This is a genomic window from Arcobacter sp. s6, from assembly GCF_040884245.1.
GTDB lineage: Bacteria > Campylobacterota > Campylobacteria > Campylobacterales > Arcobacteraceae > Aliarcobacter.
In genome coordinates this window covers 57672-100244 of record NZ_JBEVTN010000015.1, presented here as the reverse complement: position 1 = coordinate 100244, position 42573 = coordinate 57672, and the positions used below count along the sequence as shown (strand labels likewise).

Here is a 42573-nt window from a genome sequence, read left to right as displayed (position 1 = left end):
TTATACGGAGTTTTTATTCTTTAGCTTAGTTTGGTTGGAGTTTATTCTATTTAGGCGTTATGGGGCATTGTTTTTTGCTTTTGGGAATATTTATTTTATGTGTTTTTATTTTATAAAATTGCTATTTTATATTTTATATTTATTCCGTAGTTCTTTATTTCTTGTCTTCCTTCTGCATCATTTGCTTTTAATCCAATTTTATATATTAGATTACTTTTTTTTGTAATTTTTTGTTTTAAATAGATTGATGAATTTATATCTACATAATCTGCTACTGCATCTTGCCAATAAGATTCATTATAGTTATGAATTGAGTATTTTTCATTTAGCTTTCTATCTAGTTTAATATAACTTCTATATTCAGCTTTTTTCTTTACAGATTTTTTCAATATTTGACCAAAAGCATAATCTACTCCATATACATTTTTCCAAGTTTTGTTTGTTGTTAATTGAATAAATGGATTTATTTTATTATTTAATTTTAAACCTAATCTTGTTTTAAAATCTATGTTTTTATATGCTTTATCTTTAAAAGATATTCCAAAATTTATTAGTGAATTGTTATTTCTTAATGGTTTTTCAAATATATATTTTAATTCTCTTTCTCCTTGAGAATCAATTAATAGATTGAATTCATTATTTATTTTTGGTACTTTTGTAATTAAATTATTTTGTTTTTTATTTTGAGAATTTATAATCATAGGTTTTGCATATCTATTATTTTTATTTATTTTTATTAAAGCTGTTTCTAAATAGGTTAAATTATTATTTTCATTTGTATTTGAATAACAATTATTTGCAAAAAATAAGATTGGGATTAATAATTTATTCATTTTTATATTATACTTAAAAATTATTAATCTTTTTTTATAAGATATTTCATATTTAGTTTATGACACATTTTTATTCCATATAAATAAATAATCCAAGAAATATAAATCCAAAAGAACGTAAATAAAAGTGTAGCTAATGAACCATAGATAGTTGTATATGTTTTGTTATATACAACATAATAGACAAATAAATTTTTTGTTATGGATAAAACAACTAATGTAATGAATGATGAGATTAATGCAGCTTTATTATTTATAACTTTATTTACGCTCAATTTAAATAAGCTATAAAATATCAACCATGCAAATACATATGAAAATATATTATTTAATAGGTTATTATTATATATAGACATAATTATGTTTAATGCTATGAATAAAATTGGTAAAACTATTAAATATACAGAATAAAATAAAAAGGAAATGTGAATTGATTTTCTTTTCGCTTTATGTATTTTATTTACAATGTATTCATAATCTTTAAAAAACATAATAAATACAAATACCATGTAAACTGTACCTAATAATCCTAATTTATTTGAGTTTGATATATAGTTTTTTAGTGCATCAATTATTTCATTAGAGTGAGTTGGGTTAATTAAGCTAAAAATATATGAAGTTAAAATTTCTAAATAGTTTTCAAATTCTGAGAAATTTGAAATAAAAGCTATTAATAAAGCAATAATAGGAAGAATAGAAAAGATAGTAAAGAAACTTAAAGAAGCTGCATAATAAGTTGTATCATCATTAAAAAATGAATCTATAACTCTTAATACCTTCTTTAATAAACTCTCTTTATTATCTATTTCATTCATAGAATAATTATAATCCCATTTTAAATGGATTTAAAATATTATTTGGATCAAAAGCTTTTTTGATACTTCTAAATAAGTTCATTTCAGCATCAGTAAACGCAATATGCATAAATGGAGCTTTTGATGTTCCAATTCCATGCTCACCACTTAACGTCCCACCTAAATCAACTACATACTGAAAAATTTCTTCAATAGCTTTGTGTCCATCTTCCATCTCTTTTTCATTTGTTTTATCTTTTACCATTACATTTACGTGAATGTTTCCATCACCTGCATGTCCAAAACAAGGAACTTGGAAGCCATACTTTTCACCAATTTTATAAATACCATCAAGTGCAATAGGTAATTTACTTCTTGGAACCGAAATATCTTCATTTAATTTTTTAGTTCCATATATCATAGTTGCAGGACTTGCATTTCTTCTTGCGAACCAAAGTTTTTTACCTTCTTCTTCATCACGAGCTATTATAAATTCTGTTGAGCCATTAGCTGCAAAAGATTCTTTTAGTGTTTGAAGTTGTGAATCAATTTCTGCTAAAGAACTTGCATCAACATCTCCAACTAAAATTCCACCTGCATTATCAGGAAGTGAGATTTGCGGAAACTTTTGTTTTAATGCTTTAATTACAAGGGCATCTAAAAATTCCATAGCAACAGGATTAGCTCCAGCTGCAAGAGATTTAAATACAGCTGTCATTGCAGTATCAACGCTTGGGAAAACTCCCATGTAAGTTTGTTTAAATTTTGGTTTTGGAATTAATTTAAGTGTAATTTCTGTGATAATTGCTAAAGTTCCTTCACTTGCTATTAAAATACCAGCTGTGTTGTAACCTGCAACATCTTTGATAGTTTTTTTACCTGCAACTATAATATCTCCATTTGGTAAAACAGCTCTTAATGCCATTACATAATCTTTTGTAATACCATATTTAGCAGCTCTCATTCCACCTGCATTTTCACTTACATTTCCACCAAGTGTTGAATACTCTTCACTTGCTGGATCTGGAGGATAAAATAATCCAACTGCTTCAACTGCTTTTTGAAACTCCATATTTATAAGACCTGGTTGAACAACTCCCACCATATTTTCCATATCAATTTCAAGTAGCTTATTCATATGTCTCTCAAGTGAAAGAATAATTCCACCATTTGAAGGTAACGCTCCACCTGTAAATCCAGAACCAGCACCTCTTGGAACAATTACAATTTTATGCTCATTACAGTATTTTAAGATATCTGAAATATCCTGCTCATGTCTTGGAAAAACAACAGCATCAGGTTCAAATCTTGTTCTTGTAGCATCATAGCAAAATGCGATTAAGTGAGCTTTGTCACTTTTAACATTTTCACTACCTACAATAGATGTAACGTAATCTAAATGTTCTTGTTTAATCATTTTGTTAATCCTAAAATTTCTTGATAATATTCATTATAACTTAACACTTTTTTATCTTTAAAGAATAATAAGTCAGAAAATGAAAAATCAAGAATTGAAGCTTCAATTTCTTCTACTCTTGTATAAAATGGCATTTGAGATTCACTATTTTCATATGAAAGAGCATAGCTGTCTAAAATAGTAAATGTTTTTGTATCTAAAATATAAACTTTATTATTTAGTACAAAGAATATAGTTCCTAAGTTTTGCTCAATTGCAAATTCTTGAAAATCTTCTTTTGTTGGGAAAGGTTTATTATTTATTTTTAATTTCGCGGCTAGTATGTCTGAATGAATAAAGTTATTCAATTTGAAATTATTTCTTACTGTTTGAAATGTATCTTGAGTAGGAGTAATTAATAATGAAGAGTTATACATATAATTTAATACTAAAACATCACCTTTTTCAACCATTCTTTTGGTAGTTGGAAGTGCATCTTGCTTTAAATCGTCAAATTTAAAAAATTCTACTACAGAAGAGTTACTGTTTGAACTAATTACTTTTGCATTTGAAACTATTAATTTCTTATCATTATCATAAATATGAACAATAATTCCTGTTTGTCCTATAATTAAATTTCCAATATTTATTGTACTTTTATTATCATCTATATTTTCAATTTTTATTCCCATTGGCTTAACTGAGAAATTATTGTTTACATTGTATTTTGAGTCATTTGATGTATTTAATGCGATATTTTGATTGTCATTTTTTATTAGATAATAACTATAGTTAAATTTATTATCTATTGGTGTGATTTTTATATCTAAAACATTCCAGCCTTCTTTTTTCATTTGATTTAATGAAAGATTTCCATTACAAACACCACCATCTAAAGATACATTTTCAACTAAAGAAGGTTTCTCAACATTATTTTTAAAACATACAGTTTCTTGTGCAAGTAAATTACTTGACAGTAGGCATGTAGCACTAAGTAATAAAAGTTTATTAAATATTTTTGTCATCGTTATTCCTAATTATTTTGATTGTAATTCTTGAAGTTTTTCTCTTACTTCATCTACATGTAAAATTTCTATTTTTTCACCTTTTACACTTTTTTTCTTTCTAACAGAAACTTTTGGCCAAATTGCAGCCAATTTTCCATCAGGATTTATTATAAAAGTAGTTCTAACTACTCCCATAAACTCTTTCCCCATAAATTTTTTTAGTTGCCAAACTCCAAAATCTTCACACATTTTTTTATTTATATCAGATAATAATGTTATTGTTAAATCTTTTGAATCAATAAATTTTCTGTGTTTAGTTGTATCATCAGGACTAACTCCTAAGATAACCGCATCTAAATCATCAAAAAATGAGTGTTTATCAGTAAAATCACAAGCTTGGGTTGTACATCCAGGAGTTAAGTCTTTTGGATAAAAATATAAAACTATCCATTTCCCTTGTAAATCCCTTGAACAAATTTCAACATCATCTTGATTTGCCGCACAAAAACTAGGTGCAATATCGCCTATTTTTAACATATTATTAATCCTTAATCTATTTTTTTATTGCAATAAATGTAGCAAAATTAACCCATTTGAAAATCGTTTCACAATGGATAAATCCAGCATCTAGTATCATTTTTTTGTTTTCTTCTTCTGTGTATGGTATTAATACATTTTCTAAGGCTTCTCTTTTTTGAGATATTTCAAATTCTGAGTATCCTTGCGTTTTTTTAAATTCATAATATTCATCGATACTTTGTTTATTCAAAGTTGAGTTTGAAGATATTACTTTTTCACTAAAAATAAAAATACCTTTATCTTGCAGTGAATCATATATTTTTTTTACTAATTTTTCTCTTTGAAGAGGTCTTATAAATTGTAAAGTATAATTTGAAAGAATAAGTTTTGCATTATCATATGAAACATCATGCAAATCAGCATTTATAAGCTCAATATCAACACCAAAAGCTTTTGCTTTTTTAGAAGCTCTATTTAACATAGCTTCAGAGTTATCAACTCCAATTAATTTTAGTTTATTTTTACAGTGCTTGCTAAGTTCTATTAAAGTAGATGCAGTAGAACATCCTAAATCATATACTTTATCATTTTCTTCTAAAAAATTGCACGCAAAATTTATTGATAATCTTTGCATCTCCTTATAAAAAGGAACTGATCTATTTAACATATCGTCGAATACTGATGCAACTTCTTCATCAAATTCAAACTGTTTTATAATTGATTTTTTAAATACTTTATCTACCATGGTAGATATTTTATCTAAATGCATATTAATAAATATTAATAATTATAAATTTAATAAATATTTCTTTATTTAAAATAGTTTTTTGCTAATTCTATATCATTAAAAATTTGTTTTTTTAAGCCTTCAAAACTATCAAACTTTTTATTATCTCTGATTTTCTTATAAAATTTTATTTGAGTAGTATAATTGTCATTTGTAATATTTTTATCTAAAATATGTGTTTCAACCGCGTAAGATCCATCTGTTGTGACTCTATGTCCTAAAAAAGTTATTGAGTCATACTCTTTATTATCTAAAATGGTTTTTGTGATATAAACTCCTTCTTGTGGAAGTAAAAATTCATCTACTTTTAAATTTATTGTTGGTACAAAACTTTTAGTTCCTAATCCTTGTCCTTTTATTTGTTGACCATAAATCTTATACTCTTTTCCTAAGAGTTTATTTGCCATTTTTATATCGCCGTCTTTTATATATTGTCTTATTATTCTTGAATGAACAGGAATTTCATCTATTTTTATTTCATCTATTACTAGAACTTCTCCATTAAACAGTTCTTTTAATTTTTCTATACAATATTTTCTATTTTTACCAAAACAAAAATCAAAACCTACAACTATTTTTTTTAAATTTGGAAATTCTTCTTTTACAAGTTTAATAAATTCATCACCTTCAAGATGTCTAATATTTTCTAAAACATAATAATAAATAGGATAAATACTATATTCTTGTCTATATCTTTTGGGAGTTAGGTTTGCATAACCAGATTCTATTGATAAAATAGCACCATTTTCATCAAGATTTCTAAACAATTCTTGATGAGCACTGTGCATTCCATCAAATCCTCCAATAGCTATTGAAGTAATTGTATTTTTATTTACTAAAATAGAAGAGCTCTTCTTCATTTCCATCTTTTCCTTGTAGTTTACTCATTGATGAGTAGATTAATTTCCATTTTAAATTTTTTGTATACTCTAAAAACTTTTCTCTTGATTTAATAATGGCATTTTTATCTTTTACAACACCTTTTTTATCTCTTTTTACATTTGTTCCAACTTCAAATTGTGGTTTAAAAAGTATAATGATATCTTTTGAAGCCAAACGATTAATATCTTCAATTATATGTAAAATAGATATAAATGAAACATCACAAGTTACTATTTCAAAAATATCCTCACTTTTAAAATCTCTAATATCTGTATTTTCAAAAAAGTTTATTTTAGAATTATATTTGATTCTTTCATGAAGTTGATTTGATCCAACATCAACACAACTTACTTTTAAAACATTATTTTCAAGTAATATTTGTGTAAATCCACCCGTACTGCTTCCAATATCAAGGGCATTTTTATTTTCTAAAATAAGATTTGCTAACTCTTGTAAAAAATATTTTAGTTTATAAGCAGCTCTTGATACATAAAAATCATCTTCTAAAATCTCTATTTTATGATTTTGCTCAACATTAAAAGATGGTTTTGATATAATCACTCCATCAATTTTAACTTTTTCTGATTTTATTAATTCACAAGCTTTGTTTCTGCTTTGAATATTAAAGGTTTTTGTTAAATATAAATCCAATCTCATGGGGGCAATTATAGTTGAAGTTTGTTCAAAAAGAGTTTAGCTCTACTTTTGAAGAGAAAAAATCAAAATTCATAGCTTTTTTAATACCCTTTGAAATGTTTGATGATGTTATGATTAGACTTAAAAATGAGCATCCAAAAGCTAGACATTATGTATATGCCTATAGACATTTAAATGAGTTTGAACAAATAGTAGAAAATAGCAGTGATGATGGAGAACCAAAAGGTACAAGTGGAAAACCAAGCCTTGCTGTCTTAACTGGAAATGAGCTTATAAATACAGCTGTGATAATAGTGCGTTATTTTGGTGGAATAAAACTAGGAACCGGTGGATTAGTTAGAGCCTATAGTGATAGTGTAAATGAAGTTATAAAAATAAGTGAGTTTAAAGAGTATCAAAAACTAATAACAAAAACTTTAATATGTGATTATTCAGAATTATCAAAATTAGAGTATCTATTGGCTCAAGAAAATATAAATATAAAATCAAAAGAGTTTACAAATCAAATAAATTTACAAATTGAACTGACAATTGAGCAATTTGAAGAGCTTAAAGCTTTACTTTCAAGAAATATTTTAGTAATATAGTAACTTTTAATATTATTTAATTAAAAATAAATATAAAGGAGTTATTAAATGAAAATATTATTAGTGCTTTTTTTTATCATTTTTTTCAATTATAAGGTTAATGCCAATGATAAAATAAATATAAATTTTAAGGATCTAAAAATAACTGATTTAATTAAAATTACATCAAAAGTTATAAGTAAAAATATATTATTTACAGATGAGATAGAAGGAACTATTGATTTTATTCCTAACAAAGAAGTATCTAGAAATGAATTAATCAGAATATTAGATTTAGTATTAGAGAATAAAGGTTATGTATTAATTAGTGAGAAAGATATATTAAGAGTTGTAAAGTCTTCAATGTTGAAAAAAGAGAATTTAATCATAAAATTAAAAAATATAAATTCAAGTGATGCTAAAAAAAGTTTGGATTTAATTTCTCTTACAATGATGAATAATCAGGAAGAAAAAACAGTAATAATTGAGAATAAATATAGTAATTCTTTAGTATTAATTGGTCAAAAGAAAAATTTAGAAATATTATCTAAGCATATTAAATCAATTGACAATATAAATTTTTCAAAGAAAAAAGAAATTAGAATTTTCCCTTTAAAGAATGTAGAAGCCACAAATGTAATTAAAATTTTAGATGAAATCATTAATAAAAGGAAATTCATCAATTCTGCTGATAAACCTCTTTTTTCATTAGATATTGAATCAAATTCAATTATTATTATGGGCATTGATGATGAAATATCGAATATTGACAATTTAATAAGAGAGTTAGATAAAGAAAAAACTCAAGTATATGTTCAAGCTAGAATCATAGAAGTAAATGATGATTTAGTAAATAAAATTGGAGTTTCTTATGGAATTTTTGGAGCAAATGCAAGTAGTAATGTTTTATCTAGTTTTTCTTCAAGTTTGAATAATGGAGAAATTCCTTCTTTATTTATAGATGGTTTAACAATTCCTGATTTAACTTCTGGTTTAGCACTTGGTGCATCGTTAAATTTACTTAAGCAAAATGGAGCTTTGGATATTGTTTCAGAACCTTCTATATTAGCTATAAACAATAAAGAAAGTTCTATTTATGTTGGAGAAACTATTTCGATAAAAGTTTCTTCTAGTGTTACTGATGGGGGAACAATAAAAGAAAACTATGAAAGAGAAGATGTTGGATTAACACTAAAAGTTAAACCTAGAATTTCAAATGATACTAAAGTAACTTTAGAAATTGAAACAATTTTAGAAGGAGTAAAAACAACACAAACAATAAGTGGAAATGCAGATACATCAAAAAAACAAATAAAAACAACTACAATTTTGAACAATGGTGAAAGTGTAATTATTGGTGGCTTAATTGAAAATAAAATTGAATCTACAAACCAAAAAGTGCCTGTCTTAGGCGAAATTCCTTTATTTGGAGAATTGTTTAAGAATACTGTAAATAATACAGAAAAAAATAATTTAGTAGTTATAGTTACTCCATATTTAATACCAAAAACAAAAGATATAACTTTCGTTAGAAATAAATTGAGTGAACTTAAAAATTTAGAAGATAAATATTTAGCAGATAGTTTAGTAAGATTAAAAGAGGAATCATTAAAAAAGAAAATAGATGCAAGAGATAGAGAAAATAAAATAATTGCATTAAATGAAAAACTGAAAGAAGTAGAAAATATGGATAATAAAATTATTAAATATGATAGTAAAATGGAACATGAAAAAAGAGTTGCAGAGATATTAGGATATTAAAATTAATATTAGTATAATTTTTTAATTAATTAAGATTTCACATACATCATTAATGAATCATTTAAAGAAAGAGAAAATATCGTATTCTTTGGATTTGTAGAATTTATAATTTTATTACAATCAGAACATAAGATTATAATATTCTCAATATTGTAGCCTCCGCCATCTTTTATTTCATTTACAAAAGATGTGTAAGTTGCTTCTAAAGAGATTTTATTCCCACATCTATTACAGCTTTTTTCATCTCTTCTCCATGCTGCATCTTTTCTTTGAGACCAATCATTTGGATATTTTGGATTAGAGTTGGATTTTTCTATGTAGTTTATCCAAAGCTTATCATTAGATACACTGCCTTGTGTTTTTTTCTTATAATCATAGTTGAAAAATTGCTCTATAATATTTTCTACAATTAATGTTTCTCTTACTTTTAAATCTTGTTCATTTTGTGTTTTCTCAATTATTGAATAATCAAATTTTATTTTAGGGTGATGTTTTGCCATGTGTAGCTTTAAATCTTTTATGAAAAAAGAAAATCCATTATCACTGTATTTAAAAGTAAAAATCTTTTTTCTATAAATATATAAAGGTATTAAAGCAGCAATTAGTAAACTACCATAAATAATAAAATCTAATTCTAATCGCAAAATACTTCTTTCATTATATTATTTCTGGATTTATTTGATGTTTTTCTAATGTTTTCTTAACTTCATCATGATTTCCTGATGCTAGCTTTTGTAATTCATTTACATGAATAACGGGAAGTATAATCTCTCTCCCTGATATTTTTTCAATCTGTTTTCTATTGTAATCAAAGATATAAAAATCTTCTACTGTATCAACTAATAAAAAATCAGCATTTGTATCAAAAGCATCTAATAATATTGTAGAAGCTACACAATAAGTAATCTTTGGATTTTTATTAAATGTATTTTTTGCTAAATCAAGTTTTAGAGTATCAAGATTTAATATTTTTGCATTTAGTTTTTCTAGTAATTCAAGAGTTTTTTCATTATTTTTTGAAGGATAATAAGCAATATTAAAATCTTTGAAATCATGTTTTATCTCAATAGAATCTTCAAAAGTTCCGAAATCAATAATTAATGTTTTATTGATTCTAAAATTTTGTTTATCATTTTCTTCAAATAAATCTAGTTTTTTCTGAATATCTATAATTTTATTTTCTATAGTTAAATCAAAATCATAAATTCTATTTTCTAAACTAGTATGATATTGTGCTCCAATTTCTACTTCATTTAATGCATGAAGTATATAAGTTTCATATGCTGGTTTTCTCTCTATTAAATTATGTGCAAAAATTAGAACAGAATCTCCAATAAAATCACTATTGTAGTTTAAAGTATTTGAAGCATAATAATATTGTTTTAATTTTAAATAGTCTGCTTTGTCATCTTCATTAATAAATTCTTTTAGAATGTTTATTTTATCTTTAAAATCATTATCATCAATTAATAAATCATTATTTGCTCTTCTTATTGAAATAGGTTCAATAGTAAGCTCTTTTCCAAAATTCTGAATAAGTTCTTCTAAAGTAATAGATGCTTTTAGATAAACGCCATTTATAACTAAATCAAAATTTGTATTATCTTGGAATCCTAGTTTTGCAGTTTTATTTATAGTTTTTAATATATCTAAAATATTTTTTTCATTTTCTATTTTCAAAAAATGTTTTGTATAGTATGGTAAGTAGTCTGAGTTTTTATCAAATTTGAATAAAGAAATTTCTAGTTTCATAAATAGTAGCCTTTTTTATAATTAGTTAGATTTTATTTAATTTATACTTAAAAAAAATGATAAGTATCTGATTTTTATACTTATCATTAAAAAATGTCCTATTCCGTAAACCTTTTTACATCAGCACCAATTTTCGAAAGTTTCCCTTCAAGATTTTCATAACCCCTATCAAGATGATAGATTCTATGGATATTTGTCTCTCCTTGAGCAACTAATGCTGCTAAAACAAGAGCTGATGAGGCTCTTAAATCTGTAGCCATTACATCAGTTCCGTTTAGTGTTCCTTTTTTACCATTTATTGTTGCTGTGTTTCCATTTAAGTGAATATCAGCTCCTAGTCTTAAAAGTTCACTAACATGCATAAATCTATTTTCAAATAGTCTTTCATCTATTGTACTTGTTCCATTTGCTTGAGTTGCAAGTGCCATAAATTGAGCTTGCATATCAGTTGGAAATCCAGGATACTCTGTTGTAATGATATTTACAGGTTTAATTTCATTTGTAGGAAGAATTGTCACACTGTTTTCATCTTGTAAAACTTCAAAGTTCATCTCTTCAAGTTTAGAGATAATTGCCTCTAAATGTAATGGAACGACTTTATCAATTTTTAATTTTTGATTTCTAATAGCAGCTGCACACATATAGGTTCCAGCCTCAATTCTATCAGGAATAACGTCAAAAGGTTTTATATCTATTAGTTTTTGTCCTGTTCCTTCAATAATAATTTTTGAGGTTCCAATACCTTGAATATTTACACCTGAATTTGCTAATACTTCACAAAGTTGAACTATCTCAGGCTCTTTTGCTGCATTTATTATTGTAGTAGTTCCATGGGCAAGTGCAGCTGCCATTACTGTATTTTCAGTTCCACCAACTGTAACTTTATCAAATACAATTTTTGCACCTTTTAATCCATTTGGAGCAGTAGCTTTAATATATCCATGAAGAATTTCAATTTTTGCACCCATTTGCTCTAAAGCTTTTAAGTGTAAATCAACAGGTCTTTGACCAATTGCACAACCACCTGGAAGTGAAACTTCACAATGTCCAAATCTTGCAAGAATTGGTCCAAGAACCAAAATAGAGGCTCTCATTGTTTTTACAATGTCATATGTTGCTGTTGTATTATTTATAGCTGAAGTATTGATTTTTGCAGTATTTGTTTTTGCATCTTTTATAAAATCTCCACCAAGTTTTTTGATAAGTTTTAAAAATGTATTAATATCAACTACATTTGGTAAGTTTCCAATTGTAATTTCATTTTTTCCTAAAATAGTACAAGCAATTAAAGGAAGAGCTGCATTTTTAGCTCCTGATATTACTACGCTTCCAGAAATATCTTTCCCTCCAACAATTTTTAAGTATTCCATGTTACCCCTACAAATATTTATATAAAGTTATTATGATATCTAAAAGTAGCTTTAAAATGAAAAACCTTAATAATCTTTTTTTAATACTATTATAAATACAATTCTTTCTTAATAATGAAAGGATTTTATGGAAAATCAAGTAAATAAAGGTATTCAGTACATGCTTTTTGCCTCTGTAATGTTTGCATTTATGGGTGCTGCTGCAAAAGAACTTAGTGATTCAATGAGTTCGGTTGAAGTTGTTTTTTTTAGAAATATATTTGGAGTTTTTTTAATTTTAATATCGATATATAACTCTCCTTTAAAACAAATTGGCGGTAAATTTTGGTTATTAGTTTTTAGAGGTATGGCTGGATTTATTGCTTTATTATTTTTCTTTTATAATATATCAGAAATTTCTTTGGGAGAAGCAATGACTTTTTCAAAAACATCTACTATCTTTACAGCTATTTTGGCATATTTCTTATTAAAAGAAAAATTAGGAGTAAAAGGTTGGTTAGGTGTTTTTGTAGGTTTCATTGGAATTGTATTTATTACAGAATTTGATGGAAGTTCTTTAGAAAAAACCGATTATTTAGGAATCCTCTCTGGAGTAGGGGCTGCCCTTGCTTATACTTCTGTTAGAGAGCTTAGAAATTTTTATGATTCAAGAGCCATAGTTTTATCATTTATGACTATTGGTACAATCGGACCTTTGATTTTAATGATTATTTCAACTTTTTATTCAAATAAATCTTTAGACTTTATGTTAGGTACTTTTGTAATGCCTTTGGCAAGCGACTGGATATATATTATTTTATTGGGTGTTTTTGCTACATTAGCTCAAATTTATATGACAAAGGCATATTCTTTTGCAAAAGCTGGAATAATAGGAACGATATCTTATAGTAATATATTATTTTCTATTCTTTTAGGACTTATATTAGGAGATAACTTTCCTAGTATTTCAATAGTTTTTGGTATACTATTGATAGTTTTAAGTGGATTATTAGTATCAAGTAAAAAGGAATAAAATGGAGTTTTTAGAAAATTTTACGTTTTGGGAAGAGTTTTGGATTATTTTTGCAATTGTAATGATTGCTTGGTATGTTCATGATAAATATGTACAGAGGGATCATCAGTTACTTGTTAATTATCCGATTATAGGAAGATTAAGATATGTATTTGAAGAGGCAAGAGAACCTTTTAGACAATATTTTGGTGATGAAAAGTTTTATGAATCAAAAGATAAATTAGACTGGGTTTATAAAGCAGCTAGAGATTTACCCAATTATGCATCATTTTCTCCTTCTCAGCCTTTACCTAAGCCAAAGTTCATGATAAGACATGCAAATATTGTTTTAAATGATGATGAAGTTGAAGATAAATTTGAAGTAATTTTTGGTGAAAGAAGAAAAAAACCATATACAGCAAAGAGTATAATTGCTCGATCTGCTATGAGTGATGGTTCTATCTCTCCTGAGGGAACAAGAGCTTTTGTTCAAGGATCACAAATAGGTGGTTTTCCTATCAATTCAGGAGAAGGAGGAGTTACTTCTAATTTTTTTGTTACTCATGCTAAATATGATCCTTCTTATATGAAAATAGTAGATAGTACAGCTTTTAATAAAAAAATTAAACATTATGTCAAGTTTTTCTTTAATGGATCAACTGCTGCAGATGTTTATAGAAAGTTAGTTTTTAAAAATGATCCAGAAGCTGAAACCTATATCTTAGATATGAATAGTAAAGTTTTTTATAGACCAAATTGGGATGCACCATTAGAAAGTTTCCCAAAAGATGTTCCTTCCGATATGCCTGATATTGTTTTTCAGATTAGTTCAGGACTTTATGGAGCCAGAGATAAAGAAGGGAAATTTGATCCAGATAGATATCAAAAAGTTATGAGATTCTGTCAAATGACTGAAATTAAAATGGCTCAGGGTGCAAAGCAAACAGGTGGAAAACTTTCAGGTCATAAAGTAACTCCTGCTATTGCATATTATAGAAATGTTGAAGCATATAAAGATGTATTTTCTCCTAATAGATTTCCTTATGCAAACTCTATTGAAGAGTTATTTGATTTTATTGGAACCCTTCAAGAATTATCAGAGAAGCCTGTTGGTGTTAAAATAGTAATTTCTGATATCGAAAATATTGAACCATATGCAAAAGAGATTAAAAAAAGAATTGATGAGGGTAATGATGCTTATCCTGATTATATTACAGTAGATGCAGGAAGTGGTGGGAGTGCTACAGCTCCTATTGAAATGATGGAAAGGGTAGGGCTTAATGTTAGAGATTCAATCTATTTAGTAAATAAAGTCTTAACAGATTATGGAGTTAGAGATAAAGTAAGACTAGTTGCAAGTGGTAAGATTTTAACTCCTGATGATATTGTTATTATTATGAGTTTAGGTGCTGATTTTTTACAAATAGCAAGAGGTTTTATGATGAGTGCTGGATGTATACGAGCAAGATACTGTTCAGGAACTACAGGAAGAGATTGTCCTGTAGGACTTGCTACTCAAAATAAGAGCAAAAGAAGAAAATATTTTGTATTTAGACATGCTACTTATGTGGCAAATTATCATAAAAATCTTTTAAAAAATGTAAAAGGTTTATTAGCGATAATGGGACTTAAAAATATTAATCAGTTAAATAAACATAGATTATTATTTTTAGATAAAGATTCAAGAGTGCATGATAATATTGATGAAGTATTTAAAAGAAAATTAGATTTAGGAAAAGATTTGGAGGATGAATACCATGAATTTAGATAAGGTAATTTCAGGATTTTTTATAATCTTGGCAATGACTTTGAATTTTGGATTTTTTTATGGAGATATTCAATCGGTTGAAAGTCATAGTAAATATGAATTATTTGCAGCAATTATAATAAACTTAATTGCTACAATTTTAAAACTTGGAGATAAGACTCAGTTAGGTTCAGTGCTATTAGCAACTTCTTTAGTTGCTGATATTCAATTAATAACAGCAGCTGTTATTTGGACAGTAGCTGCTTATTCATCTACTGTTGATTCTTCAATTATGTCAGTTATTGTTTCTCTATCAGGTGGGGCACTATTGGCAAATGTAACTTCAGTGGCACTGTATGTTGGCGATACATTAAAATCAAAAAGATAGAATAGGGAAATATATTGAGAAATAATTCTTTATTTATAATATTACAAAAAATGAGAAAACCATTTTTAGTAATATTATTAACATATACTATTTCAATGATAGGATTTCTTTTAATACCTGGTATGGATAATAATGGAAATACTTATCATATGACCATATTTGATGCTTTTTATTTTATTTCATATACTGCAACTACCATAGGATTCGGAGAACTGCCTTATCCTTTTACTTATACTCAAAGAATTTGGGTAACTTTTTCAACATATTTAACTGTTTTAGGATGGTTTTATAGTATAGGTTCTTTACTTACTTTATTACAAGACAAATTATTTTTACAAGAAATTGAAAAAACAAAATTTTTAAGACAAATAAAAAATTTAAATGAAAAATTTATTGTTGTGCTTGGATATAATCAAATCACAAGAAAGATTATTACAAAAGCTCTTGCCCAAGGATTAAGAACAGTTGTAATAACAAAAGATAAAATGGAGATAAACAATCTACTTTTAGAAAATTTTACTCCAACAGTTCCTGTTTTATTTAGCGAAACTTATTCTGTGAAAGTTTTAGAAGCAGCAGGTCTTAATAAAAAGAATTGTAAGGCTATTGTTTCATTATTAGAAGATGATGCTTTAAATTTAAAAATAACATTAATAGCAAAAACTTTAAATAAAAACATAAAAGTAGCTGTAAAATCAACAACTACAAATCATACAGAAAATTTAAAAGATTTGAATGCTGAGGTTGTGATTAATCCATTTTCTATAATTTCATCTGAAATAAATATGGCCCTTTCTGCACCAAATTTATTTAAGCTTGAAAAATGGTTATATGGAATTGATGATTTAAATGCAACTTTACCAGTTTTTCCTAAAGGTCTTTATATTATTTGTGGATATGGAAGAATGGGAAGAAAGATTTTTGAAAAATTAACTGATACTAATGTAGAGGTTAAATTAATAGAATTAGATAAAAATAAAGATAAAAAATTCACTCCCGATGAAATATCCCATTTAGTTTTTGGGAATGCTGATGATAAAGAGTTATTAATAAATGTTGGAATAAAAGATGCTGTTACAATAATTGCAGCAACAGAGGATGATACAACTAATTTATCAATTCTAGCAACAGCAAAGAAATTAAATCCAGATATTGTAACAGTAGTTAGAGAAAATGATATCTTAGATGATTTTTTATTTAAGAATGCGAATATAAATCATATTTTTACTCCTTCTAAAATTTTAGTAAATAAAGTTACCAATGCATTGGTTAATCCACTAAGTGATAAGTTTCTAAAAATGATTATAAAAAAAGATAATGAATGGGCATCAAAACTTGTAACTAGACTTTTGAAAGAAATTGATGCAAAACCACTTTTGTTAGAAATAGAAATCAATGAAATATCAACTCCTCAAATTTTTAATTATTTGCAATTAGGAGAAATAGTATATTTAAGTTTATTAGGAATATCTTTACATAGTAGAGAACATAAAAATAATATTGTTCCTTTGTTACTTCAACGAGAAAATGATATAATATTAACCCCAGAGTGGGAAAATGATATTAAAATAGGTGATAAAATTTTATTAGCATGTGATAGTCATGCAAAAGATGATATAGAATATATTTGTCAAAATATTTATGAATTTTATTATGCAATAACAGGTAAAGAAAAACGAACAATTTTTAAAAGGAATTAAATGAAAATTTTAACAGGACCATGTGTACTAGAAGATAGAGATACAGTAATGAGAATTGCTGAAAAATTAAAACCATTAAGTGAAGATAAAAGAGTTGAATTTTATTTTAAAGCTTCATTTGATAAAGCAAATAGAACAAGTATAAGCTCATTTAGAGGGCCAGGACTTGAAGAGGGATTAAAAATATTTCAAGAAATAAAAGAGCAATTTGGATATAAAGTTGTAACTGACATACATGAGTCATATCAAGCAGCACCAGCTGGTGAAGTTATTGATATTTTACAAATCCCTGCATTTTTATGTAGACAAACAGATTTATTAGTAGCAGCTGCTAAAACACCTGCAACTATTAATATAAAAAAAGGTCAGTTTTTAGCAGCAGATGCAATGAAACACCCAGTTGAAAAAATATTAAATACAAGAGGGATAACAGAAGTTTCTTATGACTCTTCTGAAAAAGCTGGTGTTTGGCTTTGTGAAAGAGGAAATACTTTTGGATATGGAGCACTTGTAGTTGATATGAGAAATTTACTTTTATTAAAACAATACGCACCTGTAATCTTTGATGCAACTCATTCTGTTCAAATACCAAGCACAGGTGGAACAACAGGTGGAAACTCAACGTTTGTTCCATATATGGCAAAAGCAGCAGCTGCAGTTGGTGTTGATGGATTCTTTTTTGAAACACATGTTGATCCAAGTGTTGCAAAAAGCGATGGACCAAATATGCTTAAAATAGAAGATTTATATACAACAGTAAATGAAATTTTTGCAATACAAGAGGCATTAGGATATAATTAATCCTTACGCATATATTTTTAAAGGAAATAAATGAAAATTATTGAAGGTAATTTAAGACTAAAAGGTAGCGAAAAAGTTGCTATTATCAATGGAAGATTTAATCATATCATAACTGATAGATTAGTTGAAGGTGCAAGGGATGCATTTAAAAGACATGGTGGAAATGAAGATAATTTAGATTTAATCTTAGTTCCAGGTGCTTTTGAAATTCCTTTTGCTTTAGAAAAAGCATTAGCAAGTGGTAAATATGATGCTATTTGTTGTGTTGGTGCAGTAATCAGAGGGGCAACTCCTCATTTTGATTATATTTCAGCTGAAGCTACAAAAGGAATTGCAACTGTAGGAATTAAACATGGTAAACCTGTTGCAAATGGAGTTTTAACAACTGATACAATTGAGCAAGCAATTGAGAGAGCTGGTTCAAAAGTTGGGAATAAAGGTGCAGAAGCAATGGTTACCATTATTGAAATGCTAGATTTATACTCAGAAATGGAGAAGTAATTTTGGCAACTAGAACACAAGCTAGAGAGTCTGTAATTGGTTTATTATATGCTTATGATTTGGGAAATGAAGGTATTGTAAAATTTGTTGATGAAATTTTAGAAGATAAAAAAATTAGAAACAAACAAAAAGATTTTGCATTAAAAGTTTTTAATGGAACGGTTGAAAATTTAAAAACTATTGACAATGAAATTGTTTCGCATTTAAATCAAGGTACTTTATCAGATATTGGTTCTGTTGAAAAATCGATTCTTAGACTTGCTGTTTATGAGATATTATTTGAAGATTTACAAAAAGCTATTGTTATTAATGAAGCAATTGAATTATCTAAAAGATTAGCTAGTGATGGTGCTCCAAAATTTGTAAATGGATTATTAGATAAAGTTGTAAAGGCATAGTTTATGAATAATGCAATGAAATTATGTATCTCTTTAGATTTACCAAGTGCAAAAGAGAATTTAGCTTTAGTAGAGCAGATAAAAGATTTTGATGTTTGGTTAAAAGTAGGATTTAGAACATATATTAGAGATGGGAAAAAGTTTTTAGAGGATTTAAAAGCTATAAATCCTAATTTTAAAATATTTTTAGATTTAAAACTTTATGATATTCCAAATACAATGGCAGATGCCGCAGAAGAAATATCAAACTTTGGTTTAGTAGATATGTTTAATGTACATGCAAGTTCAGGTGTAGAAGCTATGAGTACAGTTATGAATAGAATAAAAGATATTCCAAATAAACCTTTAGTATTAGCTGTAACTGCTCTTACATCTTTTGATAATGATGCTTTTAAAGCTATTTATAATGAAGATATAAATACAAAAGCAACACAATTTGCAATTGATACATATAATTCAGGTGTAGATGGTGTTGTTTGCTCTGCTTATGAAAGTTTTGATATAAAAAATAATACTTCAAAAGAGTTTATTACTTTATGTCCTGGGATTAGACCATTTGGTGAAGATAGTGGTGATCAAAAAAGAGTTGCTGATATTCCTTTTGCAAAAGAAAATTTAGTAGATTTCATAGTTGTTGGAAGACCAATCTATAAATCAGAGAATCCAAAATTAGTAGTGGAAGAGATATTAAAGAATATATAATATTTCTTCTTTTTATTTAAGTATATTTTAAGTGATATACTATTATAATTTCCGTCCTGATTTTATGAAAGTAAAATTATGGAAAACAGCGGACAGTTGGGTGAGCTGGCTGAAACCACCTCCCTGCTAAGGAGACGTACTGGCAACGGTACCGAGGGTTCAAATCCCTCACTGTCCGCCATTTGGGTCATTAGCTCAGCTGGTTAGAGCACTCGGCTCATAACCGAGTGGTCGAAGGTTCGAGTCCTTCATGACCCACCACTATTATAATTAATAGTTTTCACTTTTTGTGATTTAGAAATGTATTTCAGTACATTTTTATGCGGGAGTAGCTCAGTTGGCTAGAGCTTCTGCCTTCCAAGCAGACTGTCGCGAGTTCGAGTCTCGTCTCCCGCTCCACTATTAAATAGATTTGGTAATGCTATTTAATTTTTATTATTTTACTAAAAGTGATGCGGGAGTAGCTCAGTTGGCTAGAGCTTCTGCCTTCCAAGCAGACTGTCGCGAGTTCGAGTCTCGTCTCCCGCTCCACGGTTAATCTTAATTGATTAAATGTTCTTTTATTTATAACGCGGAATAGAGCAGCTAGGTAGCTCGTCGGGCTCATAACCCGAAGGTCACAGGTTCAAATCCTGTTTCCGCAACCAATTTAATCTTAAAACGTCAAGGTAGCTCAGCTGGTTAGAGCGCTGGTCTCATAAGCCGGAGGTCGAGGGTTCGAGTCCCTCTCTTGACACCATTGTATAAAAAGTGTATAATACGCAGTTTTTAAAACAATAATTTTTGGATGCTGGTGTAGCTCAGTTGGCTAGAGCAGCTGATTTGTAATCAGCAGGTCGGGGGTTCAACTCCCTTCACCAGCTCCATTTTCAAAACCATATTTTCTTGGGGTATCGCCAAGTGGTACGGCAACTGCTTTTGGTGCAGTCATTCCTAGGTTCGAATCCTAGTACCCCATCCACATTTCTTATAAAATAAAAATCTAATTAATACTTGATACTGTTGATTATTTATAAACCGCGGAATAGAGCAGCACGGTAGCTCGTCGGGCTCATAACCCGAAGGTCACAGGTTCAAATCCTGTTTCCGCAACCAATTCAAGCTTTTAGCTATTTGAACTTATTGTTCTTTTAGCTAGAAGCTTTTTTTTTGCCTAGTTTTTATGGAAAGACTCATTATAAATTCAACATTATAAGATATTGAATTAGTTTATAATATTTTTTAGTTATAATAAATTTGATTTAATTTATAAAATATGAAGGACACTTTTAAATGGGTGATAGAATACATGAGATTATTGGGGAAATTGGAATAATTCACAATACTCTAATTGAAACTAATAAAATATTAGAAGCACAAGAAGTTTTTGAATTTATAGAAGATTATGATACTGATGTTCAAGAACATTATTTAAATCTATTATTACAATATTATTTCCAAAAAAATGATTTAAAGAATTTAAAAGAAGTATTATTAGTTGGTGCAAAATTTGATATGAGATTTGATGATGTTAAAGAAGCATTTTTAAATATAAAATCAAATGAAGAAAATGTAATAGAATTTATGCAAGAAAATATTATCTTTGTAAAAGAAGAAATAAAAGCAGAGTATTTAAATTCTATGTTTGAATATTATAATAATAGTATTGAATTACAAAGTGCATTAGAGCAAGCGGTTGAATTAATCAAAAGAAATAGATATGTATGCGCTTTTTGTTATAAAAATATTGATGAAAGATTTGCAAAGTTTTTTTTAAATGAAGATTTATTAGAGTCTTTAAAAAGAGATTTACCTTATTTGGTAAAATAAGTTTATTATGCCTTCTATTCAAATTTTAATGCCAGAAAATTTAATATTTATAATATCAAACTTTTCATTTATCTCTTTTTGTTTTTTTATAAGTTTTATACTTTCTAGAATATTTAAAAGTATTATTGTGTTTTTTTTACTTTTATTTTCTTTATTAAGTGTTGGATATTATGATTTAGTAGTTAAATTTGCTGTAAAAAATTATTATGAATTATTTCAAATGGATTCAAAAATATATACTCAGCCTTTAAAAAACAAAAATTTGAAAATAGATAGTTTGTCTGTTGTAGGCGCTTATATGTATCCTTTAAAATATTCAATAACACTTAGTAATTCTGAAAAAGAAGAAATAGCAAGTATGCATGAAAACTACATTGAAAAGTTTATTGATATTTCAACATTCACATATAAATTTAATAAATATACATATAATACTGAAAGAGTATATTTGAACTCATATAAATATGATAATTCTTTAATATCTAATTCTAATGAAGAAGCTAAGTTTGTAATTTCAAAAAGTCATAAGGAGAGTTTTTTTCCAAAAATTTATGATATGTATGAATATAAATTTTTAGATAGAGAAACAAATACTGTAATAGCGACAGCATTTAAAATATCATTTTTGACAAGTTATACTAAGTTTAGAAATAAATATTTATTTTGGACACAAGAGAAAGAAGATGAATTTAATCTTCCTGCTATTGAAAACTTTGATAATATTTATAAAAAATTATTTTTAAATATTAAATAAACTCTCCAAGTTCATCTCCTAGATATTCATCAATTTTTTTGATGAAATCTTCAAATGGTTTATTCCCTGTTCTATTAAACACTACAATTTCTTCTCCAAAATCATCTTGAATAAAATGTTCTTCTTTTAATATTTTTTTATATAGTTTTTGTAAGTCAGCTTCACTTTCATCTTTATTAAATAAAAACCAATTTACAGTTGAATCTTCAATTCTAACAAGACCATAAGTTTTATTTTCATCAACATAATCTTGAATTGTTCCATTTTCAAATAAAGCACCAACAATTAAATCATTTTCATTTAGAATCATTTCCATATTTTCACCTTTTTAAATAGTAAAGTGATTATATTGAAACTCCAGTTAGTAATTGATTATATTTATCAACTATTAGATACAATTTAAAAAATCAAAAAAGGAAAATATTATTAAAAAATTTAAGAAAGTGCATATAGAAATTACAAATATTTGTAATTTAAAGTGTACATTTTGTCCTCCTAAAATACTTCCAAATGGAACAATGAGTTTAGAAAAATTTGATGATTTGAATTTTCAGTTAAAACCTTATACAAAAGAGTTAGCTTATCATATGGTTGGTGATCCATTAGTTTTATCAAATTTAAATGAGTATTTAAATATTAGTTTAAAACATGATTTAAAAGTAAATATAACAACAACTGCAAACAATATAAATAAAAAACACTATTTAGCACTAATGAATCCAACAATAAAACAGATTAATTTTTCAATTAATTCTTATAATGCAAATTCACATAAAAAAACACTTGATGAATATTTGAATCCTATTTTGGATTTTGTAAAATTTGCACAAGAGCAAAAACATGAGTACTTTATAAATTTTAGAATATGGAATTTAGATGAGGAGAAAAGTGCAAAAGAGTTCAATAAAAAAGTATTTGACAAAATAAATGAAACTTTCAATACAGAAATAAATATTGAAGAAGTTTATAAAGAACGACCTAAAAATATAAGAATAGATAGAAAAATATTTTTCAATTTTGACGAATATTTTAACTGGCCTAGTCTAGAAAATAAATTTGTTTCTACAAAAGGCTTTTGTTATGGCTTAGATTCACATTTTGGAATACTTACAAGTGGAGATGTTGTTCCTTGTTGTTTAGACCAAAATGCTTGTATAAATCTTGGAAATACAAATACTACACAAATAAGTGATATCTTAAATTCAAATAGAGTTAAAGCCATTCAAAATGGTTTTAGAAAAAATGAAATTGTAGAAGAGCTTTGTCAGAAATGCGAATATAGAACTAGATTTGATAAAAAGGATGTATAAAATATGAATGAAATAGAAATTATATTAAAAAGTGTAAAAGATTTTTTTACAAGTTCTATGTTAAGAATTGCATTAATTCCATTGATTGCAACAATGGTAATTTTATATATGCTTTTTTTTGCAGCAGCAGATTTTGGTATTACTTCACTTCAAGAAATTGCAATTGCTTCACAAAATGGAGAAGAAGTTGTTATTGATGAGAATGCACCTTTTTATTTTGTTTGGGCAACTTATTTCATAGTTTTTTTATTTAAATATTCTTTTACTTCTTGGATCGCAGGATTTTTACTTTATACAATCGGAACTGTAATTGTATTACAAGCTTCAGTTATTTTATCTATAGTTGTTATTGGATTTTTAACACCAATGATTTTATCAATTTTACATAAGAGATATTATTCTCACTTGACACTTCATGGGCATGGGAGTTTATTATCTCCTTTATGGGTATTATTAAAAAGTGGCTTAATGATGATTTTCTTATTTATTCTCTTGATACCTGTTTATTTTGTGCCGGTATTAAATATCATTGCTTTTGCTTTACCGTTATATTATTTTTTTCATAAGCTTTTAAATTTTGATGTAAGTTCAACAATACTAAGTAAAGAAGAGTATAAAGTAATATATAAAAAAGAAGGGAATAGTTTTAGGCTTAGAACTCTATTTTTATATTTTATTTCTATGATTCCCTTTGCTACACTTTTTACAGCAGTATACTATATTATTTATTTAGGACATGCATATTTTATAAAACTTGATGAGTTAAAAAAATTAGAAAAAAAAGAAGAAGAATTAAAAAGTGAAGTGATAATTGAAGAAGATATAAAACTAATCTCTAACTAGTTTATATCCAACCCCTTGAATATTTTTTAGAAAATTTTCAGGAAGTTTTTTTCTGAAATTCTTAATAAAAAGTCTCATAGCATTGGCTGTCATCATTGAATCATCATCCCATACACTATTTTCTAACTCTTCATATGTTATTAGTCTATTTTTTGTAATAAGAAGTCTTAGAAAAGTATTTTCTTTTTTTGTCAAAGTAAATATTTCATTTCCATTTGAAATAATTGATTCTTTATAATCAAAAATCCAATTTGGAATAAGGTTATATATTTTATCTTCATCATATGTATTTACAAAAGCTTCTAATGCATTCATTAATTTATCTTGAGTGATAGGTTTTACAATATATTTCACAAGATAAAGTTCAGTAGCTTGTAGTAAATAATCCAAATCCGTATGGGCTGAAGTGATTATAATTCTAGTTTTTGAATCAGATTTCCTAATTTTTCTTATTAAATCTATACCTGTCTCTGCTCCCATTTTTATATCAGTAATGATTAAATCAGGATTAAACTCTAAATATTTTGCATAGGCTTCACTTGCATTTGTAGCACTATTTGTTTCTTTAAATAAATGTTGTAATATTTCTTCGATATTATTTCTTATTCCATCTTCATCTTCTACATATAAAACAGAAAATGCATTAAGTTTATTTGTAAAGTTATTTTGCATTATTATATATATATCCTTATGAAATTTATATTATCATATCTAATTTAGCTTGAGAAGAAAGTATATCAAAATGTTAATTGATTTAATTAGTTTTCAAATACTTTTTTTTGTTATATTTTAATCCTTTTTTAGCTATTATAAGAGTTTATTATATGAGGAAGTTTTTTAATGAAGTTTAATCTTTTAATTTTTTTAACAATTTTTATTTTTATGGGATGTGAATCTAAAAATCACATTTTATTTTCAAAGAATCAAGAATTAACAAATATTATCAATAATCATGAAAAAAAAATTTATAGGTATAAAATAAGACCATATGATAGAATCTCTGTATTATTTTATGAACATCCTGATCTTAGCACTAGAAAAGTTGGGGATTTTCAAGAAGATACAGTTGGAATATTAGTAAATGCTGATGGAACAGCATCTTTCCCTTTAATAGGCGATTTAAATGTTGAGGGAATGTTTGTAGATGATTTAAAGAAAAAAATAGAAGAATTAGCTTCTGAATTTATTATTAATCCTTCTGTAAATATCAATATAATAAATCATAGAGTATTCGTTTTAGGAGAAGTTAATAGACCAGGAACTATAAAAGTAACAAATACAACAATTAGTATTTTTGAAGTACTTTCTAGTAGTGGAGGATTAAGTGATACTTCTAAGAAAAATGAAGTATTAATTATTAGAGGGGATCTAAATAAACCAGATTTAATAAAATTAGATTTAACAAATTTTCAAAATCTAACTTCAAATGATTTGCAATTACAGCCATATGATATAGTTTATGTAAATCCAAGTTCCGGGAAAACATTTAATATTACAATCAATGAATTATTTCCATTTATACAGTTGATTGAATCAGCTACGGGAAGTAGTGTTAATATCAAATCATTAAATTAAAAAATAGGAATTATTTTGAATACAACATTAAAATATTATAAAGATTTAATAAAGAAACATTTTGTTCTATTTTTTCTTGTTTTTTCTATTATATTTTCTTTATTTGTTATATATGCTTATTTTGCTCAAAGAGTATATCAATCAGAAGCAACAGTGGAGATTATAAAATATAAACAAGATATTTCAACACAAAAAGATTCCTTTCAAATTGCTGTAAAAGAAAATTCACCTAAAGATGAATCAGAAATATTAAAATCAAATTTTTTAATTAATAAAGCTATTAATGAAATTGCTTTTGAATATGAATTTTTTAATAAAAAAAATGGAAAATTTTTCGTTATTGAAGAAGAAGAATTTCCTTTTGTTATTGAAACACTTAAGTTCAAGAATAAAGCTTTATACAATGAAAAAATAAATATTGTTCCTCTTGATAATGAGTATTACCAAATTTCTTTTGATACATCAACTTTAATGTCAAAACTAAAAGGTTCAAATGATATTTTACAATTAGAAGAAAAATATAAATACAACACACTTGTAGAAAATGATTTATTTATATTAGAAGTTAATAAAAAAGAGGCAAAATAAATATGAAATATCTTCTTATACTAATTTTTGTTTCTCAGTTTTTATTTTCTGCTGAACTTACAAGAAAAATTATGGTTTCTTCATTTCATTCAATGAATGATGCCCAATATGCATTAAAAATATTTAATGAAAATAGAACAGCAAAATTTGATAAATTGCAAGCAGAATTAAATTTCAAAGTGATTGCTAGAGCTTCTGATAATATGTATGTAATTGCAATTGAAGCTTTTAAAGACTATAAAGAGGCGAAAACAGTTTTAAATGAAATACTTGCTTTACATCCTGATGCTTATATAAATAAATACACAGCAAGTAGTACAGTAGGAACAAGTGAAAGTGTTAGTAAGATTCTATTTGAAAAAAAAGAAGTAGTTGAAAGAAAGATTAATACAAATAAATTAAAAGAAAAAGAGGTAGTTAGAACTAACAAATCATTTTCTGATTTAGAAAAAGAAGAAGCAAATGAATATTTAGGTACTAATTTAAAAGTTGAAGCTAATAAAAAACAAATTAGTGAAACTGAAAAAACAATAGAAAAAGAAGAAAGTAAAATTGAATTAAATGATGAGAGATTTAATGATTCAAATAAATATTCTTTTATGCTACATTCAAGTGAAAATATCCAAGAAAGAGTTAAAAGAAATCTTTCAGTTTATCCTTTAATTAAAGATTCATCAATTATAAAAATAGAGTTTAAAGATTCAACACCATTACGAAGTAGTGAGTTTGTAAATCAATTATTAACTGCATATTTAGCGCAAAATAAAAATGAAAATACAAAACAATTACAAGAAAGTTTAACTTTTCTTGAAATACAACTTGAAAAATCAAAAGAAGAATTATCAATTGCTGAAAAAGAGTTAGAATTATTTAGAAGTCAAAACTTATTATTTAATATAGATAAAAAGGTTGAGCAAATAAATAAACAAAAAGATGATTTACAAATTGAATTATTAAGTGTTACAAGAAAAAATAAAATCTTTGACTCAATAAAAGAGTCTTTATTAAGAGGAGAATCAATAAGTACTACATCATTTGATGATAATGCTTTAAATGATTTAATTAAGCAATTAGATGAACAAAAAAGTTTACAACAAGAATTATCTGCAAAATATACTCCTGCTCATAAAAGAATGATTTCTCTAGCTGAAAAAATCAAAGGTTTAGAAGATAATATTATAAAAAATGTAAAAAATATTTCACTTTCATTTAATGAAAGTATTAAAAGTTTAGAAGGACAAATTTCAGAATTAGATAAAGAGATTTTAATACTACCAAAGGTTGCACTTGAATTAGCAAGACTAGAAAGAGTATTTAATTTAAAAGAATCAGTACATAAAGCATTATTATTAAAATATAATGATTCAACATCTAATTTTATTTCATCAAAAAGAGTTAATAGAGTAATTGATTATGCACAGCCACCTGAATTTGCAGTAAAACCAAAAAAATCTATGATTTTTATTATTGGATTTATGTTTGCATTACTTGTTGCTTTTATCGTTGTTTTATTAAGAGAATATTTTGATGTATATCTTAAAAAATCAAGTGACTTAATATCTCTTACAACTACCCCTTATTTTGGATATATACCATTTATAAAAAGTAAAAATTATAATAAACTTTTTGTATTAGATGATTTATTATCTCCAAATGTAGAAGCTTTAAGACAAATAAGAGCTAATTTAGAATTAACAATAAAAAAAGATAATTCAAGAGTAGTCTTAGCAACTTCAAGAGTCTCAAATGAAGGTAAAAGTACATTTATATCAAATTTAGCTGTAATGATTGCATTATCAGGTAAAAAAGTTATTATTCTAGGACTTGATCTTAGAATCCCTCAACTTCATTTAAAATTTGATTTAGACAATAAAAAGGGGATGAGTGATTTATTAGCTAATAATGTAAGTATTGAAGATGTAACTCAAAGAGTAAAAATAAAAGATAATCAATCGGAATATTTTATAGATGTTGTTACTTCAGGAACTATCCCACCTAATCCATCAGAATTAATATCAAATGGAGCAGTTGATAATATTATTGAAAAATTAAGAGAAGAGTATGATTATATTTTAATTGACTCAACACCAACAGCTTTAGTTCCAGATACTCACTCTTTATTTTCTAAAGTAGATACAACACTTTTTGTATTTAAATCTGAATACTCTAAAAAAGAGTTTGTAAAACAAACAAATGAACTAATAAATAAATATGATTTAAAAAGTACAGGATACATATTAACATCAGTTAAGAAAAAATATTATGAACAAATAAAGTATGATAAAAACTATACTTTATATGCTACAAAATTATATAAATAGATTATTCTATGGTTAAAAAGCTCTTTTCAAATTCAATGATATATGTAATAAGTCTTTTATTTAATAAAGGACTTACTTTTCTTTTATTACCTGTTCTTACATACTATTTATCAAAAGAAGATTATGGTGTTTTAGGCTTAGTAACTGCTATTTCAACTATAGCCTCAATATATGTTGGATTTTTTCCTTCAAATTTTTTATTAGCAAGATTTGCTCAATATGGAAAAGAAAAAATAGCTGAATATATGCATCATATATTGTTACTGACAATAGCTACAACATCTTTAGTATTATTAATACTTATTGGATTCCAGCATATTTTATTACCAGAGCATTTAGAAAATAAAACTATTTTAATGATAGTAATAACCTTATATGCTATGTTTAGTATCTTTTTTAGATTTATTGACACTATTTTACAAGTTGAACAACATGCAATAAAATTTGCAGTTTTACAAACCTTTCAATCTCTTGGCTCTTTGGGATTAGGACTTATTTTAATAATTGAATTTTCATATGGTTGGAAAGGTAAATATTATGCAGAATTATTGATTTTATTTTTTATTTTTGTTTATTCAATTTACTATATTGTAAAAAATCAGTATTATAAATATAATACTGATTATAAAAAATTAAAAGAGCTTTTTGTATTTTTATTCCCACTTACATTTTCTGTATTGGGTCTTTATTTAATGGGAACTATTGATAGAATTTTTATATCAAATATGTTAGGACTTGAGGCGGCAGGTATTTATAATGTAGCTATTACAATGGCGATTATTATAAACATGGTATATGATGCAATCTCAAAAGCTTTAAATCCTATTTTATATGAGCATTTAGCTAGAAATGAAAGAGAAAATAAAATCAAAATTGTTAAACTAATTTACTTATATTCTATAGTTTGTATAGTAATATTTATTTTATTTGTTTTCTTTTTACCATATATTTTCCATTTAATGATAAATGGTAAGTTTGAAGAAGCCTTAGTTTTAATACCAGTTTTAGCTTTAGGATTTACCTTTGAGGGTTTAAGAAAAGTGTTAGAAGCACCATTAGTATTTAAACATAAGGTAAAATCTTTAGCAGCTATTACCTTGCTTGCAGGATTAATAAACATTGTATTAAATTATTTATTAATTAACTTATTTGGAATAGAAGGTGCAGCTTATGCAACTCTAATATCTTTTTTAGTTTTATATATAATTTCATTATTACTTGTATTTAAAGAGATTAAACTGCCATGGTTACTTACAAAAAAGAAGTAATGTCTTATTTGAAATTATTCAAGTAACTATTAATATTATCTTTATTTAAAATAATTCCAAAATCTTTAGGTGAAGTTGTGGCATTTATATCTTGAAGTTTATCTACAATTAAAGAAGTATATTCTGGATAAATGTGATGATAATCCATAAAATATTTTGAATAATTATTTGTAATACTATTTTTATCCATAAAATGTGTAACTTGCCCAAATATTTCAACACTTTGTTCTAACCACTTTTTATAAGAATCATAATAACCTTTTTCAATAATTCTATTTAAATATGGGATACTAACTGGTGTTGTAAAAACTATAAATTTTGAATTTGGATTAGAATTTTTTATATTTTCTAAGATATTTTTGAAATTATCATTATATTTATAATCTTTTAATTTACTATTTTGTTCATCAACACTAATCTCTTCTACTCTTTTTTTTACTTCATCTGGATCAAAATTAGTTGTAAATGCAACATTTTCTCTATTATATGAACGTCCACCAGCTCTATGTAAAAGAGATCGCTTTAAATTTTCAATACTTAATGTAAAAGCATCAATACTAAGTAGAAGTTTATATTTATAAAAAGGATTTGTAATTTCATCAAAAACTTCTTTAGGATTTTGATTTTTATCAGCATTTAAATTTGTACCTAAAAAATCTAATCCTATAATTATATATTCAAAATCTTTTTTATTTTGTTTTTTTGCAAACTCTATATATTCATTTAACTCTATTGGATTTGCAAGGGAAAAAGAATAATTAAAAACATTCATATTTTTAAAATCATTTTGGTTTATAAAGGTAACTCTACTAGTTCCTAGAAGAAGAGCATTGTATTGCTTATGTTGGAAATACAATAAACTACTTTTTTGCTCTCTTTCGTTTGTAGAGTTCTGCAGGGAGTTAAATTTGTGGGAATGAGAAAAAGTCCAATAAGGATCCATAAAATATACGAAAACTGAGATTATAGATAAAAAGAATATATTTAAGAGGAAGAATCCTTTTATAAAGTTAGTAAATTTCATCATATGTCCTAAAAGTTAAAATATAAAAATTCACTAACTCTTGTTAGGAATATAATACTTATAGAGAATATTAAACTTGCAAATAGCAATGTTTTATAATCCGCCTTAAATGTCTCAATTTTTTCAATTGAATTTTTTGTAAATACTGTAATTAATAAAGTTACAAAAAGCCCTAAAAGAATAAGTTTAAACTCCATTATAGAAGCTAATCCTAAGCCATTTAATCCTATTAATCCTTTTAAAACTTTGATGGCGTCATCAAAATTTTTCGCTCTAAAAAATATCCAAGTTACATTTAAAAAGTTAAAAGTAATAAGCCAAGCAATTATAAAATGCAATTTTATATTTAATTTAGAATAAATTCTAAATATAATCATTGCAATAGCATGGAATAATCCCCATAAAACAAATGTCCAACCAGCTCCATGCCAAATCCCTGCAAATAAGAATGTAATTAATAAATTTGTATAGGTAGTTAAATCTTTACTTTTATTTCCACCTAAGGGAATATAAATATAGTCTCTTAAAAACCTAGACAATGTCATGTGCCATCTTCTCCAAAAATCTTGTATATTTGTTGCTTTATATGGAGAATTAAAATTTATGGGTAGTTTTATATTAAATAATAGAGCTAAGCCAATTGCCATATCTGTATAACCTGAAAAATCATAGTATAATTGAAAAGTATAAGATAAAGAAGTAATCCATGCTTCAATAAAAGTCAATTTTTCTTGAATATCAAAACCATTTGTAACATATGAAGAAAATGAATCAGCAATAACAACTTTTTTAAATAATCCCATTGAAAATATAAATAATCCCATTGAAATATTTCTAGAATTAATTACTTTATTTTTATCATCTGCAAATTGTGGCATCATTTCTTTATGATGAACAATAGGCCCTGCAATTAACTGAGGAAAAAAAGTTACAAAAATAGTATAATCAATAAACTTATACTCTTTTGTAAAACCTTTATAACTATCAACTAAATATGAAATTTGTTGAAAAGTAAAAAAACTAATAGCAAGGGGAAGTGTTATTTTTAATAATGATAAATTAGTGTTTGTAATCAAATTGTAATTTTCAATAAAAAAATCCATATACTTAAAATATCCAAGTAATAAAATATTTAGAATTATTCCTATAGCTAATAAAAATTTTTTTAGATAATAATTTTCTGTTTTATTTGAAACCATAATTCCTATGGTGAAATTAAACATAATTGAAAGTAGTAATAAAGGTAAATATACTATATTCCACCAAGAATAAAATACCAAAGAAGCGAATGCAATAAAGATTTTTGAATAAAAATATAATCCTTTAGCATTTAATAAAAAATATATTAAAAAAGTTAAAGGTAAAAAGATGAATAAAAATTCATATGAATTAAATAACATTGTTTAGTCCAATTTTTATAATAATTATTATATAATAAATTATTATACTACTATTTGTAAATTCTCTTTAATAAAATAAGAGAGTGTATTATATTATATTAGTACTTTATTCAATATATAGATTAAGTTAGAAAGTATTTAAGTGATAAAATTATTTCAAGATGAACTACCTTTTGATATTGATTTGCCTTTTTTTGCACATAAAAAGTATTTGTCATCAAAAAGTAAAAACTACGGTTGGTTTGTATCGGATGATTTCATACTATCTTTTATTATTTATAAAAAAAATATATTTAAAAGGTTGGTATTTACTACTGGTGCTATAGAAAGAAAAACTTCAAATATTGAAGAAGAAAAAAACTTTTTAAATGAAATTATTAGTTATGTAAAAATACATAAAATATGCGATTTTATCCATAAGCCACAACCAAGTGCTATTTTTAGAACCTATCCCGATAATTGTGATTCATTTAGATGGGGTACATATAAAATAGACATAGAAGAAAATTTTGAGAATATGTTAAAAAAACTAAATTCTAGTCAAAGGAATTATGTAAGAAGTGCTATCAAAGATGATGTAAAGATTATAAATACAGATAATTTTGATAAAATTTATACTTTTTGTAATGAAACACTTTCAAGACAAAAAATACCACTTTTAATCTCTCGAGAAGAATTCCAAAAGCAATATGACACTTTTTATCCGCAAAATATGTTAATGTTTAAAGCTTTATATAAAAATGAATTACAAGGTAGTTTGGTTGTTTTTTTTGATAATAATCTAGCATTTGCAGAATATGCTGGGAGTTTGCTTAAACCAAGACATGGAAGTTTGAAATTATTACATCTGACAGCTATGCAATATCTTGCAAAAGAACATGGTATTACAAATTATGATTTTATAGGTGCAATTCCAGATATTAAAGATGGATGTAAGGAGGCTGGTATTCAGAAATTTAAAAAAGAATTTGGAGCAGAGTTAATGGAAGGATATCAATTTACAGCTGTAATAAATCCTATTAAATATTTCTTTTTTGATTTATGTTTAAAAGTTTCTTTTATGATGAAAGGTATTAGGTACGTAGATCCAACACAAAGATATAAAAATCTTTCAAAAACTAATTTGAAGATTTAAATTTATATTAATTATATTATTTTAATAATTTTCTTATTAAAAAATAAAAAATGTAGTATGGACTAAGTATTAAGTATTGAGGATAATTTGTAATTATTTTAAATAAATTTGAAAAATCTCTTTTTCCAAATAATTTAAAAATAGAAGCTGTCATTCGTTTAGAATTTTCTAGAAAAACTGCTTTTTTTAAATTAAAGCCAAGATTGTTTTCTTTTACATATTTATTTAGAAACTCAAAATTTTCTACATCATATTCATAAACTTTTGTACTCGTTAAATTATTTCTATGTACCCTATAAAAAGTATGAAATTTATCTACACATAAGGCATAATAATTTCTTGTAACTTTTAAAATAACATCATAATCTTCTGCATAATGAAGAGTAACATCGATTTTTCCGACTTTATCTAAAACATCTTTCCTAAAAATTGCAGAAGATATAAATACAAAATCACCTCTTTTTAGTAATAAATCATGTATTTTGCCAGAATGATGTTCATGGAACCTCCCAAATTCTTTCCCATCTCCATCTATGTATATTGTTTTTGAATAAATTAAAGATACTTCATCTTTATACTTATATGAGTCTAGTTTATCAAAAGCAGCTTGAAGTTTATTTTTATGCCAAATATCATCACAATCTAATATACAAACCCATTCTCCTTTTGCTTTTTCAATTGCTAGATTTCGAGCTTCTCCTAATGGAGTATGTATAGGTGCATAAAAATAATTGATTCTTTCATCATTATATGATTTTACAATATCTGCACTTTTATCTGTTGATTGATTATCCCAAAAAATAATTTCCCAATTCTCATATGTTTGACTTATTGCACTATTAATTGCAATTCTTAAATACTTGTCACTATTGTAACAGTTAATAATAATAGATACTAAAGGATTATGCATTAAAGAACTCCCTTATAGTATTTATTACATAATCTTGTTCTTCTTTTGTTAAATCAAGTTGGCAAGGTAGTGTTAAAATCTCTTCATAAATTTTTTCCGTTGTTGCTAAAGAATCAGTTTTATATTTTGTTAGTAAGTGATTTGGCTTATAATGAATTCCACACTCTATATTTTTACTTAATAAAAATTCTCGTAAATAATCTCTTTTTGAAGTTTTAATTACAAATATATGTGAGATTATACTTTTATAATCAAAGTCTAAAGTTTTGATTTGAGAGATATCTTTTAAGTTTTCTAAATAGTAGTTAACTATTTCTTTTCTTTTCTTTTCAATAGTATTGATTTTTTTTAATTGTTCTCTTCCAATTGCTGCAAAGATATTACTCATATGATATCTATAGCCTTGATGTTTTACATCAAAATCCCAACTTCTTTGACCTTCAAATCTTTTCTCTGTATCTTTTTCAACACCTAAGAGTCTAGCGTCTTTTACTCTTTGAATAACATTTTCATCAGATGTTACAACAGCTCCACCTTCACCTGATGTTATATTTTTTATTCCATCAAAGCTAAAGCAAATAATATCTCCTTGAACTCCTACTTTTATTCCATCATTTATACATCCAAAAGCTTGTGCTGCATCTTCTATAACTCTTAGATTATTCTCTTTTGCAAACTCATAAACTTTTTTTATATCTTTTGCATTACTTGCATAATGAACTGGCATAATAGCTTTTGTTTTTGATGTTAATTTTTTCTTCGCATCTTCTAAATCTATAAATAAAGTATCTTCACAAACTTCAACTGCAATTGGTTTTACTCTTGCTGCACTAATTGCTTGAAATGAAGCCACATAAGTTAATGAAGGAACTAAAATTTCATCATCACTATTTAAATTTAGTGCTTCAACAGCTAAATGTAAAGCCGAAGTTCCAGTGCTTACACACATAACCTCTTTTGTAGTATTTAAATAAGCTTTTATTTCTTGTTCGAAAAGATTTACTTCAGCTCCCATTCCTAAAAATTCTTTGTCAAGAACTGCTAAAACTGCATCTTTTTCTTCTTGACCAATTGTTGATTTTGAAAGTCTAATTTTATTCATTTATTTAATTCCAAGTATATTTTATATCTGTAAGTTCTTTTGAAATAGCTTCTTTTGGATCATGTTCAATACTAGCTAGATTTAAAAGCATATTTAAATCATCACCAATACCTTTAAATGCCATCCAAACACCAGAGGGAACTGTTAATCTTTGATAATTTTTTTGTGATAAGTTAATAGTAAAAAATTGATTATATGTTGAAGATTTCTCTCTATCATCATAAATAACAAACTGAATAGTACCAATTGGAACAACTAAATTTAGTATCATTTTACTATGTTTTTTCCAACCTTTTATTTCATCTTTTATAATAGTTGAAAAATAAGCTTCTCCAAAAGATTCATAACCATTATCACTTTGTTTCATCGCATGGTATAAATCACCCTTTGAATTAATAATTTGCTTTAAAGGGGTTAATATAACACCTTCAATTATTTTGTCCATAGAAGATCTCTTTTTTTAGCTAGTTGTTCATACTCTTGAATTTGTTCTAAAGTTTTTTTATACATATCCATATCAGTTTTATAAAAATTATAATACCATTCACTTGTGAACCTAATAGTATCTTTATATTCTAATGTTGCTTGCCAGTTTAAATATCCTAAGGCTTTATCACAATTCAATTTTAATAGTCCAGCTTCATGAAATGGAATATTTGCAGTTACTTTATAGGCATCTTTTGGATTTTCATAATGCCAATATTTACTTAAATCAATCAATAACTCTTCTACTGTTCTATTTTGCTCTGCTCTTGGACCAAAGTTATATCCTTCACCATGAAAAGAGTTATCTTCATATAAAGCTTGCCCTAAATTCAAATAACCACTAAGAGGCTCTAATACATGTTGCCAAGGTCTTGTTGCTTTTGGACTTCGTATTTCTACAGTTTTTCCTTCACTCCAGTTTTGCATACAATCAACTACGATTCTATCTTTTGCCCAATCTCCACCACCAATTACATTTCCAGCTCTTGCTATTGATAATTTAACATTTGAATCTTTATTTTTGAAAAAAGAGTGGTAGTATGATTTGATAATTAATTCAGCAGCACCTTTAGAACCACTATAAATATCCTTACCTCCCATTTGGTCATTTTCTTTATAACCCCAAATTTGCTCTACATTATCATATGCTTTATCACTTGTAATGATTATTGCAGTACATTTTTTATTTAGTACTTTTAATGCTTCTAAAACATTGGCTGTTCCCATAACATTTGATGATATTGTTTCTATTGGATTATTATATGAAGTAGAAACTATAGCTTGTGCTGCTAAATGAAATAAAAATTCTGGCTTTTCATTATCAATAATTTTTGTAATAGCATCTAAATCTCTAATATCTTCATTGTAATGCTTAATCTTAGATTGTAAATCAAGTTTTTCAAACATAGAAGGATGAGTAGGGATATCCTTTGAAATACCAATAACTTTTGCACCTAAACTAATCAACCAAACACTAAGCCAAGAACCCTTAAATCCAGTATTTCCTGTAATTAATACTTTTTTATCTTTATATATATTTTTAAACATTTATTTGCTCCAAGTTTTCCATGGAGCTTTTTGTTCATCCCACATTTCATTTAATAAGTTTTTATCTCTTAATGTATCCATAGGCATCCAAAAACCATCATGTTTATAAGTGAATATTTCGCCATCACGTGCGAGATTTTTTAGAGGGTCTTGTTCAAAAACAGTTTTATCCCCTTGTGTAATATAATCAAATACTTTTGGCTCACATACAAAGTATCCTGCATTTATCCAAGAGCCATCACCTTTTGGTTTTTCTTGAAACGATTTTACTTCATTATTTTCATCTATTTCTAATGCACCAAATCTTCCGTCTGGTTGAGCTGAAGTCATAGTTAGTGCTTTCCCATGAGTTTTATGAAAGTTTATTAAATCATCTATATTAATATTTGCAACACCATCTCCATATGTTAATAAAAATGGCTCGTTTCCTATAAACTCTTGTGCTCTTTTAATTCTTCCACCTGTCATACTATTTAATCCAGTATCCAGTAGTGTGACCTTCCATGGTTCACTTGAATTATTTAAAACTTCGATTTTATTATCTCTTAAATCAATTGTAACATCACTTTGATGTAAGAAATAATTTGCAAAATATTCTTTTATGTAATAACCTTTATACCCAAGAAGTATTACAAACTCATTTATTCCATATGTAGAATATATTTTCATTATATGCCATAGGATAGGTTTACCACCTATTTCTACCATAGGTTTAGGTTTTAGATCAGTTTCCTCACTCAATCTGGTTCCAAATCCACCTGCTAAAAGTACAGCTTTCATAAAAATCCTCTCCGCATAGTTATTTTATAAATTATTTTAATATAACTTATATAAATTCTTGATTACAAATTGTAAATTCATTACAATTAATCATAAAAGTAATTATTTATTTATCATTGTATTTATGGTATAATTCTGTTTTTTAAGGACATTAACAAAAGCAAATGCAAAATACAGTACATAATAACAATTTTCTTTTTTCATTACTTTTATTTGTATTATTTGCTATGTCTTTATCTATAGTAAGTATTAATGCTGGTATAAATATAAGAATTGGTCAATTATCAATTTTAATAATGTTTGCATTCGTACTATTATCTGACCTAAAAAACAGTGATATTAATGAAACTCTTTTAATATTTTTCATATTTTTTGCTATTTTACTTACCTTCGTGAGTAAAAATTCTAGTTATTCTAAAATTGATGAGATAAAATTTGTAATCAAATATGCACTTATTTTTCCAGCTACTTTCTATATCGCACAATGGAGTGTTCGAAATTTTACAATAGAAGTTTTTTTTAAAGTTTTAGAAATAGCATTAGCTCTTTATATTTTTATGGGATTTTTTCTTAGTGTTTATCCCATACCTTTTTTATATAATGATAGGGGAGAAATAAGTGGTTTTCAAGGTACTTTTTTAGAAGCAGGTTGGTTTGCTCTTGTGGTTGGATCTTTTACTTTAACTTCAATTCTTGGAAGACTTGATTTTAATTTAAAATTTAGCAAAATTCACTATTTATTATACTTTTTTTCAATAATATCTTTGGTTTTATCTAAAAATAAAACAATTTGGATTGGAGTATTTTTAATAATAACTTTTATTACACTTTTTAAATCTATTATTTCGAATAAAGAAAATATAAAAGATTCAGTAAAAAAACTTAAAGGTATAAATTCTTTTTATTTTATTTTTGCATTTATAGTATTTAGTATTATTTTTTTTGGAGTAAATTCAGTACTTTCAGAGCCAATAGTAAGTGTTGCAATGCTTGAAGAAAAACTAAATGATGAAAGAGGAAAAGCATATTTAGTTGCAGTAAATCTTCTTTCAAATAGTGATTGGTTAGGTGGGTATGGATTTGGATTTATCCAGCAATATTTTTCTGTATATACAGATGAAATTATTGGCTTAAATGAAGATTCTGGAATGCTTTTTAATTCATACTTAGATGCTTGGATTTCAGTTGGTATTTTTGGAGTATTATTTCATTTTTTACTTCTATATTTTGCTTTTTCAAGAACTCATTTATTAACTATGATTTTGCCACTTTATTGGTTTATTGCAGCTAATACAAATCCAGCTATTGGTGATGAATTTTATTATTTATTTTTAGGGATATCTTATGGTTTTATTATTAAATACAAGAAAGAAGTGACAATATGACAAAAAGAATAGCTTTTGTAGCCACATCATATATTAAAAATTATGATGGAATAAGCGTTTATACAGAGAATCTATTATTAGAATTTCTTAAACAAATAAAAGATCAAGACATCACTGTTGATATATATACTGGAAATTCAGTATTAGAACTTCTAACTAATAGAATTTCATCTGAAAATTTATTAAATAAAAATATTAATATAAAGCCAGTAAATGATAAAAAATTTATTGTAAAAATATTAGATTTGAATTTTCAATTAATAAAAAATGGAAGATATAATTTGATTTTAATGTCAAACTTTATGCCTACACTTTTATTGCCTTCTAAAACTTTAAAGGTTATTCATGATTTCTCTGTGAATAATTTTAGTGAATTATATTCAAAAGGCTATTTGATTTATCATAATATGTTGCTAAGATATGCAAAATATTTTGATAATGCAATTGGATATATTTCTAACACAACTTTAGATGATTTAGACAAGTTTCATGCAATTAATCATTCAAATAAAAAACTAATTCATCTCCCAAATGGTATTCCTTTCAAAGTTAGAAACTATGACAGACCATCAGATGAGCAAAGTTTAGAAAAATATAAACAAAAAGATTTGAGTTTTTTAGTTGTTGGAAGAATAAATAAGCATAAAGGCTTCGATAGAATTTTAGAATTTTGTAAATATTTTGATAAAGATGAAAGTATAAAAAACTTTGATAGTGTAACTTTAAATATTGTGGGAAAACAAACAGATGAAACTCAGCAAATTTTTAAAAATTTACAATTAAAAAATATTAATTTGATTTTTCATGGTTTTTTAAATGATGAGCAGTTGAATCCATTTTATATAAATTCACATTTTTGTCTTTTTTTATCAAGAAATGAGGGTTATGGTTTACCTTTGGTTGAATCTATGTGGTTTAAATCAATACCAATTATTTCAAATATTGCCATTTTTGATGAGTTAATGACCAAAAAGTATCCAAAGTTTGATGAAAAAACTAACTATACTTCAAGTATAGTAAGCTTTGTGAATAAAATATTTGATGATGAAGAATATTTAAAAGAGCAAACAAAATTTATTGAAACAATAGTTTTAAAAGAACAAACAGCCTATGCCTTAGCCGCAACAAATTTAATGAAATTTATAGAAAGATTATAAGAAGAAATATGAATAAAAAAGAAGTATATATATCAGTCGTATCACATAATCAAGAAAATCTTATAATTGATAATTTTAAAAACCTAGATTTAAAAAATGAATCTTTTGATATAAAATTTGTATTAATGGATAATACGAACTCTTCAAAGCTTGAGAATTTTGCAAAAGAGAATAATCACTTATATTATGCAGATGAAAAAACAAGAGGATATGGAGAAAATCATAATAAAAATTTTGAAATAGCAAAGGTAAAAGAGGGTGATATATTTATTGTTTGTAATCCTGATGTTATTTTAGAAAAAGATCAATTGCTTGGTATGTTAGAAAGTTTTGTTTCTAGAAATAAAGATTTTGAAAATGTAACTTGTTATTATGATAGAGAAAAAACAATTCTATCTAATCCTGATCGTTATTTTCCATATTTACTTAATTTTGTTGCTTCAATAGTTTTACGCAAAAGATTACACTATGGTACAAATTTTGATGTAATATATCCTCAGTGGATATCAGGTGAATTTATGATTATTAAAGCTGAAGTTTATAAAAAATTAAATGGTTTTGATGAAGATTATTTTATGTATGTTGAAGATATTGATCTATGTTATAGAGCTCAAAAATTAGGTATCAAAATTACTCATAATAAAGACTTTTATATAATTCATGAAACTCAAATGGATAGTAGAAATATTCTATCAAATAGGTTTAAAATGCATCTTAAATCTGCTTTTACTTATTTAAAAAAACATAAAATCTATGGAATTATAAAAATAGCAAAATGAAAACTTTTTTTTATTTTTTAATCTTATTTATTCTAGCAATGAATAGTAATGCAACGAGCTATGAGGTTAAGAATTTAGTTAAGCAAAATGATCAGGCAAAAAAGATTTTAGAAAATTATTTAAAACAAAGCAATTTGAACATAGAAGGTTTTGACAATATAAATTTTATTTTAGGAATAAAAGAGAATATCTTATCAATAAACAAAGCTTTATTTGATGAAATAAATAAATTTGAAAATGATGCTTTTGTGATAAAATTATTGGATGATAATATTTATATAATAGGAAAAAATCAAAGAAGTTTATTATATGGAATATATACTTTTCTTGAAAGAAATTTAGAATTTAAGTTTTTGACAAAAAGTTTTGAAGTTATACCTGAAAGTAGTTTTATAAAGAGAAATAATATTAATTTTGAATCAGAAGCTAGATTTAAATATAGAGAAATTTTTATACATGAACTTGAAGATAATGATTTTGCATTAAAACTTGGATTAAATGGTGCTTTTGGTCATAAGTCTGAAAAATCAGATGAGAATTTTATTAATATTTATAATAACTATACTCCTTATGAATTAATTCCTTCCAAGTATGAGCAATTGTACCCTGAGTTTTTTTGTGGTGGACAACTTGATTTTGCATTAGATGAAGTTCAGGAATTAGCAAATAATAACTTTCAAGAAAAAATAAAAGATTTAAAAAAACAAAATATAAATAAAGATATTTTTTATATTTCCCATGAAGATAGATTATCTTTTTGTCAATCTTCAAATAGCTTAAGATTAATAGATAAATATAATTCAACATCTGCACCTTTTTTAGATTATACAAATTATATTGCAAAAAAAAATCCTGAAAAAAATATATTTATGGAAGCATATCAATGGAGTAGAAAAGCTCCTTCTAATTTCCCCAATTTGGAAAAAAATTTAAATATTGTTTTTTCTGATATAGAAGCAGATTTTTCTAATCCCTTAGATAGTATTATAAATAAAGAAATCTATAATGATCTTTTTTCTTGGAATAAATATAAAAAAGATATATATATTTGGCATTATATTACAAACTTTGGTGGTTATTTTCAACCTTTTCCTAATATAAATACAACAGCGCAAGATATAAAAGATTTTGCTAAAAATACTCAAGTAAAAGGTATTTTTTTACAAGGTGCTTATGAAACTAGTTTTAGTGAATTATCAAATTTAAGAGCATGGGTTTTTTCAAAACTTTTATGGAATCCTTCTTTAGATGAAAATAGATTAATAAAAGAATTTTCATACTATTATTATGGAGATGCTTATAAGGATATATTAGAGTATTTTAAATTATTAGATGATTCTGTAAAAAA

The 42573-nt window shown here is 25.7% G+C and carries 43 protein-coding genes and 9 tRNA genes (1 of these 52 cut by a window edge); 32 read left to right on the top strand and 20 right to left on the bottom strand.

The features are described 5' to 3' along the window. Positions 1 to 110: 110 nt before the first annotated feature. The 8 genes from ABVS04_RS10760 to ABVS04_RS10725 all read right to left on the bottom strand — a co-directional run bounded on the left by ABVS04_RS10760 (position 111) and on the right by ABVS04_RS10725 (position 6875). On the bottom strand, positions 111 to 833 hold the full coding sequence (locus tag ABVS04_RS10760) for a hypothetical protein (protein ID WP_368030736.1): 723 nt from the start codon (positions 831 to 833) through the stop codon (positions 111 to 113). Positions 834 to 856: 23 nt separating this feature from the next. Continuing rightward, entirely contained in the window at positions 857 to 1648 is a 792-nt protein-coding gene (locus ABVS04_RS10755) for a YihY/virulence factor BrkB family protein (RefSeq protein ID WP_368030735.1), read from the bottom strand. A 7-nt stretch (positions 1649 to 1655) separates the two neighbouring features. Next, the gene (locus ABVS04_RS10750; RefSeq protein ID WP_368030734.1) at positions 1656 to 3044 is read right to left on the bottom strand and encodes an FAD-binding oxidoreductase; all 1389 of its coding nucleotides are present in this window, start codon (positions 3042 to 3044) and stop codon (positions 1656 to 1658) included. Then, positions 3041 to 4048, bottom strand: coding sequence for a plasminogen-binding N-terminal domain-containing protein (locus ABVS04_RS10745; protein WP_368030733.1), 1008 nt, complete (start codon positions 4046 to 4048; stop codon positions 3041 to 3043). The genes ABVS04_RS10750 and ABVS04_RS10745 overlap by 4 nt, the downstream gene beginning before the upstream one ends. A gap of 12 nt (positions 4049 to 4060) precedes the next feature. After that, on the bottom strand, positions 4061 to 4567 hold the full coding sequence (gene bcp, locus ABVS04_RS10740; RefSeq protein WP_368030732.1) for a thioredoxin-dependent thiol peroxidase: 507 nt from the start codon (positions 4565 to 4567) through the stop codon (positions 4061 to 4063). Positions 4568 to 4583: 16 nt separating this feature from the next. Beyond that, entirely contained in the window at positions 4584 to 5294 is a 711-nt protein-coding gene (cmoA, locus tag ABVS04_RS10735) for a carboxy-S-adenosyl-L-methionine synthase CmoA (RefSeq protein WP_368030731.1), read from the bottom strand. Between the two features lie 65 nt (positions 5295 to 5359). Continuing rightward, complete coding sequence (locus ABVS04_RS10730) at positions 5360 to 6196, bottom strand: bifunctional riboflavin kinase/FAD synthetase (RefSeq protein WP_368030730.1); 837 nt, start codon at positions 6194 to 6196, stop codon at positions 5360 to 5362. After that, on the bottom strand, positions 6165 to 6875 hold the full coding sequence (locus ABVS04_RS10725; protein ID WP_368030729.1) for a TlyA family RNA methyltransferase: 711 nt from the start codon (positions 6873 to 6875) through the stop codon (positions 6165 to 6167). Before ABVS04_RS10725 ends, ABVS04_RS10730 begins: the two co-directional genes overlap by 32 nt. A gap of 14 nt (positions 6876 to 6889) precedes the next feature. Between ABVS04_RS10725 and ABVS04_RS10720 the strand changes: the two genes are divergently transcribed. Beyond that, entirely contained in the window at positions 6890 to 7462 is a 573-nt protein-coding gene (locus tag ABVS04_RS10720; RefSeq protein ID WP_368030728.1) for a YigZ family protein, read from the top strand. Between the two features lie 48 nt (positions 7463 to 7510). Beyond that, positions 7511 to 9202, top strand: coding sequence for a type II secretion system protein GspD (locus ABVS04_RS10715; protein WP_368030727.1), 1692 nt, complete (start codon positions 7511 to 7513; stop codon positions 9200 to 9202). Between the two features lie 29 nt (positions 9203 to 9231). Here ABVS04_RS10715 and ABVS04_RS10710 read toward each other — a convergent pair whose 3' ends face one another. The 3 genes from ABVS04_RS10710 to murA form a co-directional block, all read right to left on the bottom strand. Continuing rightward, a complete protein-coding gene (locus ABVS04_RS10710; protein WP_368030726.1) occupies positions 9232 to 9846 on the bottom strand; it encodes an HNH endonuclease in 615 nt (204 codons plus the stop codon). A 13-nt stretch (positions 9847 to 9859) separates the two neighbouring features. Continuing rightward, positions 9860 to 10954: a DUF5644 domain-containing protein gene (locus tag ABVS04_RS10705; protein WP_368030725.1), complete on the bottom strand. Its 1095-nt coding sequence runs from the start codon at positions 10952 to 10954 to the stop codon at positions 9860 to 9862. Positions 10955 to 11052: 98 nt separating this feature from the next. Further along, the gene (gene murA, locus ABVS04_RS10700) at positions 11053 to 12324 is read right to left on the bottom strand and encodes a UDP-N-acetylglucosamine 1-carboxyvinyltransferase (RefSeq protein WP_368030724.1); all 1272 of its coding nucleotides are present in this window, start codon (positions 12322 to 12324) and stop codon (positions 11053 to 11055) included. Positions 12325 to 12451: 127 nt separating this feature from the next. Here murA and ABVS04_RS10695 point away from each other — a divergent pair, with 127 nt between their 5' ends. The 19 genes from ABVS04_RS10695 (at position 12452) to ABVS04_RS10605 (ending at position 22115) form a co-directional block, all read left to right on the top strand. Then, on the top strand, positions 12452 to 13336 hold the full coding sequence (locus ABVS04_RS10695; RefSeq protein WP_368030723.1) for a DMT family transporter: 885 nt from the start codon (positions 12452 to 12454) through the stop codon (positions 13334 to 13336). Position 13337: 1 nt separating this feature from the next. Further along, positions 13338 to 15086, top strand: coding sequence for a glutamate synthase-related protein (locus ABVS04_RS10690; protein WP_368030722.1), 1749 nt, complete (start codon positions 13338 to 13340; stop codon positions 15084 to 15086). Next, complete coding sequence (locus ABVS04_RS10685) at positions 15073 to 15450, top strand: DUF6394 family protein (RefSeq protein WP_368030721.1); 378 nt, start codon at positions 15073 to 15075, stop codon at positions 15448 to 15450. The genes ABVS04_RS10690 and ABVS04_RS10685 overlap by 14 nt, the downstream gene beginning before the upstream one ends. A 14-nt stretch (positions 15451 to 15464) precedes the next feature. Then, entirely contained in the window at positions 15465 to 17150 is a 1686-nt protein-coding gene (locus ABVS04_RS10680; RefSeq protein WP_368030720.1) for a TrkA family potassium uptake protein, read from the top strand. After that, a complete protein-coding gene (gene kdsA, locus ABVS04_RS10675; RefSeq protein ID WP_368030719.1) occupies positions 17151 to 17951 on the top strand; it encodes a 3-deoxy-8-phosphooctulonate synthase in 801 nt (266 codons plus the stop codon). A gap of 30 nt (positions 17952 to 17981) precedes the next feature. Next, positions 17982 to 18452 carry a 6,7-dimethyl-8-ribityllumazine synthase gene (gene ribH, locus ABVS04_RS10670; RefSeq protein ID WP_368030718.1) on the top strand — a complete coding sequence of 157 codons (471 nt, stop codon included), beginning with the start codon at positions 17982 to 17984 and terminating at the stop codon, positions 18450 to 18452. 2 nt (positions 18453 to 18454) lie between these two features. Next, positions 18455 to 18850, top strand: coding sequence for a transcription antitermination factor NusB (nusB, locus tag ABVS04_RS10665; protein ID WP_368030717.1), 396 nt, complete (start codon positions 18455 to 18457; stop codon positions 18848 to 18850). A 3-nt stretch (positions 18851 to 18853) separates the two neighbouring features. After that, complete coding sequence (gene pyrF, locus ABVS04_RS10660) at positions 18854 to 19552, top strand: orotidine-5'-phosphate decarboxylase (protein ID WP_368030716.1); 699 nt, start codon at positions 18854 to 18856, stop codon at positions 19550 to 19552. A 90-nt stretch (positions 19553 to 19642) separates the two neighbouring features. Then, positions 19643 to 19733, top strand: a tRNA-Ser gene (locus tag ABVS04_RS10655). Positions 19734 to 19736: 3 nt separating this feature from the next. Further along, positions 19737 to 19813 (top strand) — tRNA-Ile (locus ABVS04_RS10650). A gap of 61 nt (positions 19814 to 19874) precedes the next feature. Then, positions 19875 to 19951 (top strand) — tRNA-Gly (locus ABVS04_RS10645). 55 nt (positions 19952 to 20006) lie between these two features. Then, positions 20007 to 20083, top strand: a tRNA-Gly gene (locus tag ABVS04_RS10640). Between the two features lie 39 nt (positions 20084 to 20122). Further along, a tRNA-Met gene (locus ABVS04_RS10635) sits at positions 20123 to 20199 on the top strand. A gap of 15 nt (positions 20200 to 20214) precedes the next feature. Further along, positions 20215 to 20291 (top strand) — tRNA-Met (locus tag ABVS04_RS10630). Positions 20292 to 20341: 50 nt separating this feature from the next. Beyond that, positions 20342 to 20418: transfer RNA gene (locus ABVS04_RS10625), tRNA-Thr, on the top strand. Positions 20419 to 20438: 20 nt separating this feature from the next. Next, positions 20439 to 20513, top strand: a tRNA-Gln gene (locus ABVS04_RS10620). 57 nt (positions 20514 to 20570) lie between these two features. Then, positions 20571 to 20647 (top strand) — tRNA-Met (locus tag ABVS04_RS10615). A 177-nt stretch (positions 20648 to 20824) separates the two neighbouring features. After that, positions 20825 to 21361, top strand: a complete 537-nt coding sequence (locus ABVS04_RS10610) for a hypothetical protein (protein WP_368030715.1) — start codon at positions 20825 to 20827, stop codon at positions 21359 to 21361. A 127-nt stretch (positions 21362 to 21488) separates the two neighbouring features. Next, a complete protein-coding gene (locus ABVS04_RS10605; RefSeq protein ID WP_368030714.1) occupies positions 21489 to 22115 on the top strand; it encodes a hypothetical protein in 627 nt (208 codons plus the stop codon). On the opposite strand, the gene ABVS04_RS10600 is transcribed toward ABVS04_RS10605, so the two are convergent. Beyond that, positions 22108 to 22431: a hypothetical protein gene (locus ABVS04_RS10600; RefSeq protein WP_368030713.1), complete on the bottom strand. Its 324-nt coding sequence runs from the start codon at positions 22429 to 22431 to the stop codon at positions 22108 to 22110. The two genes, ABVS04_RS10605 and ABVS04_RS10600, sit on opposite strands and share 8 nt — an antisense overlap. 127 nt (positions 22432 to 22558) lie before the next feature. Between ABVS04_RS10600 and ABVS04_RS10595 the strand changes: the two genes are divergently transcribed. After that, positions 22559 to 23425: a radical SAM/SPASM domain-containing protein gene (locus ABVS04_RS10595; protein ID WP_368030712.1), complete on the top strand. Its 867-nt coding sequence runs from the start codon at positions 22559 to 22561 to the stop codon at positions 23423 to 23425. A 3-nt stretch (positions 23426 to 23428) separates the two neighbouring features. Then, complete coding sequence (locus ABVS04_RS10590; protein WP_368030711.1) at positions 23429 to 24268, top strand: EI24 domain-containing protein; 840 nt, start codon at positions 23429 to 23431, stop codon at positions 24266 to 24268. On the opposite strand, the gene ABVS04_RS10585 is transcribed toward ABVS04_RS10590, so the two are convergent. Continuing rightward, positions 24254 to 24940 carry a response regulator transcription factor gene (locus tag ABVS04_RS10585; protein WP_368030709.1) on the bottom strand — a complete coding sequence of 229 codons (687 nt, stop codon included), beginning with the start codon at positions 24938 to 24940 and terminating at the stop codon, positions 24254 to 24256. The two genes, ABVS04_RS10590 and ABVS04_RS10585, sit on opposite strands and share 15 nt — an antisense overlap. A 168-nt stretch (positions 24941 to 25108) precedes the next feature. On the opposite strand from ABVS04_RS10585, the gene ABVS04_RS10580 reads away from it, so the two are divergent. Genes ABVS04_RS10580 through ABVS04_RS10565 form a run of 4 tightly spaced genes read left to right on the top strand, consistent with a single transcriptional unit; the run spans position 25109 to position 30020 of the window. Continuing rightward, positions 25109 to 25843, top strand: a complete 735-nt coding sequence (locus ABVS04_RS10580) for a polysaccharide biosynthesis/export family protein (RefSeq protein WP_368030708.1) — start codon at positions 25109 to 25111, stop codon at positions 25841 to 25843. A 15-nt stretch (positions 25844 to 25858) separates the two neighbouring features. Next, the gene (locus tag ABVS04_RS10575; protein ID WP_368030707.1) at positions 25859 to 26431 is read left to right on the top strand and encodes a Wzz/FepE/Etk N-terminal domain-containing protein; all 573 of its coding nucleotides are present in this window, start codon (positions 25859 to 25861) and stop codon (positions 26429 to 26431) included. 2 nt (positions 26432 to 26433) lie between these two features. Further along, positions 26434 to 28752, top strand: coding sequence for a GumC family protein (locus ABVS04_RS10570; RefSeq protein WP_368030706.1), 2319 nt, complete (start codon positions 26434 to 26436; stop codon positions 28750 to 28752). Positions 28753 to 28787: 35 nt separating this feature from the next. Beyond that, positions 28788 to 30020 carry an oligosaccharide flippase family protein gene (locus tag ABVS04_RS10565; protein ID WP_368030705.1) on the top strand — a complete coding sequence of 411 codons (1233 nt, stop codon included), beginning with the start codon at positions 28788 to 28790 and terminating at the stop codon, positions 30018 to 30020. 4 nt (positions 30021 to 30024) lie between these two features. Here ABVS04_RS10565 and ABVS04_RS10560 read toward each other — a convergent pair whose 3' ends face one another. Both ABVS04_RS10560 and ABVS04_RS10555 read right to left on the bottom strand, forming a co-directional pair. Then, positions 30025 to 31044: a hypothetical protein gene (locus ABVS04_RS10560; protein ID WP_368030704.1), complete on the bottom strand. Its 1020-nt coding sequence runs from the start codon at positions 31042 to 31044 to the stop codon at positions 30025 to 30027. An 8-nt stretch (positions 31045 to 31052) separates the two neighbouring features. Continuing rightward, entirely contained in the window at positions 31053 to 32444 is a 1392-nt protein-coding gene (locus ABVS04_RS10555) for an MBOAT family protein (protein ID WP_368030703.1), read from the bottom strand. Positions 32445 to 32586: 142 nt separating this feature from the next. On the opposite strand from ABVS04_RS10555, the gene ABVS04_RS10550 reads away from it, so the two are divergent. Next, complete coding sequence (locus tag ABVS04_RS10550) at positions 32587 to 33579, top strand: peptidoglycan bridge formation glycyltransferase FemA/FemB family protein (RefSeq protein WP_368030702.1); 993 nt, start codon at positions 32587 to 32589, stop codon at positions 33577 to 33579. A 16-nt stretch (positions 33580 to 33595) separates the two neighbouring features. Here the strand turns inward: ABVS04_RS10550 and ABVS04_RS10545 are convergent, their stop codons facing one another. Genes ABVS04_RS10545 through rfbF form a run of 5 tightly spaced genes read right to left on the bottom strand, consistent with a single transcriptional unit; the run spans position 33596 to position 37904 of the window. Next, positions 33596 to 34489, bottom strand: coding sequence for a glycosyltransferase family 2 protein (locus ABVS04_RS10545; RefSeq protein ID WP_368030701.1), 894 nt, complete (start codon positions 34487 to 34489; stop codon positions 33596 to 33598). After that, positions 34482 to 35591 carry a DegT/DnrJ/EryC1/StrS family aminotransferase gene (locus ABVS04_RS10540; RefSeq protein ID WP_368030700.1) on the bottom strand — a complete coding sequence of 370 codons (1110 nt, stop codon included), beginning with the start codon at positions 35589 to 35591 and terminating at the stop codon, positions 34482 to 34484. The genes ABVS04_RS10545 and ABVS04_RS10540 overlap by 8 nt, the downstream gene beginning before the upstream one ends. A 4-nt stretch (positions 35592 to 35595) precedes the next feature. Continuing rightward, a complete protein-coding gene (locus ABVS04_RS10535) occupies positions 35596 to 36036 on the bottom strand; it encodes a dTDP-4-dehydrorhamnose 3,5-epimerase family protein (protein WP_368030699.1) in 441 nt (146 codons plus the stop codon). Further along, the gene (gene rfbG / locus ABVS04_RS10530) at positions 36024 to 37124 is read right to left on the bottom strand and encodes a CDP-glucose 4,6-dehydratase (protein WP_368030698.1); all 1101 of its coding nucleotides are present in this window, start codon (positions 37122 to 37124) and stop codon (positions 36024 to 36026) included. Before rfbG ends, ABVS04_RS10535 begins: the two co-directional genes overlap by 13 nt. Beyond that, entirely contained in the window at positions 37125 to 37904 is a 780-nt protein-coding gene (gene rfbF / locus ABVS04_RS10525) for a glucose-1-phosphate cytidylyltransferase (protein ID WP_368030697.1), read from the bottom strand. Positions 37905 to 38068: 164 nt separating this feature from the next. On the opposite strand from rfbF, the gene ABVS04_RS10520 reads away from it, so the two are divergent. The 4 genes in view from ABVS04_RS10520 to ABVS04_RS10505 are tightly spaced (at most 8 nt apart) and all read left to right on the top strand, a layout consistent with a single transcriptional unit that may run on beyond the window. Next, positions 38069 to 39289, top strand: coding sequence for an O-antigen ligase family protein (locus tag ABVS04_RS10520; protein ID WP_368030696.1), 1221 nt, complete (start codon positions 38069 to 38071; stop codon positions 39287 to 39289). Then, positions 39286 to 40446, top strand: coding sequence for a glycosyltransferase (locus ABVS04_RS10515; RefSeq protein ID WP_368030695.1), 1161 nt, complete (start codon positions 39286 to 39288; stop codon positions 40444 to 40446). The genes ABVS04_RS10520 and ABVS04_RS10515 overlap by 4 nt, the downstream gene beginning before the upstream one ends. An 8-nt stretch (positions 40447 to 40454) precedes the next feature. Further along, the gene (locus tag ABVS04_RS10510; RefSeq protein WP_368030694.1) at positions 40455 to 41225 is read left to right on the top strand and encodes a hypothetical protein; all 771 of its coding nucleotides are present in this window, start codon (positions 40455 to 40457) and stop codon (positions 41223 to 41225) included. Next, a protein-coding gene (locus ABVS04_RS10505; protein WP_368030693.1) for a DUF4838 domain-containing protein crosses the window boundary here: on the top strand, positions 41222 to 42573 show its 5' portion. 763 nt of this gene lie beyond the right edge of the window; the window shows 1352 of its 2115 coding nt (coding positions 1-1352); the start codon lies at positions 41222 to 41224; the stop codon falls past the right edge of the window. The genes ABVS04_RS10510 and ABVS04_RS10505 overlap by 4 nt, the downstream gene beginning before the upstream one ends.

Excerpts from the sequence above, each read along its gene's own strand:
- ABVS04_RS10760 (WP_368030736.1), bottom strand. The coding sequence starts at position 833 with ATGAATAAATTATTAATCCCAATCTTATTTTTTGCAAATAATTGTTAT.
- ABVS04_RS10755 (WP_368030735.1), bottom strand. The coding sequence starts at position 1,648 with ATGAATGAAATAGATAATAAAGAGAGTTTATTAAAGAAGGTATTAAGA.
- ABVS04_RS10750 (WP_368030734.1), bottom strand. The coding sequence starts at position 3,044 with ATGATTAAACAAGAACATTTAGATTACGTTACATCTATTGTAGGTAGT.
- ABVS04_RS10745 (WP_368030733.1), bottom strand. The coding sequence starts at position 4,048 with ATGACAAAAATATTTAATAAACTTTTATTACTTAGTGCTACATGCCTA.
- bcp (WP_368030732.1), bottom strand. The coding sequence starts at position 4,567 with ATGTTAAAAATAGGCGATATTGCACCTAGTTTTTGTGCGGCAAATCAA.
- cmoA (WP_368030731.1), bottom strand. The coding sequence starts at position 5,294 with ATGGTAGATAAAGTATTTAAAAAATCAATTATAAAACAGTTTGAATTT.
- ABVS04_RS10730 (WP_368030730.1), bottom strand. The coding sequence starts at position 6,196 with ATGAAGAAGAGCTCTTCTATTTTAGTAAATAAAAATACAATTACTTCA.
- ABVS04_RS10725 (WP_368030729.1), bottom strand. The coding sequence starts at position 6,875 with ATGAGATTGGATTTATATTTAACAAAAACCTTTAATATTCAAAGCAGA.
- ABVS04_RS10715 (WP_368030727.1), top strand. The coding sequence starts at position 7,511 with ATGAAAATATTATTAGTGCTTTTTTTTATCATTTTTTTCAATTATAAG.
- ABVS04_RS10705 (WP_368030725.1), bottom strand. The coding sequence starts at position 10,954 with ATGAAACTAGAAATTTCTTTATTCAAATTTGATAAAAACTCAGACTAC.
- murA (WP_368030724.1), bottom strand. The coding sequence starts at position 12,324 with ATGGAATACTTAAAAATTGTTGGAGGGAAAGATATTTCTGGAAGCGTA.
- ABVS04_RS10695 (WP_368030723.1), top strand. The coding sequence starts at position 12,452 with ATGGAAAATCAAGTAAATAAAGGTATTCAGTACATGCTTTTTGCCTCT.
- ABVS04_RS10690 (WP_368030722.1), top strand. The coding sequence starts at position 13,338 with ATGGAGTTTTTAGAAAATTTTACGTTTTGGGAAGAGTTTTGGATTATT.
- ABVS04_RS10685 (WP_368030721.1), top strand. The coding sequence starts at position 15,073 with ATGAATTTAGATAAGGTAATTTCAGGATTTTTTATAATCTTGGCAATG.
- kdsA (WP_368030719.1), top strand. The coding sequence starts at position 17,151 with ATGAAAATTTTAACAGGACCATGTGTACTAGAAGATAGAGATACAGTA.
- ribH (WP_368030718.1), top strand. The coding sequence starts at position 17,982 with ATGAAAATTATTGAAGGTAATTTAAGACTAAAAGGTAGCGAAAAAGTT.
- pyrF (WP_368030716.1), top strand. The coding sequence starts at position 18,854 with ATGAATAATGCAATGAAATTATGTATCTCTTTAGATTTACCAAGTGCA.
- ABVS04_RS10610 (WP_368030715.1), top strand. The coding sequence starts at position 20,825 with ATGGGTGATAGAATACATGAGATTATTGGGGAAATTGGAATAATTCAC.
- ABVS04_RS10600 (WP_368030713.1), bottom strand. The coding sequence starts at position 22,431 with ATGGAAATGATTCTAAATGAAAATGATTTAATTGTTGGTGCTTTATTT.
- ABVS04_RS10590 (WP_368030711.1), top strand. The coding sequence starts at position 23,429 with ATGAATGAAATAGAAATTATATTAAAAAGTGTAAAAGATTTTTTTACA.
- ABVS04_RS10585 (WP_368030709.1), bottom strand. The coding sequence starts at position 24,940 with ATGCAAAATAACTTTACAAATAAACTTAATGCATTTTCTGTTTTATAT.
- ABVS04_RS10580 (WP_368030708.1), top strand. The coding sequence starts at position 25,109 with ATGAAGTTTAATCTTTTAATTTTTTTAACAATTTTTATTTTTATGGGA.
- ABVS04_RS10570 (WP_368030706.1), top strand. The coding sequence starts at position 26,434 with ATGAAATATCTTCTTATACTAATTTTTGTTTCTCAGTTTTTATTTTCT.
- ABVS04_RS10565 (WP_368030705.1), top strand. The coding sequence starts at position 28,788 with ATGATATATGTAATAAGTCTTTTATTTAATAAAGGACTTACTTTTCTT.
- ABVS04_RS10560 (WP_368030704.1), bottom strand. The coding sequence starts at position 31,044 with ATGAAATTTACTAACTTTATAAAAGGATTCTTCCTCTTAAATATATTC.
- ABVS04_RS10555 (WP_368030703.1), bottom strand. The coding sequence starts at position 32,444 with ATGTTATTTAATTCATATGAATTTTTATTCATCTTTTTACCTTTAACT.
- ABVS04_RS10545 (WP_368030701.1), bottom strand. The coding sequence starts at position 34,489 with ATGCATAATCCTTTAGTATCTATTATTATTAACTGTTACAATAGTGAC.
- ABVS04_RS10540 (WP_368030700.1), bottom strand. The coding sequence starts at position 35,591 with ATGAATAAAATTAGACTTTCAAAATCAACAATTGGTCAAGAAGAAAAA.
- ABVS04_RS10535 (WP_368030699.1), bottom strand. The coding sequence starts at position 36,036 with ATGGACAAAATAATTGAAGGTGTTATATTAACCCCTTTAAAGCAAATT.
- rfbG (WP_368030698.1), bottom strand. The coding sequence starts at position 37,124 with ATGTTTAAAAATATATATAAAGATAAAAAAGTATTAATTACAGGAAAT.
- rfbF (WP_368030697.1), bottom strand. The coding sequence starts at position 37,904 with ATGAAAGCTGTACTTTTAGCAGGTGGATTTGGAACCAGATTGAGTGAG.
- ABVS04_RS10520 (WP_368030696.1), top strand. The coding sequence starts at position 38,069 with ATGCAAAATACAGTACATAATAACAATTTTCTTTTTTCATTACTTTTA.
- ABVS04_RS10515 (WP_368030695.1), top strand. The coding sequence starts at position 39,286 with ATGACAAAAAGAATAGCTTTTGTAGCCACATCATATATTAAAAATTAT.
- ABVS04_RS10510 (WP_368030694.1), top strand. The coding sequence starts at position 40,455 with ATGAATAAAAAAGAAGTATATATATCAGTCGTATCACATAATCAAGAA.